At 75.0% G+C, this 55,690-nt stretch carries 56 protein-coding genes and 1 rRNA gene (2 of these 57 running past the window's edge); 26 read left to right on the forward strand and 31 right to left on the reverse strand.

Annotation, left to right across the window (positions count from 1 at the left end; translation table 11 throughout):
- Nucleotides 1–71, forward strand: a 5S ribosomal RNA gene (rrf, locus tag O2W18_RS21660); the annotation flags it as partial.
- A 293-nt stretch (nucleotides 72–364) separates the two neighbouring features.
- Here rrf and O2W18_RS00005 read toward each other — a convergent pair.
- Genes O2W18_RS00005 through O2W18_RS00015 form a run of 3 tightly spaced genes read right to left on the reverse strand, consistent with a single transcriptional unit; the run spans nucleotide 365 to nucleotide 2,342 of the window.
- The gene (locus O2W18_RS00005) at nucleotides 365–1,063 is read right to left on the reverse strand and encodes a hypothetical protein (RefSeq protein WP_269185536.1); all 699 of its coding nucleotides are present in this window, start codon (nucleotides 1,061–1,063) and stop codon (nucleotides 365–367) included.
- Complete coding sequence (locus tag O2W18_RS00010) at nucleotides 1,060–1,983, reverse strand: ABC transporter ATP-binding protein (RefSeq protein WP_269185537.1); 924 nt, start codon at nucleotides 1,981–1,983, stop codon at nucleotides 1,060–1,062. The genes O2W18_RS00005 and O2W18_RS00010 overlap by 4 nt, the downstream gene beginning before the upstream one ends.
- Nucleotides 1,980–2,342 (reverse strand): GntR family transcriptional regulator, encoded by a 363-nt coding sequence (locus tag O2W18_RS00015; protein ID WP_269159296.1) that lies wholly within the window; start codon nucleotides 2,340–2,342, stop codon nucleotides 1,980–1,982. The genes O2W18_RS00010 and O2W18_RS00015 overlap by 4 nt, the downstream gene beginning before the upstream one ends.
- Nucleotides 2,343–2,499: 157 nt before the next feature.
- On the opposite strand from O2W18_RS00015, the gene O2W18_RS00020 reads away from it, so the two are divergent.
- Genes O2W18_RS00020 through allB form a run of 7 tightly spaced genes read left to right on the forward strand, consistent with a single transcriptional unit; the run spans nucleotide 2,500 to nucleotide 8,253 of the window.
- Nucleotides 2,500–2,802: an urease subunit gamma gene (locus O2W18_RS00020; protein WP_269181289.1), complete on the forward strand. Its 303-nt coding sequence runs from the start codon at nucleotides 2,500–2,502 to the stop codon at nucleotides 2,800–2,802.
- Complete coding sequence (locus O2W18_RS00025) at nucleotides 2,799–3,137, forward strand: urease subunit beta (RefSeq protein WP_269185538.1); 339 nt, start codon at nucleotides 2,799–2,801, stop codon at nucleotides 3,135–3,137. The genes O2W18_RS00020 and O2W18_RS00025 overlap by 4 nt, the downstream gene beginning before the upstream one ends.
- Nucleotides 3,137–4,858, forward strand: coding sequence for an urease subunit alpha (locus tag O2W18_RS00030; RefSeq protein ID WP_269185539.1), 1,722 nt, complete (start codon nucleotides 3,137–3,139; stop codon nucleotides 4,856–4,858). The genes O2W18_RS00025 and O2W18_RS00030 overlap by 1 nt, the downstream gene beginning before the upstream one ends.
- A 13-nt stretch (nucleotides 4,859–4,871) precedes the next feature.
- Nucleotides 4,872–5,519 (forward strand): urease accessory protein UreF, encoded by a 648-nt coding sequence (locus tag O2W18_RS00035; protein ID WP_269185540.1) that lies wholly within the window; start codon nucleotides 4,872–4,874, stop codon nucleotides 5,517–5,519.
- A gap of 12 nt (nucleotides 5,520–5,531) precedes the next feature.
- Nucleotides 5,532–6,212 (forward strand): urease accessory protein UreG, encoded by a 681-nt coding sequence (gene ureG / locus O2W18_RS00040; protein ID WP_269185541.1) that lies wholly within the window; start codon nucleotides 5,532–5,534, stop codon nucleotides 6,210–6,212.
- Nucleotides 6,209–6,931 (forward strand): urease accessory protein UreD, encoded by a 723-nt coding sequence (locus O2W18_RS00045; protein ID WP_269185542.1) that lies wholly within the window; start codon nucleotides 6,209–6,211, stop codon nucleotides 6,929–6,931. The genes ureG and O2W18_RS00045 overlap by 4 nt, the downstream gene beginning before the upstream one ends.
- Nucleotides 6,928–8,253 carry an allantoinase AllB gene (gene allB / locus O2W18_RS00050; RefSeq protein ID WP_269185543.1) on the forward strand — a complete coding sequence of 442 codons (1,326 nt, stop codon included), beginning with the start codon at nucleotides 6,928–6,930 and terminating at the stop codon, nucleotides 8,251–8,253. Before O2W18_RS00045 ends, allB begins: the two co-directional genes overlap by 4 nt.
- Before the next feature lie 31 nt (nucleotides 8,254–8,284).
- Here the strand turns inward: allB and O2W18_RS00055 are convergent, their stop codons facing one another.
- Nucleotides 8,285–8,446, reverse strand: a complete 162-nt coding sequence (locus O2W18_RS00055; RefSeq protein WP_269185544.1) for a hypothetical protein — start codon at nucleotides 8,444–8,446, stop codon at nucleotides 8,285–8,287.
- 95 nt (nucleotides 8,447–8,541) lie between these two features.
- Between O2W18_RS00055 and alc the strand changes: the two genes are divergently transcribed.
- On the forward strand, nucleotides 8,542–9,702 hold the full coding sequence (alc, locus tag O2W18_RS00060; protein ID WP_269185545.1) for an allantoicase: 1,161 nt from the start codon (nucleotides 8,542–8,544) through the stop codon (nucleotides 9,700–9,702).
- A gap of 9 nt (nucleotides 9,703–9,711) precedes the next feature.
- Here alc and pucD read toward each other — a convergent pair whose 3' ends face one another.
- The 3 genes from pucD to O2W18_RS00075 are packed head-to-tail and all read right to left on the reverse strand — an operon-like array spanning nucleotide 9,712 to nucleotide 13,446.
- Nucleotides 9,712–12,081: a xanthine dehydrogenase subunit D gene (pucD, locus tag O2W18_RS00065; protein WP_269185546.1), complete on the reverse strand. Its 2,370-nt coding sequence runs from the start codon at nucleotides 12,079–12,081 to the stop codon at nucleotides 9,712–9,714.
- Complete coding sequence (locus O2W18_RS00070; protein WP_269185547.1) at nucleotides 12,078–12,566, reverse strand: (2Fe-2S)-binding protein; 489 nt, start codon at nucleotides 12,564–12,566, stop codon at nucleotides 12,078–12,080. Before O2W18_RS00070 ends, pucD begins: the two co-directional genes overlap by 4 nt.
- A 1-nt stretch (nucleotide 12,567) precedes the next feature.
- Complete coding sequence (locus O2W18_RS00075; RefSeq protein ID WP_269185548.1) at nucleotides 12,568–13,446, reverse strand: FAD binding domain-containing protein; 879 nt, start codon at nucleotides 13,444–13,446, stop codon at nucleotides 12,568–12,570.
- 113 nt (nucleotides 13,447–13,559) lie between these two features.
- On the opposite strand from O2W18_RS00075, the gene O2W18_RS00080 reads away from it, so the two are divergent.
- Nucleotides 13,560–14,933, forward strand: a complete 1,374-nt coding sequence (locus tag O2W18_RS00080) for an 8-oxoguanine deaminase (protein ID WP_269185549.1) — start codon at nucleotides 13,560–13,562, stop codon at nucleotides 14,931–14,933.
- Nucleotides 14,934–14,946: 13 nt separating this feature from the next.
- Here O2W18_RS00080 and O2W18_RS00085 read toward each other — a convergent pair whose 3' ends face one another.
- The 10 genes from O2W18_RS00085 to egtA form a co-directional block, all read right to left on the reverse strand.
- Nucleotides 14,947–15,750 (reverse strand): anti-sigma factor, encoded by an 804-nt coding sequence (locus O2W18_RS00085; protein WP_269185550.1) that lies wholly within the window; start codon nucleotides 15,748–15,750, stop codon nucleotides 14,947–14,949.
- On the reverse strand, nucleotides 15,731–16,330 hold the full coding sequence (locus O2W18_RS00090; protein WP_269185551.1) for an RNA polymerase sigma factor: 600 nt from the start codon (nucleotides 16,328–16,330) through the stop codon (nucleotides 15,731–15,733). The genes O2W18_RS00085 and O2W18_RS00090 overlap by 20 nt, the downstream gene beginning before the upstream one ends.
- Nucleotides 16,331–16,374: 44 nt before the next feature.
- A complete protein-coding gene (locus tag O2W18_RS00095; protein WP_269185552.1) occupies nucleotides 16,375–17,076 on the reverse strand; it encodes a class F sortase in 702 nt (233 codons plus the stop codon).
- Between the two features lie 25 nt (nucleotides 17,077–17,101).
- Nucleotides 17,102–17,920, reverse strand: coding sequence for a DUF4397 domain-containing protein (locus O2W18_RS00100; protein ID WP_269185553.1), 819 nt, complete (start codon nucleotides 17,918–17,920; stop codon nucleotides 17,102–17,104).
- A gap of 246 nt (nucleotides 17,921–18,166) precedes the next feature.
- On the reverse strand, nucleotides 18,167–18,985 hold the full coding sequence (locus tag O2W18_RS00105) for a DUF4397 domain-containing protein (protein ID WP_269185554.1): 819 nt from the start codon (nucleotides 18,983–18,985) through the stop codon (nucleotides 18,167–18,169).
- Nucleotides 18,986–19,095: 110 nt separating this feature from the next.
- Nucleotides 19,096–20,247 carry an ergothioneine biosynthesis PLP-dependent enzyme EgtE gene (gene egtE / locus O2W18_RS00110; RefSeq protein ID WP_269185555.1) on the reverse strand — a complete coding sequence of 384 codons (1,152 nt, stop codon included), beginning with the start codon at nucleotides 20,245–20,247 and terminating at the stop codon, nucleotides 19,096–19,098.
- On the reverse strand, nucleotides 20,244–21,212 hold the full coding sequence (gene egtD / locus O2W18_RS00115) for an L-histidine N(alpha)-methyltransferase (protein ID WP_269185556.1): 969 nt from the start codon (nucleotides 21,210–21,212) through the stop codon (nucleotides 20,244–20,246). Before egtD ends, egtE begins: the two co-directional genes overlap by 4 nt.
- Nucleotides 21,209–21,913 carry an ergothioneine biosynthesis protein EgtC gene (gene egtC / locus O2W18_RS00120; protein WP_269185557.1) on the reverse strand — a complete coding sequence of 235 codons (705 nt, stop codon included), beginning with the start codon at nucleotides 21,911–21,913 and terminating at the stop codon, nucleotides 21,209–21,211. Before egtC ends, egtD begins: the two co-directional genes overlap by 4 nt.
- Before the next feature lie 13 nt (nucleotides 21,914–21,926).
- Nucleotides 21,927–23,204 (reverse strand): ergothioneine biosynthesis protein EgtB, encoded by a 1,278-nt coding sequence (gene egtB / locus O2W18_RS00125; protein ID WP_269185558.1) that lies wholly within the window; start codon nucleotides 23,202–23,204, stop codon nucleotides 21,927–21,929.
- Nucleotides 23,201–24,475 (reverse strand): ergothioneine biosynthesis glutamate--cysteine ligase EgtA, encoded by a 1,275-nt coding sequence (gene egtA, locus O2W18_RS00130; RefSeq protein ID WP_269185559.1) that lies wholly within the window; start codon nucleotides 24,473–24,475, stop codon nucleotides 23,201–23,203. The genes egtB and egtA overlap by 4 nt, the downstream gene beginning before the upstream one ends.
- 245 nt (nucleotides 24,476–24,720) lie before the next feature.
- On the opposite strand from egtA, the gene O2W18_RS00135 reads away from it, so the two are divergent.
- From O2W18_RS00135 to O2W18_RS00170, 8 genes are all read left to right on the forward strand, one after another.
- A complete protein-coding gene (locus O2W18_RS00135) occupies nucleotides 24,721–25,695 on the forward strand; it encodes a sensor histidine kinase (RefSeq protein ID WP_269185560.1) in 975 nt (324 codons plus the stop codon).
- A 4-nt stretch (nucleotides 25,696–25,699) separates the two neighbouring features.
- Complete coding sequence (locus tag O2W18_RS00140; protein ID WP_269185561.1) at nucleotides 25,700–26,209, forward strand: DUF309 domain-containing protein; 510 nt, start codon at nucleotides 25,700–25,702, stop codon at nucleotides 26,207–26,209.
- A complete protein-coding gene (locus O2W18_RS00145) occupies nucleotides 26,206–26,646 on the forward strand; it encodes an SRPBCC domain-containing protein (RefSeq protein ID WP_269185562.1) in 441 nt (146 codons plus the stop codon). The genes O2W18_RS00140 and O2W18_RS00145 overlap by 4 nt, the downstream gene beginning before the upstream one ends.
- Before the next feature lie 121 nt (nucleotides 26,647–26,767).
- Nucleotides 26,768–28,183 (forward strand): NAD-dependent malic enzyme, encoded by a 1,416-nt coding sequence (locus O2W18_RS00150; RefSeq protein WP_269185563.1) that lies wholly within the window; start codon nucleotides 26,768–26,770, stop codon nucleotides 28,181–28,183.
- A gap of 5 nt (nucleotides 28,184–28,188) precedes the next feature.
- Entirely contained in the window at nucleotides 28,189–29,343 is a 1,155-nt protein-coding gene (locus O2W18_RS00155; protein WP_269185564.1) for a MalY/PatB family protein, read from the forward strand.
- Nucleotides 29,344–29,413: 70 nt separating this feature from the next.
- Nucleotides 29,414–30,283: an Fpg/Nei family DNA glycosylase gene (locus O2W18_RS00160; RefSeq protein ID WP_269185565.1), complete on the forward strand. Its 870-nt coding sequence runs from the start codon at nucleotides 29,414–29,416 to the stop codon at nucleotides 30,281–30,283.
- A 23-nt stretch (nucleotides 30,284–30,306) separates the two neighbouring features.
- A complete protein-coding gene (locus O2W18_RS00165; protein WP_269185566.1) occupies nucleotides 30,307–30,969 on the forward strand; it encodes an HAD family hydrolase in 663 nt (220 codons plus the stop codon).
- 81 nt (nucleotides 30,970–31,050) lie between these two features.
- Nucleotides 31,051–31,818 carry a hypothetical protein gene (locus O2W18_RS00170; protein WP_269185567.1) on the forward strand — a complete coding sequence of 256 codons (768 nt, stop codon included), beginning with the start codon at nucleotides 31,051–31,053 and terminating at the stop codon, nucleotides 31,816–31,818.
- 21 nt (nucleotides 31,819–31,839) lie between these two features.
- Here the strand turns inward: O2W18_RS00170 and O2W18_RS00175 are convergent, their stop codons facing one another.
- The 5 genes from O2W18_RS00175 to O2W18_RS00195 all read right to left on the reverse strand — a co-directional run bounded on the left by O2W18_RS00175 (nucleotide 31,840) and on the right by O2W18_RS00195 (nucleotide 39,126).
- Nucleotides 31,840–33,042, reverse strand: coding sequence for an MBL fold metallo-hydrolase (locus O2W18_RS00175; protein WP_269185568.1), 1,203 nt, complete (start codon nucleotides 33,040–33,042; stop codon nucleotides 31,840–31,842).
- A 140-nt stretch (nucleotides 33,043–33,182) separates the two neighbouring features.
- Complete coding sequence (locus tag O2W18_RS00180) at nucleotides 33,183–35,645, reverse strand: ABC transporter permease (RefSeq protein ID WP_269185569.1); 2,463 nt, start codon at nucleotides 35,643–35,645, stop codon at nucleotides 33,183–33,185.
- 5 nt (nucleotides 35,646–35,650) lie between these two features.
- On the reverse strand, nucleotides 35,651–36,421 hold the full coding sequence (locus tag O2W18_RS00185) for an ABC transporter ATP-binding protein (protein WP_269185570.1): 771 nt from the start codon (nucleotides 36,419–36,421) through the stop codon (nucleotides 35,651–35,653).
- Between the two features lie 276 nt (nucleotides 36,422–36,697).
- Complete coding sequence (locus O2W18_RS00190) at nucleotides 36,698–37,411, reverse strand: response regulator (RefSeq protein ID WP_269185571.1); 714 nt, start codon at nucleotides 37,409–37,411, stop codon at nucleotides 36,698–36,700.
- Nucleotides 37,408–39,126 (reverse strand): sensor histidine kinase, encoded by a 1,719-nt coding sequence (locus tag O2W18_RS00195; protein ID WP_269185572.1) that lies wholly within the window; start codon nucleotides 39,124–39,126, stop codon nucleotides 37,408–37,410. The genes O2W18_RS00190 and O2W18_RS00195 overlap by 4 nt, the downstream gene beginning before the upstream one ends.
- A gap of 124 nt (nucleotides 39,127–39,250) precedes the next feature.
- On the opposite strand from O2W18_RS00195, the gene O2W18_RS00200 reads away from it, so the two are divergent.
- Complete coding sequence (locus O2W18_RS00200) at nucleotides 39,251–40,492, forward strand: MFS transporter (RefSeq protein WP_269185573.1); 1,242 nt, start codon at nucleotides 39,251–39,253, stop codon at nucleotides 40,490–40,492.
- 3 nt (nucleotides 40,493–40,495) lie between these two features.
- Here O2W18_RS00200 and O2W18_RS00205 read toward each other — a convergent pair whose 3' ends face one another.
- Together O2W18_RS00205 and O2W18_RS00210 are read right to left on the reverse strand one after the other, a co-directional pair.
- The gene (locus tag O2W18_RS00205) at nucleotides 40,496–40,951 is read right to left on the reverse strand and encodes a GyrI-like domain-containing protein (protein ID WP_269185574.1); all 456 of its coding nucleotides are present in this window, start codon (nucleotides 40,949–40,951) and stop codon (nucleotides 40,496–40,498) included.
- Nucleotides 40,952–41,001: 50 nt separating this feature from the next.
- On the reverse strand, nucleotides 41,002–42,396 hold the full coding sequence (locus tag O2W18_RS00210) for a Rieske 2Fe-2S domain-containing protein (protein ID WP_269185575.1): 1,395 nt from the start codon (nucleotides 42,394–42,396) through the stop codon (nucleotides 41,002–41,004).
- Between the two features lie 168 nt (nucleotides 42,397–42,564).
- Here O2W18_RS00210 and O2W18_RS00215 point away from each other — a divergent pair, with 168 nt between their 5' ends.
- Together O2W18_RS00215 and O2W18_RS00220 are read left to right on the forward strand one after the other, a co-directional pair.
- On the forward strand, nucleotides 42,565–42,939 hold the full coding sequence (locus tag O2W18_RS00215; RefSeq protein WP_269185576.1) for a DUF485 domain-containing protein: 375 nt from the start codon (nucleotides 42,565–42,567) through the stop codon (nucleotides 42,937–42,939).
- Nucleotides 42,932–44,545, forward strand: a complete 1,614-nt coding sequence (locus tag O2W18_RS00220) for a solute symporter family protein (protein ID WP_269185577.1) — start codon at nucleotides 42,932–42,934, stop codon at nucleotides 44,543–44,545. Before O2W18_RS00215 ends, O2W18_RS00220 begins: the two co-directional genes overlap by 8 nt.
- Nucleotides 44,546–44,622: 77 nt before the next feature.
- Here the strand turns inward: O2W18_RS00220 and O2W18_RS00225 are convergent, their stop codons facing one another.
- The 3 genes from O2W18_RS00225 to O2W18_RS00235 all read right to left on the reverse strand — a co-directional run bounded on the left by O2W18_RS00225 (nucleotide 44,623) and on the right by O2W18_RS00235 (nucleotide 46,812).
- A complete protein-coding gene (locus tag O2W18_RS00225) occupies nucleotides 44,623–44,964 on the reverse strand; it encodes a hypothetical protein (protein WP_269185578.1) in 342 nt (113 codons plus the stop codon).
- Nucleotides 44,965–45,097: 133 nt separating this feature from the next.
- Nucleotides 45,098–45,961 carry a manganese catalase family protein gene (locus O2W18_RS00230; protein ID WP_269185579.1) on the reverse strand — a complete coding sequence of 288 codons (864 nt, stop codon included), beginning with the start codon at nucleotides 45,959–45,961 and terminating at the stop codon, nucleotides 45,098–45,100.
- Nucleotides 45,962–46,098: 137 nt separating this feature from the next.
- The gene (locus O2W18_RS00235; RefSeq protein WP_269185580.1) at nucleotides 46,099–46,812 is read right to left on the reverse strand and encodes a sensor histidine kinase; all 714 of its coding nucleotides are present in this window, start codon (nucleotides 46,810–46,812) and stop codon (nucleotides 46,099–46,101) included.
- A 106-nt stretch (nucleotides 46,813–46,918) separates the two neighbouring features.
- Here O2W18_RS00235 and O2W18_RS00240 point away from each other — a divergent pair, with 106 nt between their 5' ends.
- The 3 genes from O2W18_RS00240 (at nucleotide 46,919) to O2W18_RS00250 (ending at nucleotide 50,082) form a co-directional block, all read left to right on the forward strand.
- On the forward strand, nucleotides 46,919–47,575 hold the full coding sequence (locus O2W18_RS00240; protein ID WP_269185581.1) for a response regulator: 657 nt from the start codon (nucleotides 46,919–46,921) through the stop codon (nucleotides 47,573–47,575).
- A 108-nt stretch (nucleotides 47,576–47,683) separates the two neighbouring features.
- Nucleotides 47,684–48,790 carry a hypothetical protein gene (locus O2W18_RS00245; RefSeq protein WP_269185582.1) on the forward strand — a complete coding sequence of 369 codons (1,107 nt, stop codon included), beginning with the start codon at nucleotides 47,684–47,686 and terminating at the stop codon, nucleotides 48,788–48,790.
- A complete protein-coding gene (locus O2W18_RS00250; protein ID WP_269185583.1) occupies nucleotides 48,787–50,082 on the forward strand; it encodes a glutamate mutase L in 1,296 nt (431 codons plus the stop codon). The genes O2W18_RS00245 and O2W18_RS00250 overlap by 4 nt, the downstream gene beginning before the upstream one ends.
- Nucleotides 50,083–50,179: 97 nt before the next feature.
- Here O2W18_RS00250 and O2W18_RS00255 read toward each other — a convergent pair whose 3' ends face one another.
- On the reverse strand, nucleotides 50,180–51,646 hold the full coding sequence (locus O2W18_RS00255; protein ID WP_269185584.1) for a PH domain-containing protein: 1,467 nt from the start codon (nucleotides 51,644–51,646) through the stop codon (nucleotides 50,180–50,182).
- A complete protein-coding gene (locus O2W18_RS00260) occupies nucleotides 51,643–52,158 on the reverse strand; it encodes a PH domain-containing protein (RefSeq protein ID WP_269185585.1) in 516 nt (171 codons plus the stop codon). Before O2W18_RS00260 ends, O2W18_RS00255 begins: the two co-directional genes overlap by 4 nt.
- An 84-nt stretch (nucleotides 52,159–52,242) precedes the next feature.
- On the opposite strand from O2W18_RS00260, the gene O2W18_RS00265 reads away from it, so the two are divergent.
- The gene (locus O2W18_RS00265; RefSeq protein WP_269186722.1) at nucleotides 52,243–52,575 is read left to right on the forward strand and encodes a rhodanese-like domain-containing protein; all 333 of its coding nucleotides are present in this window, start codon (nucleotides 52,243–52,245) and stop codon (nucleotides 52,573–52,575) included.
- A gap of 19 nt (nucleotides 52,576–52,594) precedes the next feature.
- Here the strand turns inward: O2W18_RS00265 and O2W18_RS00270 are convergent, their stop codons facing one another.
- Nucleotides 52,595–54,211: a long-chain fatty acid--CoA ligase gene (locus tag O2W18_RS00270; protein WP_269185586.1), complete on the reverse strand. Its 1,617-nt coding sequence runs from the start codon at nucleotides 54,209–54,211 to the stop codon at nucleotides 52,595–52,597.
- 84 nt (nucleotides 54,212–54,295) lie between these two features.
- On the opposite strand from O2W18_RS00270, the gene O2W18_RS00275 reads away from it, so the two are divergent.
- A protein-coding gene (locus O2W18_RS00275; RefSeq protein WP_269185587.1) for an aldehyde dehydrogenase family protein crosses the window boundary here: on the forward strand, nucleotides 54,296–55,690 show its 5' portion. The gene runs 72 nt beyond the window's last position; only the first 1,395 of its 1,467 coding nucleotides appear in the window; it begins with the start codon at nucleotides 54,296–54,298; its stop codon lies beyond the right edge, outside the window.
- Nucleotides 55,683–55,690, reverse strand: the 3' end of a protein-coding gene (locus O2W18_RS00280) for an NAD(P)-binding domain-containing protein (RefSeq protein WP_269185588.1). Its footprint extends 1,027 nt past the window's final position; 8 of the gene's 1,035 nt are visible here — the last part of the coding sequence; its start codon lies beyond the right edge, outside the window; the stop codon is at nucleotides 55,683–55,685. The genes O2W18_RS00275 and O2W18_RS00280 overlap by 80 nt on opposite strands.

A 55,690-nucleotide genomic window follows, 5' to 3' on the forward strand; every position in this document is an offset into this window, starting at 1 on the left:
CGGAAGCTAAGCCTTTCAGCGCCGATGGTACTGCCCGGGGGACCGGGTGGGAGAGTAGGACGCCGCCGGACATAACTCCCAGGACGGGGTCACAGCTACGGCTGTGGCCCCGTTCCTGCATTTCCACCCTTTCTGCACTGCCGATCTTCGGGCCTTCTGTCCGTGGGCTTCTTTCTGCGCCGCACGCCGTTGCCCAGCTCCCGCACGACATGCCCGATCGGGCCTCGGAGCCGGGGGCGATCGGGCGTCCGGTGCTGCACGTCAGGGCTGTGCCTGTTTCGTCAGTCGAGATATGAGCAGCCAGGTACGCCGAACGGCCGGCGCGTACGGGACGCTGCCGGCCGTCGGATGGTGCATGGCGACATCACGGAACCGCGCGGCGAAGCCCCAGGTAGGCCAGAGCAGCGAGCGCGGCGGCGGCGACAGCGGGGAGCCCGATGGTCCAGGACTCGACTGATCGATCGCCCAGCCAGGCCCCCAGCTCGTCCCAGGCCTGGCGCCAGGTGAGCAGGAGGACCAGGCCACCCGCCCCGATGATGCTGGCAGCCGTCAGGACGTAGATGCCTGCGGTCCCCCAGCGCTTGTAGAGCACGCCGAGGCCGATCCCGAGGAACGCGCAGGCCAGCAACGGGACCGCGAAGACGACCACCTGCAGCGCCGGGTTGCCGACGTCGACCGCTCCGGGAGCCCAGAAGTCCAGGCCGACGCCCCATCCGTTGGTGGCGTTCTCGATCGCTGTGAGCGCCGAGAGCACCAGGCCGTACCCGAGCGCCTCGATGACTGCCACCAGCGCCGTGCCCAGGTAGAAGACGCGGCGGCTGAGGCTGAGCCCCATCGCGAAGGGGAACATCATCGTCACCGCCTGGATGAAGGTCACGAGCACGGTGATGTACAGCGCGGCCAGGCCGCCGGTGTTCGAGTCGTCAGCGCGGGTGTCCACGTCGGCCACGGCCCAGATCGCCACGTTGACCGCGAACGCGAGGGCGACGATTGCCCAGGCGATCCCGATGGAGACCAGTGGGTTGACGAGCTGGAGCCGGGCGGCACCCAGGACACGGTTCATCGGGGTGCTCCCTGGAGGGTGTGGTGATCGGCGGTCGACGGGGCGGCGGGCTGCGTTGCAGCGAGGCTCATGGCCACCACCAGCCGCTGGATCGAGGTCGGCTCGACGGTCAGGCCGAGGACGGCGGCGTCCTGCCGGGCCGTGGCCGACGACGCGCGGACGATCGCCCGGGCCTGGCCGGCCATCGACTCCAGGTGCAGGACCTGCCGGGTGGCCCCGAAGGTGGACACCTGGGCCGCCGGCCCGGTGACGGTCAGCGCCGTGGCGCGCAACGTCTCCGCATCGGCGTCGAGGAGGACTCGGCCGCGGTCGATGAGCAGCACGTGCTCGAGGAGGTCGCTGATCTCCTCGATCAGGTGCGTGGAGAGCACGATCGTGCGGGGGTGCTCGGCGTAGTCGGCCAGCAGGCGGTCGTAGAAGAGCTGGCGTGCGACGGCGTCCAGTCCCAGGTACGGCTCGTCGAACAGCGTGACCGGTGCACGCGAGGCCAGGCCCAGGACGATGCCGACGGCCGAGTTCATCCCGCGGGACAGCTTCTTGATCGGCCGCTTCCGGGGCAGGTCGAAGTCGGCGAGCAACTGGTCGGAGAGCGGCTGGTCCCACTGGGGGTAGAGCCGTGCGGCTGCCGCGACGGCGTCGCAGACCCGGAAGTGGTCCGGGTACCGCTGGCCCTCCTTGATGAAGCAGAGCCGGCTCAGCACGGCGTCGTTCTCGTACGGTGCGGCACCGAGCACCTGGACCCGACCTGCCGTGGGCACCCGATGGCCGGTGAGCAGCTGCATCAGGGTGGTCTTGCCGGCGCCGTTCCGGCCGAGCAGGCCGGTGATCGTGTCGGCCTCCACCGAGGTGGAGACGTCGGTCAACGCCGTGTGGCCGCGGAAGCGCATCGTGACCCCCTCCAGCGTGGCGACGGCGGTCACGACCGGCCTCCCCGCTCGCGCAGCATCTGGGCGATCTCGGCGATGCTGATGCCGACCTTGTCGGCCTCGGCCAGCAAGGGGGTGAGGTACTGCTCGGCGAACTCGCTGCGGCGCCGCTTGAGCAGCTGCTCGCGAGCGCCGGTGGCGACGAACATCCCGACTCCTCGTCTCTTGTAGAGGACCCCGTCGGCCACCAGCTGGTTGAGTCCCTTGGCTGCGGTGGCGGGGTTGATGCGGTGGAAGGCGGCCAGCTCGTTGGATGAGGGGGCCTGGCTCTCCTCGGGGAGGGAGCCGTCGACGATCGCGTCCTCGAGCTGCGTCGCGATCTGCCGGAAGATCGGGCCGGCGTCCTCGTTCACCCGGGCCCACGCCCCTTCGGGCTCGTGGGTTCATTACTCATGTAATGAACCATAGGACCGGTCGCACGAGTCGCACAAGTCCCCGCAACGTCACCGTCACACGGGCCGGTTAGGTTCCTGACTCCGCCGGCCCGCCGACGACAGGAGGACGACGCCCGTGTTGCTGTCCCCGCACGAGCAGGAGCGGCTGATGCTCAGCTACGCCGCCGAGCTCGCCCGACGCCGTCAGGCCCGGGGCCTGAAGCTCAACCTCCCGGAGGCGACCGCGATCGTCACCGACCACGTGCTCGAGGGCGCCCGAGACGGCGAGCTCGTCACCGACCTCATGCAGTCCGGCCGCACCGTGCTCACCCGGGACGACGTGATGGACGGCGTCCCAGAACTGCTGGAGGAGGTGCAGGTGGAGGCGACCTTCCCGGACGGGACGAAGCTGGTGACCGTCCACCACCCGATCCCGTGAGCGTCAGCGAGCGGGACGATCGAGCAGAGTTCGTGATCCCCGGCGAGGTCATCACCGCCGAGGGGGTCATCGAGACGCTGCCCGGCGTGGCGCGGGTCGAGCTGGCGGTGCACAACACCGGCGACCGGCCGGTCCAGGTCGGCTCGCACTTCCACTTCGCCCAGGCCAACCGGGCGCTCGCGTTCGACCGGGCCGCGGCGCACGGTCACCGGCTGGACATCGCCGCCGGCACGGCGGTCCGGTTCGAGCCCGGCATCCAGCGCACCGTCACCCTCGTCCCGCTGGCCGGCGCCCGCGTCGTCCCCGGGCTCACTGCGGAAGGTGGGCTGGCCTGATGGTGCAGCTGTCCCGGGAGCGCTACGCCCAGCTCTACGGCCCGACGGTCGGCGACCGGATCCGGCTGGCCGACACCGACCTGCTCATCGAGGTCACCGAGGACCGCTGCGGTGGTCCGGGGCTGGCCGGCGAGGAGGCGGTGTTCGGCGGCGGCAAGGTGATCCGCGAGTCGATGGGGCAGGGCCGGGCCACCCGCGCCGAGGGCGCCCCTGACCTGGTGATCACCGGCGCGGTCGTGCTGGACCACTGGGGGGTCGTCAAGGCCGACGTCGGCGTCCGCGACGGCCGGATCGTCGCGCTGGGCAAGGCCGGCAACCCGGACACGATGGACGGCGTCCACCCCGACCTGGTCATCGGTCCGGGCACCGAGATCCTGGCCGGGAACGGCAAGATCCTCACCGCCGGCGGCATCGACTGCCACGTGCACTTCATCTGTCCGCAGATCGTGCCGACGGCGATCGGCTCGGGCATCACCACGATGATCGGCGGCGGCACCGGGCCGGCCGAGGGCTCCAAGGCCACCACCATCACGCCGGGCGACTGGTACCTGGCCCGGATGCTCGAGGCGATGGACGGCATGCCGGTCAACGTCGCGCTGCTCGGCAAGGGCAACACCGTCTCCGTCGACTCGCTGGAGGAGCAGCTGCGGGCCGGGGCCAGCGGGTTCAAGCTGCACGAGGACTGGGGCTCCACGCCGGCCGCGATCGACGCCGCGCTCACCGTGGCCGGCCGCAACGGCGTCCCGGTCGCCCTGCACTCGGACACCCTGAACGAGGCGGGATTCGTCGAGGACACCCTGGCCGCGATCGCCGGCCGGAGCATCCACGCGTACCACACCGAGGGCGCCGGGGGCGGGCACGCACCGGACATCATCACCGTCGCCGGGCATCCGAACGTGCTGCCCAGCAGCACGAACCCGACCCGGCCGCACACGGTGAACACCCTCGACGAGCACCTCGACATGCTGATGGTCTGCCACCACCTGGACAGCTCGGTGCCCGAGGACCTGGCCTTCGCCGAGAGCCGGATCCGGCCGACCACGATCGCCGCCGAGGACCTGCTGCACGACCTGGGCGCGATCTCGATGATCGGCTCCGACGCCCAGGCGATGGGCCGGGTCGGTGAGGTCGTGATGCGGACCTGGCAGACCGCGCACGTGATGAAGCGCCGCCGTGGGTCGCTGGCCGGGGACGGGGCGGCGGACAATCTGCGGGCCCGCCGGTACGTCGCCAAGTACACGATCTGCCCCGCGGTCGCGCACGGCATCGACGGCGAGGTGGGGTCGGTGGAGCCGGGCAAGCTCGCCGACCTGGTGCTCTGGGACCCGGGGACCTTCGGCGTCCGGCCGCACGTGGTGCTCAAGGGCGGGATGATCGCCTGGGGGCAGATGGGCGACGCCAACGCTTCGATCCCGACGCCGCAGCCGGTGCTGCCGCGGCCGATGTTCGGCGCGTACGGCCGGGTGCCGGCGCAGACGTCGGTGCACTTCGTCGCCCCGGCCGCGATCGAGGGCGGGCTGGCCGACCGGCTGGCCGTCGACCGGCGGCTGGTCGCGGTCACCGACACCACCCGGCTGGGCAAGGCGGACATGCCGGAGAACACCGCGCTGCCGGAGATCCGCGTCGACCCGGACACCTTCACGGTCTCCGTCGACGGCGAGGTCTGGGAACCCGACCCGGTGCGCGAGCTCCCGATGGCCCAGCGGTACTTCCTCTTCTGATGGCCGGCTCCCGATGACGGCTGCGCTGCTCACCCTCGCCGACTCCCGGCTGCCCGCCGGGGGCCACACCCACTCCGGCGGAGTGGAGCAGGCGATCACGGCCGGGGTGCTCACCGACCCCGGTTCGCTGGCGGTCTTCCTGCGCCGGCGGCTGGCCACCTCGGGTGCGGTGGCCGCCGGGCTCGCTGCCGCCGCCTGCCGGGCGGCGGACGCCACCGACCCGGTGGCGTCCCTGGCCGCGCTGGACGCCGAGGCCGACGCCCGCACCCCCTCCCCGGCGCTGCGGGCGGCCTCCCGGCAGCAGGGCCGGGGGCTGGTCCGGGTCGGCAGCCGCGCTTGGCCTCATCCGGCGTGGGCGGCCCTTCCGGCGCAGCCGCACCACCCGCTGGCGCTTGGGATCTGCGCGGCGACCGGCGGGCTGACCCCGCGGGACGCCGCACACGCCGCCGCCTACCTGTCGATCAGCGGGCCGGCCACCGCCGCCCAGCGGCTGCTGGCGATGGACCCGATCACCGTGGCCGCGGTGACCGCCCGGCTGGCCCCGGAGGTCGACGAGGTCGCCGCGGCGTCCGCCGAGGACCTGCCGGCGGCCACCGATCCCCTCCTCGACCTGCTGGCCGAGGTGCACGCCGCCCGCACGGACCGCTTCTTCGCCTCATGACCGGGAGTGCACATGCCGCCTGACCACCGGATCGACGACTACGTCGACCCGTACACCCCCGAGCACCGGCACGGCGGGCCCCTGCGGGTCGGCCTCGGCGGCCCGGTCGGCTCGGGCAAGACCGCCCTGGCCGCCGCGCTGTGCCGCACGCTGGGCGCCGAGTACGACCTCGCCGTCGTCACCAACGACATCTACACGACCGAGGACGCCGACTTCCTCCGCCGCAACGCCGTGCTGCCCGACGACCGCATCGAGGCGGTGCAGACCGGGTGCTGCCCGCACACCGCGATCCGCGACGACATCACCGCCAACCTGGACGCCGTGGAGCTGCTGGAGGCCCGGCACCCGGGGCTGGAGCTGGTCTTCGTCGAGTCGGGCGGGGACAACCTGACCGCCTCGTTCAGCTACGGGCTGGTCGACGTCCAGGTGTTCGTGGTCGACGTCGCCGGCGGGGACAAGGTGCCGCGCAAGGGCGGGCCGGGGGTGACCGCCTCCGATCTGCTGGTGGTCAACAAGACCGACCTCGCGCCGCTGGTCGGCGCCGACCTCGGCGTGATGCGCCGTGACTCCGACGCGGTGCGGGGCGGCAAGCCCACGCTGCTGATCTCCTTGCGCGAGGACCCGGCGGCGACCGAGGTGGCCGAGTGGGTGCGGGAGCAGGTGCGCGCGAAGGCGTTGCAGACGGCGTCGTGAGGACGCTGGTGGAGGTGGTCGCCCGGTGCGACGGGCGGGGGCGCACGGTCCTGCCGGTCGTGCGCGCCAGCGGCCAGCTGGCCGTGCGGCGCACCGGGCCGGCGACGGTGCACCTGGTCGCGACGGCCTTCGGCCCGCTGGGCGGGGACGACGTGGAGATCCGGCTCGTGGTGGAGGCCGGTGCCCGGCTCGGCGTGCACTCGGTGGCCGCGGCCGTCGTGCTGCCCGCCCGGGGCCATTCCCCGCCGTCGCGGCAGGTGGTCCGGGCCGAGGTCGCCGGCGTGCTGCACCTGGCGCCGGAGCCCACGGTGGTCACCGCACGGGCCGACCACCGGGCCGAGCTGCACGCCCAGCTGTCCGGCCACGCCGAGCTGACCGCGACCGAGCAGGTCCTGCTCGGCCGGGTGGGCGAGGAGCCGGGGCGGTGGACCGGTACCACCCGGGTCGAGCAGGACGGCCGTCCGCTGGTGCACACCACGATCGGGCTCGGCCCCGGCGCGCCGGCCTGGCTGCCGCCGGTGGCGCCGCGGGCCTACGTCTCCACGGTCTCGATCGGTGGCCCGCAGTCCGAGGTGGCGACCGGGGTCGACGCCGTCCGGCTGCCGCTGCCCGGCGGCTGGGTGGGCACCGCGTGGGCGGAGGAGCTGCACGAGGCGGTGACCCGGTTGGCGTCGGTGACGCCGCGGCCGGTCGACGAGCTGGTGGAGGTGGCGCGGTGAGCGGGACGTTCGTCGTCCGGGCCCGGCGGGTGGTGCTGCCCGACGGGGAGCGGCCGGCCGCGGTGCACGTGCAGGACGGCGTCGTCGCCGCCGTCACCGGGTTCGACGAGGTCAGCGACCCGGTCGTCACCCTCGCCGACGACGAGGTGCTGCTGCCCGGGCTGGTCGACAGCCACGTGCACGTCAACGAGCCCGGCCGCACCGAGTGGGAGGGGTTCGCCTCGGCGACCCGGGCGGCGGCGGCCGGCGGGATCACCACGATCGTCGACATGCCGCTGAACTCGATCCCGCCCACGGTCGACGTCGAGGCGTTGCACGTGAAACGCGCGGTGGCGCAGGGCCAGGTCAGCGTGGACGTCGCCTTCTGGGGTGGTGCCGTGCCCGGCAACGCCGGCCAGCTCCCGCAGCTGCTCGCCGAGGGTGCCGTCGGCGTGAAGTGCTTCCTGCTCGACTCCGGCGTGCCGGAGTTCCCCCCGCTGGACGACGCCGGCCTCCGGGCTGCGCTCACCGAGCTGGCCGCGGTCGACGGGCTGCTGATCGCGCACTGCGAGGACGACGACGTGATCACCGCCGCCCCGCAGCCGGGCGGGCGGAGCTACGCCGACTTCCTCGCCTCACGGCCGGGTGCGGCGGAGGAGACCGCGATCGGCCGGCTCATCGCCGCCGCCCGGGACACCGGCGCCCGGGTGCACGTCGTCCACCTGGCCGACGCCGGGGCGCTGCCGATGCTGCGGGACGCCCGGGCGGACGGGGTGCGGATCACGGTCGAGACCTGCCCGCACTACCTGACGTTCAGCGCCGAGGAGGTGCCCGACGGCGACACGTCCTTCAAGTGCTGCCCGCCCATCCGGGAGGCCGGGCACCGGGAGGCGCTGTGGCAGGCGCTGGCCGCCGGGGACGTCGACCTGGTGGTCAGCGACCACTCACCGTGCACGCCGGAGCTCAAGCGGCTGGACGTCGGCGACTTCGCGCTGGCGTGGGGTGGGATCGCCGGGCTGCAGGTGACCCTGCCGGTGGTGTGGAGCGGCGCCCGGGCCCGCGGGTTCGGGCTCACCGACGTCGTCCGGTGGATGTCGGCCGCGCCGGCGCAGCTCACCGGGTTGGCCGGCAAGGGCGCGATCGCCGTGGGCAAGGACGCCGACCTGGTGGCCTTCGCGCCGGACGAGCCGTGGCGGGTGGCGCAGCTGCACCACCGCAACCCGGTCACGCCCTACGCGGGGCGGGAGCTCACCGGGGTGGTCCGCCGCACGTGGCTGCGCGGGCAGCCGCTGGTCGACGGGGCGGCTCCCCTCGGCCGGTTGCTGAGCAGAGAGGAGCGGTGAACCGGCCGACGCCGGCCCACCCGGTGGTGGGTCAGCTGCGCTGCTCGCCCTCCTCGCGGGCCGCCTCGTCCAGGACCTGCGGGTCGTCCTGGACCCCGCCGGCCGGGTCGGCGTTGCCGAGGGCCGTCTCGGCGGGCATCTGCTGGACGTGCTGCTGGGCGCGGGCCTTCAGGTCGTCGTCGGGGCTGGTCACGGGTCCTCCTGGGTGTTCGGTCCGGTCGGGTCGACAGCGCCCTACCCCCGCCGTGCCACAGTGACCCGCGTCCACCCCGATCCGTCTGGAGCCCGATGACCGGCCCTGCCCACTCCGGCCCCTCCTTCCCCGGCCCTTCCTTCCTGGCCCTGCCCGACCTGGCCCGCCGCGACCTCGGTGGCGCCGTCGTCGCCGCGAACGACGAGTTCTTCGCCGCCCGGGAGAACCTGGTGCTGCCGCACCCGGCCGTGCCGCGTGCCGAGTTCGGGCACAAGGGCAAGGAGTACGACGGCTGGGAGACCCGGCGGCGCCGCAGCCCCGGGCACGACTGGGCGATCGTGCGGCTCGGGGCGCCGGGGGTCGTGGCCGGGGTCGTCGTCGACACCGCGTTCTTCACCGGCAACTACCCACCGCAGGCCTCGCTGGAGGGCGCTGCGGTCGAGGGCCACCCCTCGGTCGAGGAGTTGACCCGCGCCGACTGGCAGCCGCTGCTGCCGCTGTCGGACCTGGTCGGCGACACCGCCAACGCCTTTGCCGTCGACTCCGACCGGCGGTACACGCACGTACGGCTGTCCATCCACCCCGACGGAGGCGTGGCCCGGCTGCGGGTGCACGGCACCGTGGTCGCGGACCCGAGGCTGGTGGACGCCGGGCCGTTCGACCTGGCCGCCCTGGAGAACGGCGGGCGGGTCACCGGCGTGAGCAACGCCCACTACGGCAGCCCGCACCAGCTGATCGGCCGCGGGACGGCCCGGTCGATGGGGGAGGGCTGGGAGAACGCCCGCCGCCGCGGCACGGGCAACGACTGGGTCGACCTCGACCTCGCCTGCGAGGGCGCGGTCACCCTCGCCGAGCTGGACACCTCGTGGTTCCTCGGCAACGCCCCCGGCACCGCGTCGCTGACCGGCCGCACCGCCGACGGTGGGGAGGTCGAGCTGCTGCCGCGCACCCGACTCCAGCCGGACACCCGGCACCGGTTCGTCCTGGACGGCGCCACGGGCGTCAGCAGCGTCCGGCTCGACGTCTTCCCGGACGGCGGGATGGCCCGGCTGCGGCTGTGGGGGCGCCCCACCGCCGCCGGCCGCGCTGCGCTGGGGCGCCGCTGGTTCGACGCGCTGCCCGACGTCCAGGCGCTGGAGGTGCTGGGCTCCCTCGGCGTCGACCCGGCCGAGGCGGGCCGGCTCGTCGGCCACCGGCCGCTGTCCGGCGAGCTGCCGCCGGCCGTCCGCGCCCTCCTCGCCGGTCGGGCCAGCTGACAGGGTCGGTCAGGTGCCGGTGATGTGCTCCGGCCGCACCGGCACCCGGGTCAGCGGGAGGCCGGTAGCAGCGCGGATGGCGGCGAGCACCGCCGGGCCGGAGGAGATGTTGGGGGCCTCGCCGACCCCGCGCAGGCCGTAGGGGGCGTGCGGGTCGGCGTACTCGAGGACCTCGATGCGCATCGGCGGCATGTCCAGGATGGTCGGGATCAGGTAATCGGTGAACGACGGGTTCCGCACCTTGCCGTCCTTGATGAGGATCTCCTCCATCACCGCAAGCCCGAGGCCCTGCGCGGTGCCGCCCTGGATCTGGCCGACCACCGCCTGCGGGTTGATCGCCTTGCCGACGTCCTGGGTGCAGGCCATCTCGACCACCTTGACCAGCCCCAGCTCGGTGTCGACGTCCACCACGGCCCGGTGGGCGGAGAAGGCGTACTGCACGTGCGCGAACCCCTGGCCGGTCTCCGGGTCGATCGCCTCGGTGGGGCGGTGCCGCCACTCGAGGGTCTCCTCCAGCACGTCGTCGCCCAGCAGGTCGGCCAGCGGGACGGCGATGTCCTCGCTGTCGGACACCACGGCACCGCCGGTCAACCGCAGGTCGGGAACGGTCCGTCCCACCAGCCGCTCCGCCCGGGCGAGCACCTGCTCGCGCACCTTCTCGCAGGCGGCCTTGACCGCCCCGCCGGTGACGTAGGTCTGCCGCGAGGCCGAGGTCGAGCCGGCCGACCCCACGCTGGTGTCCTTGGGGTGCACGACGACGCGCTCGACGCCGAGCTCGGTGCGGGCGATCTGCTGCTCCACGGTGACGAGCCCCTGGCCGACCTCGGCCGCCGCGGTGTGCACGGTCGCGGTGGGCTCGCCACCGACCACCTCCAGGCGCACCCGGGCGGTCGAGTGGTCGTCGTAGCCCTCGGAGAAGGCGACGTTCTTGTACGCCACCGCATAACCGACCCCGCGCCGGACGCCCTCCCCGTGGGTGGTGTTGGAGACCCCGCCGGGCATGTCGCGCAGGTCGACCTCACCGTCGCCGGACGCGGCCGGCAGCGGCATGGCCTCCAGCCGGCGTAGCAGCTCCACGACCGGGGCCGGGCTGTCGATCACCTGGCCGGTGGGGGTGGGCGACCCCTCCTCCATGGCGTTCCGGCAGCGCAGCTCCACCGGGTCCATGCCCAGCTCGGCGGCGAGCGCGTCCATCTGCGACTCGTAGGCGAAGGCGGTCTGCACCGACCCGAACCCGCGCATGGCCCCGCACGGCGGGTTGTTCGTGTACGCGCCGTAGCAGTCGACGTGCACGTTCGGGACGACGTAGGGGCCGATCCCCATCGTCCCGCCGTTGCCCACCACGGCCGGGGTGCTGGAGGCGTAGGCGCCGCCGTCGAAGTAGATCGCCGCCTTGACGTAGACCAGCTCGCCGTCCCGGGTGGCGCCGTGCTCGTAGCGCATCGTCGCCGGGTGCCGGTGCACGTGGCCGAAGAAGGACTCCTCCCGGTTGTAGGACATCTTCACCGGGCGGCCGGTGCGCAGCGCCAGCAGGCACGCGTGCACGTGCATCGACAGGTCCTCCCGGCCGCCGAACGCGCCGCCCACGCCGGCCAGGGTCAGCCGCACCTGCTCGGGCGGCAGGGCGAGGGCCGAGCAGATCTGCTTCTGGTCCACGTGCAGCCACTGGGTGGCGACGTGCAGCTCCACGCCGCCGTCCTCGGCCGGCACGGCGAGGCCGGACTCCGGGCCGAGGAAGGCCTGGTCCTGCATCCCCACCTCGTACTCGCCCACCACGACGACGTCCGCGGTCGGCGACGGGTCGCCGGTGCGGACCTTCAGGTGCCGCACCAGGTTCCCCTCCGGGCGCAGGTGGGCGTTCTCCCGGCTCAGCTCGGTGACCTCGGCGGTGGAGTCGTGCACCTGGTTCCAGGTCGGGTGCCCCAGCGCGGTGCGCGCGTCGGTGACCGGCTCCCAGACCTCGTAGTCGACCTGGATCCGGGAGGCGGCCAGCCGTGCGGTCTCGGGGTGGTCGGCGGCGACCAGCGCCACCGGTTCGCCCTGGTAGCGGACGACGTCGAGGGCCAGCACCGGCTGGTCGGCCAGCTCGAGCCCGTACACCTTCTCGCCCGGCACGTCGTCGGCGGTGAGCACGGCGGAGACGCCGGGGGTGGCCAGCGCGGCGCTGGTGTCGACCGAACGGATCCGGGCGTAGGGGTGGGGGCTGCGCAGGGTGACCCCCCAGAGCATGTCCGCCATCCACAGGTCGCTGCCGTAGGCGAACTCGCCGCGGACCTTGAGGACGCCGTCGGGCCGCTGGGCGTCGTCGCCGACCCCGCCGCTGCCCGGCCCGGTCAGGTGCTCCGGGGCCCCGGTCGGCGTGCGGGTCGGTGTGCTCATCGGTCTCCCCCTGCCGTGGGCTCGGCCATCCGGTCCGCGGCGAGCCGGACGGCGTCCAGGATCTTCTCGTAGCCGGTGCACCGGCAGAGGTTGCCGGCCAGCGCCTCGCGGGTCTCGGCGTCACTGGGCCGGCCGTGCCGGGTGATCAGGTCGTGCGTGGCGACCAGCAGCCCGGGCGTGCAGAAGCCGCACTGGACGGCGCCGGCGTCGAGGAAGGCCTGCTGGACCGGGTGCAGCGACTCGGCGTCGGCCAGGCCCTCGACGGTGCCGACCTGGCGACCCTCGGCCTGGCCCGCGGCGACCAGGCAGGCGCAGACCGGCAGGCCGTCGAGGTAGACGGTGCAGGAGCCGCACTCACCCTGCTCACAGGCGTTCTTCGACCCGGGCAGGCCCATCCGCTCCCGGAGGACGTAGAGCAGGCTCTCGCCCTCCCAGACGTCGTCCACGTGCTGCTCGGTGCCGTTCACGGTGCAGGTCAGACGCACGTCAGGCCTCCTCGGTCGCGGAGCGGTGGTCGGCCCAGGCCCAGGTCAGGGCGCGGCGGGCCATCACGGACAGCGCGTGGACGCGGTAGCGGGCACTCCCGCGGACGTCGTCGATGGGGGCAGCCGCGGCGGCGACCAGCTCCCCGAACCGGGCGATGGTCGCCTCCGGCAGCTCGGCACGGGAGTCCCACAGTCCGCTGCTGTCGAGCTCGCCGGCCAGGAACTCCTCGGCGGCCGGCGCGCGACGCGGCGTCGGGGCGGCCGAGCCGATGCCGGTGCCGACCGCGCGGCGGTCGGGGTGCAGGGCCAGGCCGAACGCGGCCACGGCGATGACCATCGCGTTGCGGGTGCCGATCTTGCTGTACTGCTGCGGGCCGCTGGCCAGGGCGACGTGGACGGCGGCGATCAGCTCGTCCTCGTCCATCGCGTTGCGCTTGACGCCGGTGTAGAAGTCGTCGATCGGGATCCGGCGGGTGCCCCGGGCCGATGCCACCTCGACCTCGGCCCCGGCGGCCAGCAGCGCGGGGTGGGCGTCGCCGGCCGGTGAGGCGGTGGCGAGGTTGCCGGCGACCGTGCCGCGGTTGCGGATCTGCGGGGAGCCGATGGTGCGGGACGCCATGGCCAGGCCGGGCAGCCGGTCGCCGAGCTCGTTGATCACCCGCGCGTAGCTCACCCCTGCCCCCAGCCGGACGGCGCCGTCGGCGACCTGCCAGTCGCGCAGGTCGGCCACCCGGGTGAGGTCCAGGAGCCGTGCCGGGCGGAGGTGGCCGAAGTTCAGGCCCACCATCACGTCCGTGCCCCCGGCGATCGGCACGGCGTCCGGGTGGGCGGCCTTCGCCTCCAGCGCCTCGGCCCAGGTGGCCGGTTGCAGGAAGTCCATGGGGCTCCTCGTCGGTGGGGGACGGCCACGGTAGCCCGGCCGTGTCACGGGGCGATGACGGGTGATGCGGTCCGGACACACCTCGGACACGTCCGGGCGGCAGGATGCGCGGGGTGCAGACCGCTGACCTGCTCGTGCACGACGCCGAGCTGATCGCCACCGTCGACGACGCCCGCCGCGAGCTCGCCGGAGGGTGGGTCGCGATCACCGACGGCGTGGTCAGCGGCCTCGGCGGCTCGGCCGACCCGCAGCCGGCCGCCGTCCGCCGGGTCGACGCCCGCGGCTGCCTGGTCACGCCCGGGCTGGTGAACACCCACCACCACCTCTACCAGAACCTGACCCGGGCCTACGCCCCCGCGCTCAGCGGCGGGTTGTTCGACTGGCTGGTCACGCTGTACCCGCTGTGGGCCCGGCTCGACGAGGAGGCGGCGCACGTCAGCGCGTTCGTCGGGCTCGCCGAGCTGGCGCTCTCCGGCGGCACGACGTCGACCGACCACCTCTACGTGCACCCGCGCGGCGCCGGCGACCTCATCTCTGCCGAGGTGGCCGCGGCCCGGGAGCTCGGCGTCCGGTTCTCGCCCACCCGCGGGTCGATGTCCCTCTCCGTCAAGGACGGCGGCTTGCCACCGGACTCGGTGGTGCAGGACGACGACGAGGTCCTGGCCGACTCGCAGCGGCTGGTGGAGGCCCACCACGACCGCTCGCCCACGGCGATGACGCAGATCGCACTGGCGCCCTGCTCGCCGTTCAGCGTCTCCCCCGGCCTGATGCGCCGCACCGCAGAGCTGGCCGAGTCCCTCGACGTCCGGCTGCACACGCACCTCGCCGAGACCCAGGACGAGGACGCCTTCTGCCTGGCGACCTTCGGCCGGCGTCCGGTCGACCACCTGACCGACGTCGGCTGGATGACCGACCGGACGTGGCTCGCGCACGTGGTCTGGCCGGACGCCGCCGAGGTCGTCCGGCTCGGTGCCGCCCGGGTCGGGGCGGCACACTGCCCCTCGTCGAACATGATCCTGGGCAGCGGTCTCGCCCCGGTGGCCGAGCTGCGGGCGGCCGGCGCACCGGTCGGGCTCGGGGTCGACGGCTCGGCGTCGGCGGACTCTGCATCGCTGTGGCTGGAGGCCCGCACCGCGATGCTGCAGGGCAAGCTCCGGCACGGCGCCGCGGCGATGTCGGCCCGGGACGCGCTGGAGATCGCCACCCGCGGCGGCGCCGCGTGCCTGGGCCGGGCCGGGGAGATCGGCGAGCTGTCCGTCGGCGCCTGCGGTGACCTCGCGATCTGGTCACTGGAGGGCGTGCGGTTCGCCGGCGCGCTGTCGGACCCGGTGGAGGCCTGGCTGCGCTGTGGTCCGGTGTCCGCGCGGCACACCGTCGTGGCGGGGCGGTTCGTGGTCGAGGACGGCGCCGTCGTGCACCCCGGGCTGGAGGAGCAGCTCGCCGTCCACCGGCGGGTGTCGCAGCGGATGCAGGCCCCGCTCGTCTGAGCGGGGCGCCGGGTCAGGTGGAGAGCTCTCCGCGGACCACCGAGACACCGGAGTGCGTCGGGTCGCCGTCGAGCGGCTCGACCGAGACGTCGACCAGCGGGTAAGCGGCGAGGTCGATGCCGTCGGGAAGCGGCAGCACGGTCGCGCCCTGCTGGACGATGCCGACCGGCACCATCCGCTGGGCATCGGCCTGCAGCAGCCACACCTCGTAGTAGGCGTCGTCCAGCGCCGGCACGTCGAGGTCGACCTGCAGCTCACGGACTCCGCCGCGATCCCGGACCTCCGCCGTGCCCGAGGCGATCTGCTCCGGCAGCGGGTCGAGCCCGGCCTGGGCCACCACGGCGCCGCCGGCGCCGTCCTGGGTGACCGCGACCGCCCCGGCGCCGATGACGCCGCCCACCAGCACGGCGGCGGCCAGCGGCAACCACCGGCTCGCCGGCCGGCCAGCGGAACGCGGCCGGAAGGGCAGGACGGTGGACCCGGCCGGTTCGGGATCGACCGTTCCGGCCGTCGCGGTTTCGGCCTGAGCCGGCCGGGGCATGGGGATCTCGCGTGCCAGACCGGCCTCGACCTCGGCCGGACGAGGGGAGACAGCGACCCCGGTCGCGGCGGCGATGGCTGCCCAGACCTGCGGGGGTGGGGCCACCGCCTGGCGGGGCGTGGCCAGTGCAGGGACGGCGAGGACGTCGACGCTCCGCCGCAGCGAGGTGACCTCCCGCTCGCACTCGGCGCAGTCGGTCAGGTGCGCGGCGCACTCGGGCGACGGCTGCTCGCCGAGGGCGGCCAGCGCCAGCTCGTCAGGATCGCAGTGCTGCACCGTCCACCTCCAACCGGTCTCGCAGGCGCTCCAGGGTGCGTCTGATGTGGCTCTTCACGGTGCCCAGCGGGATGCCGGTGCGTGCCGCGATCTGTGCATGGGTCAGGTCCTCGAAGAACGCGAGCTCGATGATGCTTCGTTGCGGCTGGCCGATCCGGTTCAACTCGCCCAGCAGGAGCACGCGGTCGGCCACCTCGGTGGCCAACTCGCTGCCGGGGCCGGCGCTCGGTGCTGAGCGCGCCTCGCTCGCGGCCGCCTCGGTCGAGCGACGCTGCCGCTCCCGCTTGGCCCAGGTGTCGGCGATCTTGTGCCGGCACACCCCCACCAGCCAGGCCGGCAGTGCCCCCTGGTCGGGGCGGTATCGAGCTCGCCCGGTCCAGGCCGAGATGAAGGTCTGCTGGGTGACGTCCTCGGCGTCGGGGCCGGGCCCGAAGGCCCGCACCGCCATGCCGTGCACCTGCGCCGCCCACCGCTCGTAGGCCCAGGCCAGGGCCTGCTCGTCGCCGTCGACGAAGCGCCGGGCGACCTCGGCGTCGTCCGGCTCGGCGCCCTGTTGCACCGAGCCCTGGGTGATGGGCACGTCAGCGACCGTACCCAGTGGCGGCCGACGGACGGCCAGGAGGCTCATGGGAGCGGTTCGGCAACGACGACCACGTTGTCGCGATAGCTGCGGAGCTCGGGGATGAAGGGGCCGCCGCAGGTGACCATGACCAGCCGGGGCGGGCCGTCCCGACCGAAGATCGTGTCCAGCGGCAGGACCTGCTTGGTGATGGTCTCGCGGGAGACCACCTGCCAGCGGGTCTCCGCGCCGTTCGCGCCGGTGACCACGACGACGTCACCCACCTCGGTGCTGCGCAGCGGGGCCAGGGCGCCCAGCCCCTGCTCCCGGTCGTCGACGTGCCCGGCGAGCACCGCCGAGCCGTCGGCCCCCGGCACGGGACCGAAGCGGTACCAGCCGACCCGGTCCACGTCCTCCGGCAGCTCCATCTGACCGTCCGCGGAGACCCCCACCGAGTCCAGCGGGGCGTCCACTCCCCGGGCCGGCAGGCTCAGCCGGACCGGAGCCGCAACCGGTGCGGCCACGGTGGGCGCCGCGTCCCGGGTGGTCACCGGGGGGAGGTCGAGTGCAGGCGCCGACGGCGGAACCGCCCCGGAGGGGGACGGTGCCGCCGTCGGCGAGGGTGCCGTCACCGAGGGCGACGGCGCGTCGATCGCCTGCTCCACCGTGGTGCCCGCTGCCTCATCGGGCTGGGTCAGTGCCCAGGTGACCGGTGTCCCGATCGCCAGGGCGAGACCCAGCACCAACACGACGACGGAGCTGCGCACGGTGGTGCTCCTGTTCTCGGTCGGGTCAGACCCGGCTGGTGGCGTACTTGCGGCCGGCGAACGCGGCAGCGGCGAGGCCGGCCACGGTCAGGCCGACCAGCGGTGCCGGCATGCCCTCGTCAGCGGCCAGACCGGCCGAGCCACCGGGGACGCCGGTCGGGGCGGAGGCCCCGGCCTGGACCGTCTGGGTGGCCAGCTCGTAGCCGGCGTCGGCGGAACCCCACGCGTAGACGATGGTGTTGGCGCCCTCGGCCACGGTCAGGTCGGCCGGGCCGATCGCCACGGTGTCGGTACCGGCGAGGACCACGTCGGCGCTCACGTCACCGGCCGGGACGGTCAGCGACTCCTCGTTCGGGTTGACCAGGCCGTCGATGACGACCTCGCCACCGGCCCGGACGTCGACGGCGGGCGCCGCGGCCACGTGGCGCACGGTGAGCCGGCCCTCGCCCGCGGGGACCGCGGAGGTGTCGTTCACGAACGGGGTGAGCTCCGGGGCGCCGGCCTCGGTGAGGTGGGCGACCACGGTGGCGTCGGCGCCGGCCGGGATCTCCACGTCGTCGAGGCTGACCGCGACCTCGGCGGACTCCGGGTCGGCGCCGGCGGGGTAGACCGTCAGGTCGTACTCGCCGCCGGGGAGGGTGAGCGGCCCGGCGAGGGTGCCGGGCATGAAGTCGGAGATGAGCTCTTCACCGTTGGCGTAGACGTCCACCGGGGTCTCGGGGATGGCGTGCAGGACCGAGACCGTCGCGGTGTGCGAGTCGGCCAGCGCGGGGGTGGCCGCGAAGAGCAGGGCGAACGCGCCGGTGGCGCCGGCGGTCAGGGCGATCGGGCGGGTCTTGTTCACGATGACGTTCCTTCCGTTGGAATGCACTGTCGTCTCGGGCTTCCTGCCCATCCCCGGTCGGGGATTCACCTGATCCGGACCTGGAATCCGTCGGATCAGTGCGCCAGCGCAGTGACCGGACTGTGGTGCCCGCCGTCGTGCTGGGCCGGGTCAGCGCCCAGGTGACCGGTGTCCCGATCGCCAGGGCGAGACCCAGCACCAACACGACGGCGGAGCTGCGCACGGTGGTGCGTCTGTCCGGGTCGGTCAGACCCGGCTGGTGGCGTACTTGCGGCCGGCGAACGCGGCAGCGGCGAGGCCGGCCACGGTCAGGCCGACCAGCGGTGCCGGCATGCCCTCGTCAGCGGCCAGACCGGCCGAGCCACCGGGGACGCCGGTCGGGGCGGAGGCCCCGGCCTGGACCGTCTGGGTGGCCAGCTCGTAGCCGGCGTCGGCGGAACCCCACGCGTAGACGATGGTGTTGGCGCCCTCGGCCACGGTCAGGTCGGCCGGGCCGATCGCCACGGTGTCGGTACCGGCGAGGACCACGTCGGCGCTCACGTTGCCGGCCGGGACGGTCAGCGACTCCTCGTTCGGGTTGACCAGGCCGTCGATGACGACCTCGCCACCGGCCCGGACGTCGACGGCGGGCGCCGCGGCCACGTGGCGCACGGTGAGCCGGCCCTCGCCCGCGGGGACCGCGGAGGTGTCGTTCACGAACGGGGTGAGGGCGGGCTCGCCGGCCTCGGTCAGGTGGGCGGCCACCGTGGCGTTGGCACCGGCCGGGACGGCGACGTCCATGGCCTGCAGCAGCGGCTCACCGGACGCGTCCTCCGCGTCGGCCGGGTAGAGCGCCAGGTCGTAGTCGCCGGCGGGCAGCGTGAGCGGGCCGGCGAGGGTGCCGGGCTCGAAGTCGTCGATCAGCCGCTCGCCGTTGGCGTAGACGTCGACCGGGGTCTCCGGGATGGCGTGCAGGACCGAGAGGGTCGCGGTGTGCGAGTCGGCCAGCGCGGGGGTGGCCGCGAAGAGCAGGGCGAACGCGCCGGTGGCGCCGGCGGTCAGGGCGATCGGGCGGGTCTTGTTCACGATGACGTTCCTTCCGTTGGGGTGGACTGTCATCTCGTACTTCCTGCCAACCCCCGGTCCTGGATGCACCTGGTCCTGGATGCGCCTGTCCGGATCGTGTGGTTCGGAGATCAGGGCGCCAGTGCCGTGGCCAGCAGGTCCAGCTGATCGACGGTCGCGTCCAGGTGGGGGGAGACCCGGAGCACCGGGCCGGTGAGCTCACCCGGTGCCCGTTCCCGGCCGGCCTCCGTCGTCAGCACGCCGTGCTCGGTGCGCAGCCGGGTGACCACCTGCCGGACGTCGACGTCCGGCGGGGGACGCAGCGTGGTGAGGGCGGTCGGCTCGTCCAACGGCTCGGCCACCTGCCACCCAGCCCGCCCGTCGAGCCGCTCCCGGGTGGCGCGGCCCAGCGCGGCGAGCCGCTCGCGGACCCGGTGCGGGCCGGCGGCCAGGTGCTCGCCCAAGGCCACCACCAGGCCGACCCGGCCGGCCACGTGCGCTTCGTGCGACTCGTACCAGCGGGCGTGGTCGACGCCGGTGCGGTCCTCGTCGTACAGCTCCGGGCCGACGAGCGGGGAGAGCTGCGCGCTGACCGCCGGGCGCAGGACGAGGAAGCCGACGCCGCGCGGCCCGGCGAGCCACTTGCGAGAGGTGCCGTACGCGGCGTCCGCGCCCAGGTCGCAGTCGACGTGACCGAGGGCCTGCGCGACGTCCAGCACCAGGGGGACCCCGGCCGCCCGGCACAGGTCGGCGACCTCCCGCCCGGGCTGGACGACGCCGCGGTGGCTGGCCACCAGGGTGAGGTGCACGAACGCCGGCGGGTCGTCGCGCAGCGCCCGCTCGACACCGGCCAGGTCGGCCCGGCCGACGGCGTCAGCGGGCAGCACCACCGGCGTCAGCCCGGCGGCGGTGAACGCGGCGACGTTCTGCCAGTACTCCCCGGGCAGGACGCCGACCCGGGCGCCCGGCGCCAGCCGCCAGCGGGAGACCAGCGTGCGCACGGACGCCGACGCGCTCTCGGTGAAGGCCACGTCGGCGGCGGCCATCCCGACCAGCCCGGCCAGCACCGAACGGCCCTGCTGCAGCAGCCCGTCGGCGGCCTGTTCGGCGACGTAGCCGCCGAGTTCGGCCTCGTGCCGGGCGTGCCGGGCGACGGAGTCGAGGACGGCGGTGCTCTGCCGGCTGCAGGCGGCATGGTCCAGGTGCACGGCCGCCGGCTGCAGGCGGGCGGCACGCCAGGCGTCGCCGAGGTCGTCGTGGGGGAGGCCGCCTGCCGGGCTCACCGGGGCACCGACAGGGACAGTGCGACGTCACCGGCCCCGTCGGTCCACCAGTGCGTCATCCGGAGGCCGGCGGCGGCCAGCTCCTCCTCGACCCGGGCACGGCGGAACTTGCTCGACACCTCGGTGCGCATCTCCTCCCCGGCGGCGAAGGGCACCGTCAGCCCGATCGCGGCCAGCTCCACGACCTGGTCCCGGGCCGAACGCAGCCGCATCTCGATCCGCTCCTCCTCGGGGTCCCAGACCGCGACGTGCTCGAAGGCGGCCGGATCGGCGTCGCCGGCGAGCTCCCGGTTCAGCACCGCGAGGACGTTCTTGTTGAACGCCGCAGTCACCCCGGCGGCGTCGTCGTAGGCGCGCACCAGCCGGTCGGGGTCCTTGACCAGGTCGGTGCCGAGCAGGAGGGAGTCCCCCGGCCGCAGGGTCGCCGCGAGGGAGGAGAGGAACGCCGCCCGCGGCTCGGGCTCCAGGTTGCCGATCGTGGAGCCGAGGAAGGCGACCAGCCGGCGGCCCTCCTGCGGCAGGTCGCCCAGGTGCACGGTGAAGTCGGCGACCACCGCGTCGACCGCCGTCCCCGGATAGTCCGCGGTGATCTGGGCGCCGGCGGCCCGCAGCACCGTGGGGTCGACGTCGACCGGCACGAACCGGCGCAGCGTGCCCGCCTCGGCCAGCGCGGTGAGCAGCAGCCGGGTCTTCTCCGAGGTCCCGCTGCCCAGCTCCACCAGCGTGTCCGCAGTGGTGGCCGAGGCGACGTCCGCGGCCCGCTCGGCCAACAGCGCCCGTTCCGCGCGGGTCGGGTAGTACTCCGGGAGTCGGGTGATCTGGTCGAACAGCTCGCTGCCGCGCTCGTCGTAGAACCAGCGGGGTGGCAGCGTCTTCGGGCTCGCGGTCAGGCCGGCGCGCACGTCGGCGGCGAGCGCAGCGCCGGAGTCGACCGGGCCGAGGTGGTCGGTGAGCGTGAACGTCATGCGGGCTCCGATGCGTCGAGGGACGTCTGGGTCAGGCCGTCGGGGGTGACCTCGACGAGCGTCCGGTCGGGGACGTCGGCCCAGCGCGGGTCGTCGTCCCACGGTTCACTGGCCAGCGCCGTCCCCTCGTCGGTGGCCAGCACCGAGAGGGTGTCGCCCCAGGTGGTGGCCAGCAGGCGGGTGCCGTCGGCGGCGAGCAGGTTGAGCCGGGCGGCCGGGTCGGCGGCCCCCACCTCGCGGACGGTCTCGCCGAGCGCCGCCATGCCCCGGGAGAAGACCAGCGCGGCCAGCAGTGCACTGTCCACCACCGACTCGGCGTCGCGGGCCGGGGGCAGCACCGCCCGGTCGACCCGGCCGTTGTGCGACAGCAGCCAGCGGCCGTCGGTGAACGGGGCGGCCGCCGCCTCCTCGATGGGCATCCCCACGGTCGCCGAGCGCACGGCCGCCAGCACGCAGCGGGCCGAGACCGCGGGGGCGACCGAGGCGAAGGAGGCCGATCCCCACAGCGGCCGCTCCGACCGCCAGCGGGCCGGCTCCGGTCGACCGGCGGCCCAGAAGCCCACTCCCCAGCCGTCGGCGTTCACCGTGCCGTACCGCTGCCGGCGGGGGGCGTAGGACTGCACCAGCAGGGACGACGGCGGGTCGAGCACCAGGGCCGCCAGCGTCCGGGGCTGTCCGAGCCAGGCGAGGTGGCGGCACATCAGACGGCTCCGGTCATGCGTCGAAGGCGAGTCGGATGCCGCTGAAGACCTGCCGGCGCACCGGGTGGTCCCAGTTGCGGAAGCTCGGCCGGGACACCGAGGCGCCGACCGCCCAGGAGGCCCCGCGCAGCACCTTGTAGTCGCCGCCGAAGAAGGGGGCGGAGTAGTCGGCGTAGAGCATCGGGGTGAAGCCGGGCCAGGGCCGGAAGTCCGAGGAGGTCCACTCCCAGACGTCGCCCATCAGCTGCTCCACCCCGAGCGCCGAGGCGCCGGCGGGGTAGGCGCCCACGGGGGCGGGACGCAGCGCCAGGCCGCCGAGGTTGGCCAGCTCCGGGGTCGGGTCGGCCGCGCCCCAGGGGAACCGCCGCCGGCCACCGGTGGCCGGGTCCCAGACAGCCGCCTTCTCCCACTCCTCCTCGGTGGGCAGCCGCCCGCCCGCCCAGGCGGCGTACGCCTCGGCCTCGAAGAAGGTCACGTGCTGGACCGGTTCGTCCGCCGGCAGCTCCTCGACCAGGCCGAACCTGGTCCGGGTGCCCCCGGGGCCCCAGGACCCCGGTGCGGTGAGGCCCGCGTCGCAGCGGTGCTGCCAGCCGCGCGCCGACCACCAGCGGGGGTCGGTGTAGCCGCCGTCGGCGACGAACGCGGCGTACTCGGCGTTGGTGACCGGCACCCGCCCGATCCGGAACGCCGGGACGTCGACGACGTGCGCCGGCCGCTCGTTGTCCAGGGAGAAGGGCTCCTCGGTGCCGTCCACCCCGAGGCGGAACGGCCCACCGGGGACCAGCACGGTGGTGCCCGCCAGCCCCGGCCGGCCGGCCGGGAGCCGGGAGCCGGTGCCCAGCAGCGGTGGGCCGGCGCGCAGCTGCAGGGTCTGCAGCATCGTCTCGTCGTGCTGCTGCTCGTGGCTGACCACCATGGCGACGTCGAACGGGTCGTCGTCCGGCCCGGAGCGGTCGAGCCGGTCCAGCACCCGCCCCCGCACCTCGGCGCAGAACGCCCGGGCCTCCACCGGGGGCAGCAGCGGGAGCCGGACCCGTGCGGCCCGGGGGTGGGTGAAGGCGTCGTACAGCTGCTCGACGTCCGGCGGCAGCACCCCGGTGCACCGGGCGTTGCCGCCGCGCAGCAGCCACAGGTCCTCCTGCTGTCCGATGTGCGCCAGGTCCCAGACCAGCGGGCTCATCAGCGGCGAGTGCTGGCGCAGCAGCTCGGGCTCGTCGTGCTCGGTGAGCAGCAGGGTGCGTTCCCGGGCACGGGTGAGCTCCTGGGCGAGGGTCTCCCTCAGGTCGGTCATGTCCCCTCCTCGGTGTCGTCGGTCGCGGCCAGCAGCGCGGCTGCCGGGCCGTCGGTCCGGGCGGCGTGCAGCAGGGCGTCGCCGGGGCTGGCCCGGCGCTCGACCAGCTCGGCGAGGGCCGTGACCTGTGGCCGCAGGCCCGCCGGGGCCCGGCGCACGGCCACCTCCAGGCAGGCGACGGCGGCCGCGTGCAGCTCCGGGTCGGCCAGTCCGATCCGGGTGGCCTGCTCCCAGCGGCCGGAGACCGGCTCGGTCGCTGCGGCGGCGGTGTCGGCGGCCACCGGGTCGTCGAGCAGGGTGCCGGCCACCGCCGAGAGGGCCGGCCACCACGGCTCGGGCGCGGCGTCGAGGTACCGCAGTTCCAGGTAACCGCGCAGTCGGACCGGCGGGAACAGCGTGGTCAGGTGGTACTCCAGGTCGGCCGCGGTCGGCCGCCGATCGGTCGGCCCGGCTCCGCGGACCCAGTCCGCGAACGACGTCCGGCCGCGCACCGGGACGGCGTCACCCGCCGGTCCGCGCACCAGCATGACCGGCGCCGCCAGGGCGAACGCGGCCCACTCGTCGGTCGGGTCGGGCCCACCGGGCAGCGGGCCACAGCGAGCGGGGTCCAGCTGGGCCCAGATCCGCTGCCGCCCGGAGCGCCAGCCGGTCTCGCGACCGGCCAGCATCGGTGAGCAGGCGGAGACCGCCACCAGCACCGGGCCGAGCGCCTGGGCCAGCCGGACCCGCGTGGCCCACCCGGCTCGAGGCCCGGCCTCCACGTTGACCTGCAGCGCCGCGGTGCTGGTCATCATCGTGACCCCGGCCGCCCGGTGCCCCAGCGCCTGGAAGTGCTCCTCCATCGCCACGTAGCGGGGGCCCGGACTCACCCGTTGCGCGGGGCGGCACGGGTCCGCGCCCAGTGGGGCCAGCCCCAGGCCCGCCGTGGCCAGCCGGGCCCGGACGGCCGCCAGGTCGGACCGCAGGCCGGTGACCGCTGCCGTGACGTCGGGGGCCGGTGGGCCGGACAGCTCGACCTGGCCGCCGGGCTCCAGGGTGACCCGGCTGCCGCCGTCCAGCGGGGGCAGCGTCGCGACGGCGGCGGTGACCCGGTGCCAGGGCACCCGGGTGCCGGGGGAGGCCCGGTCGACCAGGTGGGCCTCGAGCTCCAGCCCGATCGGCCCGGTCGGCGCCGGGTGCAGCGCGCGGGCGGCGACGTGCTCCCGGGCGGCGTCGAGGTCGTTCAGGACGTCGTCGGCGGGATGGTCGGCCAGTGCTGTGGACGTGGTCATGCTGCCCCCTCCAGGTCCGGACCGGTCGTGTCGACCGCGGGTCGGTGCGGGGGCGGCGTGCCGGGTGGCGGCCGTCCTCGCTGACCATCTTCCACGGATGTGACCGCACGGCAACCCGCGTCCCCGGCCTCCTCGTCAGCTCCCGGCCGGCTGCACGCCTAGCTGGGGCGTGAGCGGGTAGGGAGACCGTGGACACGGCTGCCAGGACGGCGGCTCCGCGACGGGCAGGACGGGGATCAGCAGGCATGGACGGGGCAGCCGGGTCCGGCAGACACCGGGCGCTGATCGGCGACTCGGACACCGAGTTGGTCGACGGCACCGTCGCCTTCGTCTGCGCCGGGCTGGACGCCGGGGAGCCGGTGGTGGTCGCCTGCAGCGACCGGACCACCCAGCTCCTGCAGCACGCGCTCAGCGACCGGCCGCAGGTGACCTGGGTCCCGTGGTCCGACGTGTACGGGAACGGGCCGGCCGCGGCGATCACCGCCGTCCGCCGCCTGGGGGAGCGCCACCGGGTGGCCGCCAGTGCGGTGGTCCGCGTCGTCCTGGAGCCCATGCCCGGGTCCGACCACGACACCTGGCGGGAGTGGCAGCGGTACGACGCCGTCCTGGACCACCAGCTCGCGGAGGCGCACCGCACCGGTGACGACCCGCTGATGGTGCTCTGCCTGTGCGACACCCGACGGTTGCCGGCGCCCCTGGTCGACGCGGCCCGCGCCACCCACCCGGTGCTCCAGGTCGACGGGCAGGAGCAGGTGAACCCCGACCACGTCGACCCCGCGGAGTACCTGGCCTCGGTGCCCGTGCCGCCCGAGCCGCTGGAGGCGACCGAGCCGCTCGTCCACGCGGACTCGGTGCGCGACCTGCGCGGGCTGCGCCGTGACCTCGCCACCCGGGCTGCCGACGCCCGGTTGCCGACCGGTTCGGAGCCCGCGTTGGAGGATTTTCTCCTCGCCGTCGACGAGATGACCACGAACGCGCTGCGCCACGGCCGACCGCCGGTCGACCTGCGGCTGTGGGCCGGCGACGACCGGCTGGTCTGCACGGTGACCGACCACGGCGCCGGGCTGCAGGACCCGTTCATCGGCTACGGCCCAGCCCACGGCGACGACCTGTCGCTGGGCGGCATGGGGCTGTGGCTGGCCCGCCAGCTGTGCGACCACGTCGACATCACCGAGGCCGGCGACGGCGTGCAGGTCCGGCTCACCACCGTCCTGCGCTGACGTGATGGGGGAGCCCCGAGACCGGGACGACGCCGGTCGGGCCCGCAACGCCCGACCGCGCGACGCGCTGGGCCGGCCGCTGCCGCACGGGTCACCGGGCGAGCCGCGCGCCCCGGAGGGGCTGGTGCGCACACCCGGCCAGACGCTGGCGGAGGCGCAGCAACTGCTCGACGCCGGCCGACCGTTCCACGCCCACGAGGTGCTCGAGGACGCGTGGAAGACCGGCCCGGACGACGAGCGGGACCTGTGGCGCGGGCTGGCCCAGCTCGCCGTCGGCCTGACCCACGTGCTGCGCGGCAACCTGCCGGGTGCCGCCACCCTGCTGACCCGGGGCGCGCGGTCGCTGGACACCGCCGGGGCGGCCGCCGCCCGGCACGGCGTCGACACCGAGGGGCTGGTCGCGTGGGGGGACCGGCTGGGCGAGGCCGCCGCGGCCGGTGCGCCGCCGGACCCGGCGCCGCCGCGGCTGACCCTTCCGCCGGTGGGTGACGAAGAGCACACTCGGTGCCGATGAGGAGCTACGAAGCGGCCACCCGCATCGACGCCGGGGCCGAACACGTGTGGGGGGTCCTGGTCGACGTCGGCGGCTGGCGTGACTGGAACTCCGGGATCGACCGGGTGGAGGGCGCCGTGCGGCTCGGTGCCCCGTTGCTGCTGGTCGCCACCGGCACCCGGCGCCGGCCGCTGCGGGTCACGGTGACCGAGATCCGGCCGGCGGAGTCGATGCGCTGGCGCAGCGGCCTGCCACTGGACCTGTTCGTCGCCGAACGCACCTTCCGGCTCGACCCGCAGGGCGACGGCAGCACCGAGTTCACCCTGCGCGAGGAGTACCGAGGGCTGCTGGCACCGCTGATGATCCGCACCGTCCCCGACCTCAACCCGGCGTTCCGCCAGTTCGCGGTGGGGCTCAAGGCCCGAGCCGAGCAGCGGGCCGCCGAATTCCCCAGCTGAGTTCCGCATCGTGGGATGACTCGCCCGACAGGTGGAAAAAGGCCGTCCGTGGTGCCAGGATGGCCGAGTGACGTCCCTCACTCCTGACTCGGCAGCCACACCCGTCGTCCACCGCGGGCCGGTGACGTCGGCGTCGTACTCGATCACCGTGCGGCTCACCGCCGACGGCGACCCGGCCAGCGTCGGCCGGATCGCCACCGCAGTGGGCAACGCCGGTGGTGCGGTCACCGCGATCGACGTCGTCGAGTCCCGCCCCGACGGCCTCACCGTCGACGTCACCTGCTCCGCTGCCGACGCCGAGCACTCCGAGGAGGTCGTCGCCGCCCTCGACGCGGTCGACCACGTGCACGTGCGCAAGGTCAGCGACCGCACGTTCCTGCTGCACCTGGGCGGGAAGCTGGAGGTCGCCTCCAAGGTGCCGCTCAAGACCCGCGACGACCTGTCGATGGCCTACACCCCCGGGGTCGCCCGGGTCTGCCTGGCGCTGGCCGAACACCCGGAGGACGTCCGCCGGCTCACCATCAAGGGCAACACGGTCGCGGTGGTCACCGACGGCTCGGCGGTGCTGGGGCTGGGCGACATCGGGCCGGGTGCGTCCATGCCGGTCATGGAGGGCAAGGCGGCGCTGTTCAAGCGGTTCGGCGACATCGACGCCTGGCCGATCGCGCTGGACACCCAGGACGTCGACGAGATCGTGCGCACCGTCGAGCTCATCGCCCCCGGGTTCGGCGGCATCAACCTGGAGGACATCTCCGCCCCGCGCTGCTTCGAGATCGAGGCCCGGCTGCGGGAGAAGCTGGACATCCCGGTCTTCCACGACGACCAGCACGGCACGGCGATCTGCGTGCTCGCCGCGCTGCGCAACGCACTGCGGGTGGTGGACAAGCAGCTCGAGGACGTCGCGGTCGTCGTCGCCGGCGGTGGGGCGGCCGGGACGGCGATCGTCACCCTGCTGCTGGAGGCCGGGGCGACCAACGTGCTGGTCTGGGACCGGGAGGGCATCCTCGCCCCCGACGACGAGCGGCTCTCCCCGGCCAAGCTGGACCTGGCCCGGCGCACCAATCCCGCCTGCCGGCGCGGTGAGCTGCCCGACGCGCTCCAGGGCGCGGACGTGTTCATCGGGGTCAGCGCGGCCAACGTGATCCAGGCCGAGGTGCTCGCCGGGATGGCCGAGCGGGCGGTGGTCTTCCCGATGGCCAACCCCACGCCGGACGTCGACCCGGTGCGGGCGCGCCAGTACGCCACCGTCGTCGCCTCCGGCCGGTCGGACCTGCCGAACCAGATCAACAACGTGCTGGCGTTCCCCGGGGTCTTCCGCGGGCTGCTCGACGCCCGCGCGAAGGAGATCCGCCCGGGCATGCTGCTGGCCGCCGCCGACGCGCTGGCCGCGGTGGTGGGCGACGACCAGCTCAACGCCAACTACATCATCCCGAGCGTCTTCGACCCCGCCGTCGCCCAGGCGGTCGCGGCGGCGGTGGAGGAGTCGGCCCGCGCGGAGCCCGGGGCCACCGCCGACGTGCCCGGCGACGCAGACTGACCCAGGTGGGCACCTCCTTCGACGCACTGACCGAGGACGCGCTGCGGTCGGCCGGCAGCCTCAAGTGGACGCGGTACGGCGACGCGCTGGGCGCCTTCGTCGCCGAGATGGACTTCGGGACGGCGCCGGTGGTCACCCGGGCGCTGCACGACGCGGTGGACGCCGGGGCGCTGGGCTACCTGCCCGGCCCGGTCGCCGATGCGATGGCGCAGGCGTGCGCCGGCTGGCAGCTGCGCCGGTACGGCTGGGAGCTGCCGGCCGAGTGGATCACCCCGCTGGCCGACGTCGTCGCCGGGCTGCAGGCGGCGATCGAGCACTTCACCCCGGCCGGCGCCCCGGTGGTGCTGCCCACTCCGGCGTACATGCCGTTCCTGAAGGTGCCGCGGCTGATGGGCCGCGAGCTGGTCGAGGTGCCGATGGTCGTCCACGACGGCCGGGTCACCCACGACCTGGCGGCGCTGGACCGGGCGCTGACCCCCGGTGCCCTGCTGGTGCACGTCAACCCGCACAACCCGGTGGGCCGGGTGTTCACCGCGGCCGAGCAGCTCGCCCTGGCCGAGGTGGTGAGGCGCAACGGTGCCCGGGTGTTCGCCGACGAGATCCACGCGCCGCTGGTGTACCCGGGGGAGGTGCACCGGCCCTACGCCGCGCTGTCGGAGGCCACGGCCCGGCACACGGTGACCGCGACGTCGGCGTCCAAGGCGTTCAACGTGCCCGGGCTCAAGGCCGCGCAGCTGCTGCTGTCCAACCCGGTCGACGCCGCGCACTGGGCCGAGGTCGGCGAGCTGGCCGGTCACGGCGCCTCCACCCCCGGGGTGCTCGCCAGCACCGCCGCGTATGACGAGGGGGAGGAGTGGCTGGACGACGTCCTGGCGTACCTTGACGGCAACCGCCGGCTGCTCGCCGAGCTGCTCGCCGAGCACCTGCCGCAGCTGCGGTACACCCCGCCGGAGGGCACCTACCTGGCCTGGCTGGACTGCCGGGGCCTGGGGATCGAGGGCTCGGTCGGCGAGTTCTTCCTGCGCGCGGCCGGGGTGGCGCTGGTCGACGGCCCGGAGTGCGGCGCCCCCGGGGCCGGGCACGTGCGGCTGAACCTGGCCACCCCCCGCCCGGTGCTCCGCACCATCGTCGAGCGCATGGCCACCGCCGTCACCCGCTGAGGGGCCAAAGTCGCGATTTCGGCCCCTGAGGAGGACGACGGGGACGGCGTCCGGCGTGGATCATGGGCGGGTGCCCGAGTTGCCCGAGGTGGAGGCGCTGGCGGCGTTCCTGCGGGAGAACGCGGTCGGCCGGATCGTGACGCGCGTCGACCTGGCCGCGGTACAGGCGATCAAGACGTTCGACCCGCCGCTCTCCTCGCTGGCCGGGCTGGAGCTCACCGGCGCCGCCCGGCACGGCAAGTTCCTCGACCTGGACGTCTCCGGGCTGCACCTGGTCGTCCACCTGGCCCGGGCGGGCTGGCTGCACTGGCGGCAGAACCTGCCCACCGCACCGCCCAAGCCGGGGAAGGGCCCGCTGGCGCTGCGGGTGCACCTGGAACCGCGCGAGGGGGAGCTGCCCGAGGGCTTCGACCTGACCGAGCAGGGCACCCGCAAGGGGCTGGCCGTCTACGTGGTCCGCTCGCCGACCGAGGTCCCGGGCATCGCCCGGCTGGGCCCGGACGCACTGGAGCTGGACGCCGAGACCCTGGGGGCGCTGCTGGCCGGCCGGCACACCCAGCTCAAGGGCACCCTCACCGACCAGACCGTGCTCTCCGGCATCGGGAACGCCTACTCCGACGAGATCCTGCACGCCGCACGGCTCTCCCCGTTCAAGATGGCCGACAAGGTCACCGACGACGAGCTGCTCCGGCTGCACGCCGCGACGCGGGAGACGCTGACCGGCGCGCTGGACCGTCAGCTGGGGCAGCGGGCGGCGACGCTCAAGGGGGAGAAGCGGGCCGGCCTGCAGGTGCACGCCCGCACCGGTCTGCCCTGCCCCGTCTGTGGGGACACCGTGCGCGAGGTGTCCTTCGCCGACACCTCGCTGCAGTACTGCCCGACCTGCCAGACCGGCGGCAAGCCGCTGGCCGACCGGCGGATGTCCAAGCTGCTGCGCTGACGCGGCAGGGCCACCATGGCGTCATGGCCCTGGTGACCTTCGACCTGTTCAGCGCGCTGATCGACTCCCGGACGGGCGGGTCGGCGGTGTTCGACCGGCTCGCCGCCGGCCACGGCTGGGACGTCGCCGGCAGTGACCTGTACGACGACTGGGACGCCCGCAACAAGGCCTCGCAGAAGGACGTCACCGACTGGGTGCCCTTCGCCGAGCACTGCCGGCGCGCCCTCGCCGACACCTACGCCGCCCGGGGCCTGGACGCCGACCCCACCGCGGACACCCTCGCGCTGCTGGCGTCGCTGCCGGACTGGCCGCTGTGGCCCGACGTCGGCCGGGCGCTGCCGCTGGTGGCCGAGCAGCACCAGGTCGGGGTGCTGTCCAACGTGGACGACGACCTGTTCGCCCGCACCCGCGCCGCCGACCTGGTGCACCCGGACGCCGTCCTGACCAGTGAGCGGCTGCGCGCCTACAAACCGCACCCGGAGATCTACCAGCGGGCGGCCGAGGCCGGGGCCGCGGTGCACGTCCCCGCGTCCGCGCGGGACACCCGGGGGGCGCTGGAGGCCGGGCTCACCGTCGTCCGGGTGCGCCGGCCGGGGCACCGGGTCGACCCGGACGGGCCGCAGCCGCAGCACGAGGTCCCCGATCTCCTGGAGCTCCCCGGCGTGCTCGCCGCCCTGACCGGGTAGCCCGCAGCCGGACGCGGCCGACCCCGGTGGCTCGACTGGCCGGGAGGGAGCCGACGAGCAGGAGCGGACGAGGAGGAACCGATGAGGGACACCCCCCGCGTCGTCGCGGTGGTCGCTGCGGCGGTCGCCCAGATCGTCGGGAGCCCGCTGGGCTCCGCCATCGCCGGCCGCAGCGTCGGCGACGTCAGCGACGCCGACCGCTCGCTGGTCACCCCGGCCGGCTGGGCCTTCAGCATCTGGGGGCTGATCTTCGCCGGGTCGCTGGCCTGGGCGGTCTACCAGGCGCTGCCCGCCCAGCGCGAACGCGAGGTGCACCGGCGCACCGGGTGGCCGCTGGCGATCGCGTTCGCCGGGAACGCCGTCTGGGAGGTCGTCTTCCCCCTGGGCGGGGCCTGGCAGTACGTCGCCACGGTGCTGATCTTCGGCATCACCGCGGCGACCGCCGTGGCCTACGTCCGGCTGCAGACGGTGCCGGCCGACGGGCTGGCCCGGCTGTTGCCGCGGGCCACCGCCGGGCTGCTGCTGGGCTGGCTCACCGTGGCGTCGGTGGCCGCCGTGGGCAGCGCCGGGGTGTCGCTCGGGTTGTCGCCGGACACCCTGGCGGCCCAGGCCTGGGCGGTCGCCGCGCTGGTCACGGTCGCCGGGATCGCCGCCGCGGTGCTCCTCGGCTCCCATGTCGCCGCCGGCCCGTTCGCGGCCGCGGTCATCTGGGGCCTGCTCGGCATCGCTGCCGCCGAGGGGCCGCAGCAGGTCGCCGTGGCCGCGATCAGCGCCGCCGCCGTCGTCCTGGTGGCGCTGGCCGGCCGGGCACTGACCCGGACCGACCGCAGCGCCCTGCTGGTCGGCTGAACGCGCCGGGCTGCGCTGCCGTCAGCCTCGGCTCCCGGCCCGCCGGGAGGCCAGCCGCCGGACGCGGGCGGGGGAGGCCGCCGGCCGGCCCGGGGGGACGTCGTCGGCCGAACCGACCGCCGTCCACCAGTCGCGCACCGGGGGCGGGGCCAGCACGTCGACCCGCTCACCGGGCTGCGGGACGACCACCGTCACCCGGTGTGCCTCGGCGGCGGCGAGCAGCCGCTGCACGGGCTCGGCCCAGCGGTGGAAGGCGAGGTTGAACGTCGCCCAGTGGATCGGCACGAGCACCCGGCCACCGAGGTCGCCGTGCGCACGCACGGCCTCCTCCGGGTCCATGTGGATGGCGTGCCAGGCGTCGTTGTAGGCGCCGATCGGCTGCAGCGTCAGGTCGAAGGGCCCCAGGCGTGCGCCGATCCCGGCGAAGGCCGGGGTGTAGCCGGTGTCGCCACCGAAGAACACCCGGTGCCGGGGGCCGGCCACCACCCAGGACGACCACAGCGTGGTGTCCCGGGCGAAGAACCGGCCGGAGAAGTGCCGGGCCTCGGTGCAGGTGAGGGTGAGCCCGGCGATGGTCGTGGCGCCGTCCCAGTCCAGCTCGACGATCCGGTCCTCGGGCACGCCCCACCGGCGCAGGTGCGCACCGATGCCGAGCGGGACGACGAACGGCGCCGACTGCTCGCGGACCAGAGCCCGCACGGTGGGCAGGTCCAGGTGGTCGTAGTGGTCGTGGCTGATCAGCACGGCGTCGACCGGCGGCAGGCTCTCCACCGGCGCCGGGGGCTCGTGCAGCCGGGTGGGGCCGAGCAGCGGGGAGGGGGACACCCGCGCGCCCCACACCGGGTCGACCAGCACCCGCCGGCCGTCGATCTCGAGGAGGGCGCTGGAGTGCCCGAACCAGGTGACCGCCAGCTCGGCGGCCTGCTCGGGCACCTCGGGGACCGTCAGCGGGATCGGCCCACCGGGCAGCCCCTTGTGCCGGTCCTCGTGCCACTGGCGGAGCAGGCCGTCCCGGGCGTTGGCCGGGGCGAGCGCCGGGGTGGGGAGGTTGTTGTGGAACTTGCCCTCGGCGAACTGGGAGGAGCCGGTGACGGTCGGGCGGAGCCGGCGCTGGCTGGCGCCGAGGGCGACGGGCAGGCCCCAGGCGGCGCGGGCGACCCAGCTCGCGCCGCCCAGCAGGGCGGTGGCGGCGGTGGCGGTGGCGACACGACGGAGGAACGGCACGTCCCCAGCATCCCCGACGCAGCTGGGCGTTGCCCAGGAAGTGACGGGGAAGACGCTTGTGCTCTGCTCACCGGGGGTGAGCAGAGCACAAGCGTCCGGGGGACTCCCGACCCCTGGATCACGGGGGCGGGAGAGCCTCGTCAGCCGGCGATCGCGGCCACCGGCGGGGTCTTCGCGGCACGCCGGGCCGGCAGCACCGAGGCCAGCAGCCCGGCCACCGTGGCGACCAGCACGATCGCGCCGATCTGCAGCCACGGGATGCTGATCACCACCTCGCCGATCTCGCCGAGCGCCGAGGCCGCGCCCACCAGGCCGTAGGCGCCGCCGACCAGCACGCCGAGCACCGCAGCCACCCCGGCGACGAGCACCGCCTCCCAGGCCAGCAGCGCGCGCAGCTGGCGTCGGGTCAGCCCCAGGGCCCGCAGCAGGCCGCTCTCCTGGCGCCGCTCGACCACCGAGAGGGCCAGGGTGTTGCCGACCCCGATCAGGGCGATGAGCACGGCCACACCGAGCAGGCCGGTGACCACCAGCAGCAGGACGTCGACCACCTCGTCGATCGCGGCCCGCTCGCTGGCCAGCCCGGTGACGAACGCGGTGGGCAGCGCCGTGCCGGCCAGGTCGGTGACCTCGTCGATCACCGCCGTCTGGTCGACCCCGTCGGCCATCCGCAGCCACATGGTCTCCACCGCTGCCTCGGGCACCAGCGCCTGCAGGTCGGTGGTGGTCAGCAGCGTCCGGTCGGTCTCGCCGGCCACCACGGTCAGCGTGCGCGAGCGGTCACCGGCGGTCAGCGTCAGCGAGTCGCCGGGCTGTGCGCCCCAGGAGTCGGCCTCCCATTCGGCGAGCACGACCTGGCCGAGCTCGGGCAGCGTGACGTCGCTCGTCGAGCGCAGCACCGGGAGCGCCGAGGCAGCGTCGACGCCGCTGACCCAGCTCTCCGTGCCGTCCGGCCCGGTGACCGTCGCGGCGGTGAGCCCGCTGGCCTCCACCACGCCCTCCACCGACTCCAGCTGGCCCTGCAACGTGGCCGGGATGGGCTGGTCGAAGCTCTGGACGATCACGTCGGTCGGGTAGTTGGCCGCCAGTCCCGCCTGGGCGCTGGCCCGGGTGGAGCTGGCCCCGACGACCATCGCCGTGGTCAGCGTGACGCCGATCAGCAGCGCGGTGGCGGTGGCCGCCGTCCGGCGGGGGTTGCGGGTGGCGTTGCCGGTGGCCAGGCGCGCCGGGAGCCCGCCGAACCGGCTGAGCAGCCGGCCCGCCGCGGCGACGACCGGCGGCACTGCCCGCTGGGCGAGCAGCAGGAGCCCCAGCGAGCTGAGCACCCCGCCGCCCAGCGAGACCAGGATGGCCGCCGTCACCACGCCCAGGGTCATCAGCGCCACGCCGGAGACGGTGAGCAGAAGTCCGGTGACCAGCCGGGCGACGCCGCCGCGGGAACGCAGCGGGGCCGGGTCCGTCGGGCGCAGCGCGGCCAGCGGGGCGACCCGGGTGGCGGCACGGGCCGGGGCCAGCGCGGCGATCAGCGTGGTGACCGTGCCGACGGCGATGCCGACGCCGACCACGTACAGCGGCACCGAGACGCCGGACAGCGGGATGGGGGAGTCGATGCCGGACACCAGGGCCGAGACGCCGGCAGCCAGCCCGATCCCGGCGAGCACGCCGATCACGGAGGCGACCAGCCCGGTGAGCAGGGCCTCGCCGAGCACGCTGCGGCGCACCTGCCGGGCGGTCGCACCGACGCAGCGCAGCAGCGCGAGGTCGCGGGTCCGCTGCGCCAGCAGCACGGCGAAGGTGTTGGCGATGACCAGCCCGGCGACGAGCACCGCGATGGTGGCGAACACGAGCAGGGAGGTGGTGAGCCAGTCGGCGTCACCGGTGAGCATCGCGACGGACACCTCGGCCTGCTCGGTGCCGGTGCGCACGGTGACGTCCTCGCCGGACAGGGTGGCGCGCACCTCCTCGGCCAGGAGGCCGGGGTCGGTGCGGGTCGGCCCGGCGATGCGCAGCTCTGTCGGCTCCGTCGCGCCCCAGGCCTGGGCCTGGTCGGCGGTGACGTAGGCCTTGCCGTAGATGCCGGCGGTGGGGTCGCCGCCCAGGTCGACCACGCCGGTCACGGTCGCGTCGACGGTGGTCGCGGTCCCCTCGTCGTCGTAGACGGTGACCGGCAGGACGTCGCCGACGGCGGCACCGACGCGTTCGCTCACCGCGACCTCACCCGGGCGGACCGGCAGCGAGCCGTCGGCCAGCTGCTGCCAGCGCAGCGTCGGGTCGCCGGCCACCGACTCGACCAGCAGGTACTGGGCGCCGGTCCGGCCGGGGGCGACCGCCTGCACGGAGGTCTGCCAGGTCGGGTCGACGGCCTGCACGGCGGTCAGCGCGGCGAGGGTGTCGACGTGCTCGGCCAGCCCGGTGCCGCTGTCGGAGGTGACCACCGCGTCGGCGTCGACGTACTGGGCGCCGGCTGCCTCCAGGACGGTGGCCTTCGTGGTCTCGTTGAGCACCAGGGTCGCGACCACGAAGCCCACGGCGATGACGATCGCCAGGGTCGAGGCGACCAGCCGGCCGGCGTGCGCCCGGATGCTGGCCAGGGTGACTGCGCGCATGACGGTCAGCCCCCGAGCCCGCGGAGCGCGTTGATGATCGAGTCGGTGGTCGGCTGGTGGACCTCACCGGCCAGTTGGCCGTCGGCCAGCAGCACGACCCGGTCGGCGTAGGCAGCGGCCACCGGGTCGTGGGTGACCATCACGACGGTCTGGCCGGTCTCCCGCACGCTGGAGCGCAGCAGGTCCAGCACCTCGGCGCCGGCGTGGCTGTCCAGGTTGCCGGTGGGCTCGTCGGCGAAGACGACGTCGGGGCGGGGGAGCAGCGCCCGGGCGACGGCGACCCGCTGCTGCTGGCCGCCGGAGAGCTCGTGCGGGCGGTGCTGGAGCCGGTCGCGCAGGCCGAGCCGGCCGATGACGGAGTCCATCCACGCCCGGTCCGGGCGCTGCCCGGCCAGCTGCATCGGCAGCAGGATGTTGTCCTGGGCGTTGAGCACCGGCAGCAGGTTGAACGACTGGAAGACGAAGCCGATCCGCTCGCGGCGCAGCGTGGTCAGCTGGTCGTCGCGCAGGCTGGTCAGCTCGGTGTCGCCGAGCCAGACCTTGCCGCTGGTCGCGGCGTCGAGGCCGGCCAGGCAGTGCATGAGGGTGGACTTGCCGGACCCGGAGGGGCCCATGATCGCGGTGAACGCCCCCCGGTCGAACGCGACGTCGACGCCGGCGAGCGCGTGCACCGCGGTCTCACCGGAGCCGTAGGTCTTGCGCAGGTCGGTGGCGCGGACGGCGGCGGATCGGGTCGCCGCGGGCTCACCCGGGACGGTCATGACGGGGACGGACACTTCGGCCTCCAGAGGCGGTGATCAGGGCGTGATCACGTTCTCGCCCGGCGGCCTCCGCTCGCGTCGCCGCAGGGGCTGGTCTCCGTGCTGGCTGTGGTGCACCTGTGGGCTGACCCGGGGTCATCCCACAGGGGCATGCCCGCCCGCGGGCGGCGCCGAGTGCTGCCTCGCCGACGTCTTGGCGTGCCGGCAGGCGTCGACAGCTCCGCACTCGGCGGACCGGCCCCCTCCAGGGGCCCGCCGCGAGCCTGCGAGGGGTGGGGAGGAGGGGGCCCTTCAGCAGCCCGGGGCGTCGCGGAGGAGGTCGGCGGGGGCGACCAGGCCGGTGCGGTAGGCCAGGACGACGGCCTGCACCCGGTCCCGGGAGCCGGTCTTGAACAGCACCCGGCCGACGTGGGTCTTCACCGTCGCCTCGCTGACGAACAGCTGCGCGGCGATCTCGGTGTTGGACGCGCCGTAGGCCATCAGCACCAGCACCTCCCGCTCCCGCGGGGTGAGCTCGGTCAGGGCGCTGGGGTCGACCTGGCTGGTCCCGCCCCCGTTGCCGGCCCCGCGGAGGATCGGCGCGACGTGCTGCAGCAGTCGGCGGGTGGAGCTGGCCGCGATCACCGAGTCGCCGGCGTGCACGGTGCGCACCGCGGCCAGCATCTCCTCCGGCGGGGCGTCCTTGAGCAGGAAGCCGCTGGCCCCGGCCCCGATCGCGGCGACCACGTACTCGTCGAGGTCGAAGGTGGTCAGCACGACCACCCGCGGCGGCTCGGGCAGCGCCGTCACCTGCTCGGTCGCGGCGATGCCGTCGGTGCCGGGCATCCGGACGTCCATCAGGACGACGTCGGCCGGCGTCCGGCGCAGCAGCTCGACCGCCGCTGCGCCGTCCCCGGCTTCCCCGACCACGGTGAGGTCGGGCTGGGAGTCGATCACCATCCGGAACCCGGCCCGCACCAGCTGCTGGTCGTCGACGAGGACGACGCGGATCTGTCCTGTGCTCATCGGGATGGACCGTAGGGCAGGGCGGCGTGCACGCCGAACCCGCCGCCCGTGCGCGGCCCGGCGGCCAGTGTCCCGCCGTGCAGCGCCGCCCGCTCGCGCATGCCGAGCAGGCCCTGTCCCTGCCCGTCGGACTCCGCGATCGCCGCCGACGCGCCGCGGCCGTCGTCCAGCACGGCCAGCTCGAGGGCGTCCGGGCGCCAGTGCAGCCGAACCCACGCACGGCCGGCCGGGCCGGCGTGCTTGAGCACGTTGGTCAGCGACTCCTGCACGATCCGGTAGGCGGCCAGCTGGGCGCCGGCCGGCATCGGCTGCGGGGTGCCCGCGACGACCAGGTCGACGGCCAGGCCGCTGGCCCGGACGTCGGCCACCAGCTGGTCGATCGAGGCGACGTCGGGCTGGGGGGCGTACTCCTGCCCGTCGCCCTCCCGCAGCACCCCGAGCAGCGTGCGCATGTCGGTCAGCGCCTGCCGGCCGGTGGCCGAGATCGCCTCCAGCGCCCCGGTCGCGGCCGCCGGGTCGGTCTGCCCCGCATAGCGCCCGCCGTCGGCCTGGGCGATGACGACCGACAGCGAGTGGGCGACGACGTCGTGCATCTCCCGGGCGATCCTGGCCCGCTCGGTCGACGCCGCGAGCCGCATCTCCTGCTCCCGCTCCAGCTCCAGCAGCCGGGCACGCTCCTCCAGGCCGGCGACCTGCTGCAGCCGGGCCCGGCGCAGGTCGCCCAGTGCCCAGCACGCCACCACCAGCACGCCGATCACGCCGGCGGCGAAGACGAAGCCGTACCAGGTGCCCCCGCCGAAGTAGACGGCCGAGGCGAGCACGGCGCCCAGCAGGCCGACGGCCAGCCCGGCCCGGCTGGCCCAGCGGGGGGCGTACGCGGCCAGCGCGTAGACCATCACCGGGGCGGCGATGTTCGCGGGCAGGAAGTACCCCGGCAGGAGCACGAGCTGGAGCAGGCCGGCGGCGATGACGACCGCGGCGGCACGGACCGGCCGGCGGCGTCGCCAGGCCAGGGGGACGAGCAGCACCAGCGACAGCAGGACCGCTGCGGCGGCGGAGGACCCGGAGTAGGTGCTGTCCGTGGAGACGGAGACCAGGACGAGCACCGCGATCCCGGCGAGGACGGTGTCGACGCCGAACGGGTGCTGCCGCGACCACGTGGCCGCGCGCTCGAGCAGTGGTTGGTCCGCAGCGACGGGGACCCGGGCCGGTTCTGCGTCCTGCGGGCGGCTGCGGCGCAGCGACCCCAGCGCCCAGGCCGCGACGACCAGCACCCCGAGCAGGGCCGTCGTGGTGACGACGACGGTGGGCGACGAACCCGCGAAGAACGTGGCTCCGGCGAGCACCGCGCCGAGCAACCCGGTGACCAGCCCGGCCCGGCCCGCCCAGCGGGGACCGTAGGCCGTCAGCGCGTAGACCGTCATCGGGACGGCGACGTCGGCGAGCAGCAGCTCACCGGGCAGCAGGCGCAGCTGGAGCAGGCAGACCAGCACCAGCACGGCAGCGGCGTGGACCGGGCGGCGGCGTCGCCAGGCCAGCGGCGCGCACAGTGCCAGACCCAGCAGGACGGTCGCCGCCGGGCTCGATCCGCCCATCCCGGACAGCCCGGGCACCGGGACCGTGACCAGCGCGACCAGGCAGGCGAGGAGCACGTCCACCTCGAAGGGACGGCGCCTGGTCCACGCCGCCACCCGTTCGAGCAGCGGCTGGTCCATGCTGCCGACCCTAGGCAGGACGGTGCCGTCCGTCGTCGTCCCGCGGGGTGAACCGCGTGTCCGCCCCCGGGATGAGCCTCGGGCCGGCGCCCGGGTGTCGGACGGCACTGGCAGGGTGCCGGTCGTGTCCTCGCCCCTCGGGTCGGCGTTCTGGCGGCTCTGGTCGTCCAGCGCTGCCTCCAACCTCGCCGACGGGGTGAACCGCGTCGCGTTGCCGTTGCTGGCCGCCACCCTGACCCGCGACCCGGTCGCGGTCGCCGGGCTGACGGCGCTGGCCTTCCTGCCCTGGCTGCTGTTCGCGTTGCCGGCCGGCGCGTTCGTCGACCGGACCGACCGCAAGCGCGCGATGGCGGTCGCCAACGTCGTCCGGGCCATCGCCCTGACCGCGCTGGCGGCCACCGTGCTGACCGGGACGGTGTCGCTCGTCGTCCTCTACGCCGTGGCCTTCGCGGTGGGGGTCGCCGAGACCGTGTACGACAGCGCGGCCCGGGCGATGCTGCCGCAGGTGGTCCGCCGCGACCAGCTGGACCGCGGCAACGGGCTGCTCACCACCGCCGAGGAGGCCAGCCAGGGCTTCATCGGCGCGCCACTGGGCTCGGTGCTCTTCGTCCTCGCCGCCGCCGCGCCGCTGCTCACCACCGCCGGCGGGTTCCTGCTCGCCGCCGTCCTGGTGGTCGGCATCGCCGGCAGCCACCGGCCGGCCCGCGCGGCGGGCCCGCGCACGACCATCCGCCGGGACGTCGCCGAGGGCGTGAGCTGGTTGTGGCGGCACCGCTTCCTCCGCGGCCTCACGTTGGTCTCGGCGAGCACGGCCCTCACCTCGGCGATGACCACCGGCGTCTTCGTGCTCTACGCCCTGGACACGCTGGAGATCGGCGAGGCCGGGTTCGGCCTGCTGCTGACCGCCTCCGCAGCGGGCGCGGTGGTCGGCGGGCTGACCGCCGCGCCGCTGGCCCGCCGGATCGGTCGCACGGCGACGCTGGTCGCCGGGTGCGTGCTGGCGGCGCTCACCTTGGGGGGCATGGCCTTCACCGAGAACGGTGTCGTGGCCGGGGTGCTGTTCGCAGCCGGGACGGCGGGCGTGCTGTTCTGGAACGTGCTCACCATGTCGCTGCGGCAGGCGCTGATCCCGGAGGCGCTGTTCGGCCGGGTGCAGGGCGGCTACCGGACGCTGGTCTGGGGCGGCATCCCGCTGGGTGCCCTGGCCGGTGGCCTGCTGGCCGACGCCACCAGCGTGCCCACCGTCTTCGCCGTGTCCGGCGCCGTCCAGCTGGTGCTCGCCGGGGTGCTGTGGTGGCTGCTCGCCGCCCATCGGGAGCTGGTGGCGAACGCCTTCGCCGCGGACGAGGAGCCGGCGCCGGCCTGAACGTCAGGCGGGACCGGGGACGTCGACGTGCAGGACGTGCGGGCCGCCGCCGTCGGCGTCGTACCCGGTGTCCAGCTTGAGGTCGCCGGAGGGCAGGCCCTGGTCGGCGCACCAGTCGTGCAGCCGGCCGAAGCTCTCCGCGACCTTGACCAGCGGCCCGTCGTGGACCACCCGCGCCCAGCGGCCCGCGGGCAGGACCACCGCGCGCATCCCGGCCGGCACCGCCGTGGCCGCGCCGGTGAGCACCCCGACCGTCTCCCGGTAGCGACCGCCACCGAGGTGCTCGCTGGCCTCCACGTAGCCCGTCGCCGCGGGGTCCGGCAGCTCGGTGGCCCGGCTCAGCAGCGCCTTCCAGGCCGTCGGCACCCGGTGTCGCAGCTCATCGAACGGGGCCTCCAGCTGCACCCCGACCACGCGGAGCTCGGGCAGGTCGGTCAGTTCCGCAGCGATCGTCGTCACGTCGGCGGACCGTAGCGGCTCAGGGATCCGCGCGACCAGAGCGCGGCGGGTCAGGCGGAGGCGCGGCGATGCAGCAGGTCGGCCTGGTCGGCGGCGGCGCAGTCGGCGGTGAAGTCGGCCAGCACCCGGCGGAGCGCCACCCCCAGGAGGTCGGCCCGCACGTGCAGCTCGTCCCGGGGCAGCAGCGGCAGCCCGGTGCTGCCCACCCGGGCCAGCAGCGCCACGTCCTCGTCGAGGACCGTGGTCGCGGTCGCCTGGGCCTCGGCGAGGGCTGTGGCGAGGGCATCGGGGGACGCCGTGCCCCGGGTCTGCTGCACGAGCACGCAGGTGTGCACCCGGGTCGAGTCGGCGTCCTCGGGCTGCAGCAGCCGGACGACCGTGGTGAGCAGCCCCGTCCACGGGTCCTCCTCCCGCCGTACCAGCTGGAACGGGGCCCGGTGGACGGCGATCACCCGCCGACGGTCGGCGCGTTCCTCCTGCACGCCGGAGAAGCCGCCACGCTCGTACGTCAGCACCGGGACGGCCGGCTCCGACACCTCCGACGCCGGGCGCACCGGGCGACGGGACGTGTCGAGGAAGGCGTCGGCGAGCGCGCCGGCCGACGCGGGGCTGCGCACCGGGGCCAGCCAGCCGGACACCGCCTGCGGGTCATCGGTCTCCGGGACGGCGAGCACCTGGTCGCGCGGCTCGGCCGGGGCGATCCAGACGACGCCGAGGCGCTCGACGACGGCCCACGCGGGGGGATCGGCGTCCAGTGCGCCACCGGCCCGCCGGTGCACCGTCCAGGTGCGGCCCAGCAGCCGGGTCTGCAGGTAGCCGCCCTCCCGGAGCTCGGTGGCCAGGGCGACCGGGTGCCAGGCGTGCTCGAGCGCGGGGTGCAGGTTGTCCAGGACCGGTCCGTCCGGCGGCGGCAGGTCGGGCACCGGCTCCGGCGACGGCGCGGCCCCGGTCGTCCGCGGTGGCCGTGCCGTCGGCGTGGGGTCGGGGGCCAGCCACACCCAGCCGTCCCGTTCCTCGACCGCCCAGGGGGCGGAGAGGTCGGCCCGCGGCGGTGGGGTGCCCACCGGCCCCAGCGACGGGATCTCCACGCAGCGGCCCTCCGCGTTGAACTGCCAGCCGTGGTAGCTGCACTGCACCCGCCCGTCGACGACGGTGGCGGTGGTCAGTGGCACCAGCCGGTGCGGGCAGCGCGCCGACAGCGCGGTCACCTCGGCCCCGGGCCGGGTGCGGAGGACGACGTAGGCCTGCCCGCCCGCGCCCACCTGGAGCGGCGTCGTCCCCACCTCGCGGGAGCGGGCGACGGGGAACCAGCCGGTGGCGGACGTGGCCCGCCCACCGGCCCAGGACGTACCCGTCCGGGAGTCCGGGGTCCTGGAGTCGAGGGTCCTGGAGCCGGGGGTCCTGGAGCCGGGGGTCCGGGAGCTCGTGGTCCTGGAGGAGGCCATGCACCCATGGCACCAGCCGGCCGTTTCCCCGGCGTTGCCCCTGCGTGGACTTCAGGCGTCGTTCGAGACCATTCCGGTAACTATCGGGACACCCCGACTCCCATTGTGAGCGTCCACACCCTAGGGTGACCGCGATCACCCGACAGGCAACACACAGTGAGGTGCCATGTGACGCCACCGAACGAACGCAAGCTGCTGACCCCAGAGGAGTACCGCGCGGCGCAGGACTCCCCGGAGTTCACCGAGCTGCGTCGCCGGTTCCGCAGCTTCGCCGTCCCCATGACGGTCGCCTTCCTGGTCTGGTACGCGCTGTTCGTCCTGCTCTCCACGTACGCGACCGACTTCATGTCGACGGAGGTGTTCGGCAACGTCAACATCGGGATTCTCCTGGGCCTGGGGCAGTTCGTGAGCACCTTCCTGATCACCCAGCTCTACGTGCGGCACGCGAGCAAGAACACCGACCCCATCTCCGACGAGATGCGCACCCGCCTCGAGGCCCACGAGTTCGCTTCCCCCCGGAACCAGGAGACCCCCCGTGGCTGACGTGTTCGCCGCCGAGAGCGCGACCATCGGCGAGCCGGCGATCAACATCTCGATCTTCGGCGCCTTCGTGGTGGTGACGCTGATCATCACCTTCCGGGCCAGCCGGAACAACAAGAGCGCAGCCGACTACTACGCCGCCGGCCGCAACATCACCGGCACCCAGAACGGCCTGGCCATCGCCGGTGACTACCTCTCGGCGGCCTCGTTCCTGGGCATCGCCGGGGCGATCGCCATCTACGGCTACGACGGCTTCCTGTACTCGATCGGCTTCCTCGTCGCCTGGCTGGTGGCGCTGCTGCTGGTCGCGGAGCTGATGCGCAACACCGCCCGCTTCACCATGGCCGACGTGCTGGCCTTCCGGATGCGGCAGGGGCCGGTGCGCACCGCAGCGGCCATCTCCACGCTGTTCGTCTCGCTCTTCTACCTGCTCGCCCAGATGGCCGGGGCCGGTGGTCTGGTCGCCCTGCTGCTGGGCGTCAGCGGCGCCGCGGCCGAGGCGGTCGTCGTGGTCGTCGTCGGTGCGCTGATGATCTTCTACGTGCTGGTCGGCGGCATGCGCGGCACCACCTACGTGCAGATGATCAAGGCGACGCTGCTCATCGCCGGCGCCCTGGTCATGACGATCTGGGTGCTCGCCGAGTACGGCTTCAACCTGTCCTCGCTGCTCGGCGGCGCGGTCGCGTCGGAGGGCCAGCAGGTCCTGGAGCCCGGCGCCCAGTACGGGGTCTCGAACGCCACCCGGCTGGACTTCATCAGCCTCGCGCTGGCCCTGGTGCTCGGCACCGCCGGGCTGCCGCACGTGCTGATGCGCTTCTACACCGTGCCGACCGCCAAGGACGCCCGGAAGTCCGTCGTCTGGGCCATCTGGCTGATCGGCGGCTTCTACCTGTTCAGCCTGGTCATCGGCTACGGCGCCGGTGCCCTGGTGGGCTCCGAGACGATCCTCGCCGCGCCCGGTGGGGTCAACGCGGCAGCCCCGCTGCTGGCCTTCGAGCTCGGCGGCACCGTGCTGCTGGGCATCATCGCCGGCGTCGCCTTCGCCACGATCCTCGCGGTCGTCGCCGGCCTGACGATCACGGCGTCGGCGTCCTTCGCCCACGACGTCTACGCCTCGGTGCTGAAGAAGGGCCAGGGCGACCCGAACGCGGAGGTCCGGGTCGCCCGGATCACCGCCGTCGTCATCGGCGCGGTCTCCATCGGGCTGGGCATCCTGGCGCTGCAGGCCGGGATCAACATCGCCTTCCTGGTGGCCCTGGCCTTCGCGGTGGCGGCCTCGGCCAACCTGCCGACGATCCTCTACACGCTCTTCTGGAAGAACTTCACCACCCAGGGCGCGCTGTGGTCGATCTACGGCGGGCTGATCGTCTGCATCGGCCTGATCATCTTCTCGCCGGTCGTGTCGGGCTCGGAGACGGCGATGTTCTCCAACTTCGACATCGCCTGGTTCCCGCTGCGGAACCCGGGCCTGGTCTCCATCCCGCTGTCGTTCTTCCTCGGCTGGCTGGGCACGAAGGTCTCCAAGGAGAAGCCGGACGTCGACAAGTACGCCGAGCTCGAGGTCCGGTCGCTGACCGGCATCGGCGCCGAGAAGGCCGTCGCCCACTGAGGGCCTGAGCTGAGCAGGTCCTGAAGGCGCGAGGCGCGTCCCCGGTGGGGGCGCGCCTCGCGTCGTCCCCGGGGGCCTCAGGCGGCGGCCGGGGCGGTGGCCGGCTCCTCCCGCGCTGCGGCGGGCAGGGCGGCGGGCTCCGGCAGGACGGCGTCGACGGCGGTCGTCGCGGCGCTGACCGCACCGGCGGCGGAACGGCGCCGGCGGACGGCGGAGCGGCTGACCAGCCCGGCCAGCACCACGCAACCGGCGAGCACGTGCTGACCGGGGGCGAGCAGGGCGACGACGACCGCCGCGGCGTAGACCACCGAGAGCAGCACCGTGGCGACGGGGAGCCGGCCGGCCAGGTGCAGCGCCGGCAGGCGGGGCACGGACAGCCGGGGCAGGGAGAGGTGGGGGGTGGGGACGGGCAGGTGCACGGCGGACCTCCAGCGAGTGCTCGGGCGCCCGCCGGGCCGGCGTCCCGGGTCCGCTGGGGAGCGGAGCCGGGGCGCCGGCACGGCGACGGCGCAGCGGGCGTGCCCCCTGTGGCGGATCACAGGAGGCGACGCGTCACTTGAGGGCGTCCTTGGCCTTCTGGAGGATCCCCTGCATCGGCACCGGCGGGGTGCCGTACAGCCGCGGGTCGCCCGGCGGCAGGATCGGGGCGTCGGCGTTCGCCGCGATCGGCCGGGCGGTCAGCTGGTTGTCGGTGCCGTCCAGCGCCGGTCCGTTGGCCCAGCGGCCGTTCGCCGCATCGGGGCCGTCGGAGGCGTCGAGGAACGCGTAGGCGAACTCCGGCGGCTCCTCGTCCAGCGGGAAGGCCGCCGGCACCGGGATGTTGTCCAGCCCGTCCGCCTTGAGCTCCTCGGCCGCGGCGAGCCACTGCATCTGGTGGTAGTGGTCCCGCGCGATCAGGAAGCGGAGGGTGTCCTTGACGCCCTTGTCGTCGGTCATGTTGTAAAGCCGGCTCACCTGCAGCCGGCCCATCATCTCGGCGGTGGCGTTGTAGTGGAAGTCGGCCATCAGGTTGCCGCTGGCGGTCACGTACCCGCCGCTCCACGGGAGGCCCATGCTGTCGCGGTAGTAGGCGCCGCCGCCGTTGACGATGGCGTGCTGCGGGTTGGCCTGCCCGTAGGCGGCAGCGCTCTCCTTCGAGTGGTCGGCCGAGTCGGGCTTGAGCGGCTGGTGGTCCAGCAGCCGGTCGATCAGCGTCACCAGGATCTCGACGTGCGCCAGCTCCTCGGTGCCGATGGCCAGCAGCATGTCCTTGTACTTGCCGGGCAGGCGGCAGTTCCAGCCCTGCAGCAGGTACTGGGTGGCGACGGTCATCTCGCCCCACTGGCCGCCGAGGACCTCCTGGAGCCGGCGGGCGTAGTTCGCGTCGGGGCCGTCGGGCTTGGCCTCGTACTGCAGGGCGTGGGTGTGCGTGAACACGGGCGTTCTCCCTCTGCGTCGGTCGCTGTCGCCGCCCTCGCGGTGACAACAGACAGATGCCCCCTCCCGGTGTCACCCCCGTGCCGTCCGCTGGCCCGCAGGGGCCGACCTGTCGGCACCCCCGCAGGAGGGTGCCCTCACCGGTCCGGCAGGCGCACCACCAGGGTGAACGCGCCGTCGGCACCGCGGGACCACGCCAGCCGCCCGCCGAGCTCCCGGGTCTGCCGCTGCACCGACCACAGGCCCAGGCCGCTGAGGTCCACCGGCGGGGTCGTCCGGTTCAGGTGCCCCAGCACCTGGTCGGCCGGCACGCCCTGCTGGGTCACGGCGAGGTCCACCCACCCGCCCCGCCGGTCGACCTGCAGACGAACGGGCTGGCCGCGGCCGTGCCGGTGGGCGTTCTCCAGCAGGTTGGTCAGGATCCGCTGGACCCGGGCGTCGGCCACGGTGACCTCGGCGGCGTCCGCGTCCAGCTCCACGTCCAGCTGGTGGTCCGGCAGCCCGGAGGCCCCCACCGAGGCGCGGACCACGTCGACCAGCTGCCGGACCCCGCGCCGTTCGGGCGCGCCGCCGGTCGCGTTCGCCGTGCGGAGCATCGAGGCGAGGTGCTGCGCCTGGCTGCGGGCCAGGTCGAGCAGCTCCGGCCGGCGTTCGTCGTCCTCCAGCCGCTCCAGCGCCGCCTCCAGGGCGGCCAACGGGCTGCGCATGTCGTGGCACAGCGCCCGCACCAGCGCGTCACCGGTGCTCACCGGCTCAGCGGCGGGGTGGGGCAGGTGGCTGCGCACCACGCGCAGCAGGTCGGTGAGCAGTGCGGGCAGCGTGGCGGGGCGTGTGTCGGCAGCGAGGGTCACGGGCACCTCCGGTGGAGCGGTCGGTCAGCCACGCCGGGCGCAGCCGATCTCTGGGAGTGACGTGGAGGGACTCGACGTCGGTGCCGCTGCTGAGCACCGTCCCCCCGTGGACGTGGTGGTGGTCGACGACCACCCGTTGTTCAGCCGAGGCCTGGAACTGCTGCTGCCGCCGGAGAGCGGCGGCCGGGTACGGGTCGTGGGGACGACGGACGACGCCTCGGCCGGCGCGGCCCTGGTGCTCCGGCACAACGCCGACGTGGCCGTCGTGGACCTGCACATGCCGCCCCCCGGGGGCACCCGGGCGATCGCGGCGATCCGCCGGGCACGGCCGATGACCCGGATCGTGGCGCTCTCCGGGCTGGCCGAGGCCGATGCGGCCCTGGAGGCGCTGCGGGCCGGGGCCAGTGGGTTCCTGCCGAAGACCGCCAGCCCCGAGGCGCTGGTCCGTCCACTGCTCGCCGTCCTCGACGGCTGGTCGGTGATCCCGGAGTCGCTGCTGCGCCAGCTGCTGGACGACGCCGCGCCCACCGCGGACCAGGGCATCGCCGCCCAGCTGACCGCCGACGACCGCCGGCTCTGGCGGCTGGTGGCCGCGGGCACCAGCACCGTCGACATCGCCACGACGCTGCACGTCTCCGAGCGCACCGTGAAGCGGCTGGTGGCCAACCTGCTGCGCCAGCTGCGGGTCTCCACCCGGGTGGAGGCGGCCGCCCTCGCCGGGCGGGTCGGACTCGACTCGACCGGGACGAGGCCGGTGCGCTGAGGGCTGCGGCGGGGCGGGCATCACGCCCCGGCTACCCGGAGCGGCGCGACGCACCCGCGGACCGTGCAGTTCCGGTTTGCCGCGGCGGGTCGTGGCTAGGGTCCGCCCATGCCTGCACGGATCGTCCTGCTCGGTGCCACCGGTCACACCGGTGGCCGGACGGCGGCCGCCCTGGCCGCCCGGGGTGCGCGGCCGGTGCTCGCCGGGCGCGACCCGGCCCGGCTCGCCGCCCTCGCCGACCGGCTCGGCGGCGCGGCCGGTCCGCTGGAGACCGCAGCCGCCGACGTCACCGACCCGGGATCGGTGCGCGCGCTGCTCGGTGCCGGGGACGTGCTGGTCACCACGGTCGGGCCGTTCCAGCGGCTGGGGGAGGCCGCCGTCGCCGCGGCCACCGACGCCGGGGCGGTCTACCTGGACTCGACCGGTGAACCGCCCTTCCTGCGCCGGGTGTTCGAGGAGTTCGGGCCGCGGGCGCAGGCCTCGGGCGCGGTGCTGCTGACCGCCTTCGGCCACGACTACGTGCCCGGGGTGCTGGCGGGTGCGCTGGCCCTGGCCGAGGCCGGCGACCGGGCCCACCGGCTGGACGTCGGCTACGGCCTGGACGGCGGCCGGGGGCAGGGCTTCTCCCGCGGCACGCTGGTCTCGCTGATCGGGGTGCTGCTGGAGCCGGGGCACGCCTGGCGCGACGGCCGGCTGGTCGAGGAGCCGGCCGGGGTGCGGGACTGGCGGTTCGACGTGGCCGGCCGCACCCGCCGGGGGCTGTCGGTGGGCGGCTCGGAGCACCTGACGCTGCCCGACCTGTCGCCGTCCCTGCGTGAGGTCGGCGTGTACCTGGCCTGGTTCGGCCAGGCGACGCCGGTCGCCCACCGGCTCGCGCCGCTGGCCCCGTGGCTGGGCCGGGTGCCGGGGGCCACGGCGCGGGTGGAACAGGTCGCCGACCTGGTCGGGCGCCGGTTCGCCGACGCGCCGACGACCGAGGGGGAGGCCCGCACCCACGTCGTCGCCGAGGTGCGCGACCGGTCCGGGGAGCGGGTCGCCCGGGTGCGGCTCCGCGGCGGTGACCCCTACGAGATGACCGCGGACCTGCTGGCCTGGGGGGCGGTCCGGGCCGCGGACGGCGGGGTCCAGGGCGCCGGCGCCCTCGGCCCGGTGCAGGCCTTCGGGCTCGACGAGCTCACCGCCGGGGCGGCGACCGCCGGGCTGCGGCCGGCGTGACCCTGCTCGCCTGCGTCGACATCGGCTCCACCTGGACCAAGGCGGCGCTGGTCGAGGCGGCCACCGGGCGGCTGGTCGAGACGCGCCAGGCGCCGACGACCCCGGAGGACGTGGTGGCCGGCGTCCTGGCCGCGACGGAGGGGTGGGACGCGGCGGTGCGCGCCTGTTCCAGCGCCGGCGGGGGACTGCGGCTGGCGGTCGTCGGCTACGAGGAGCTGATCAGCGCGGAGGCCGGGCACCGGGCCGCACTCTCCGCCGGCGCCCGGGTGGTGCACGTGGCCGCGGGCCGGCTGGACGCCGCGGCGCTCGAGCAGCTGGCGGCCGCCGCCCCCGACGTCGTCCTGCTGGTCGGTGGCACGGACGGCGGCGACGCCACCGTGCTGCGGCACAACGCCGCCGCCCTGGCGGCCCCGCTGCAGGGTCCCGGCGCGAGCCCGCGAGGGCTGGGGCGCAGTGGGGTCCTTCCGTGGGCCGTCCCGGTCGTGGTGGCCGGGAACGTCGCGGTCCGGGCGGGGGTCTGCGCCGTGCTGGCGGCGGCCGGCACCCCGGTCACCCCGGCCGACAACGTGCTCCCCGACATCGGGCGGCTGGCCCCGGAGTCGGCCCGCGCGGCGATCCGCGACGTCTTCCTGACCCACGTGATCGGCGGGGCCCGGCTGTCGGCGGACCCGCGGCTGCGCCGGTGGGTGCGGGCGGTCACGCCGGACGCGGTGCTCGACGGCGTGGCGGTGCTGGCCGAGCTGCGGGCCGGCGCCGAGGCCCCGGGTGTGCTGGTGCTCGACGTCGGTGGGGCGACGACCGACGTGTACTGCGTGCCGGCCGTCGACGCCGAGCAGGCGTCGCTGCACCGGGCGGCGGTCGGGGTGCCGGCCCGGCGGCGCACCGTCGAGGGCGACCTGGGCGTGCACGCCAGCGCCGACGCGCTGCGGCAGGCGGCCGGGGACGAGGGGCTGCCCGTGCCCGGGGACGACCCGCTGGCCCTCGGCGAGGCCGCGGCGGTGGTGGCGCTGCGCCGGCACCTGCGGGCGGAGGCGGCCTACGGCCCCGGCGGTGCGAGTGCGCGCGGGGTGGGGCTGGTGGTGCTCTCCGGCGGGGTCTTCCGGCACGCGGCGCCCGCGGCGACCGCCGCGGCGGTGCAGCGGGTGGCGGCCGACCGCGGCGGGGCCGGAGGGGTGCTGGCCGGCGCGCGGGTGGTCGTCGACGGCCGGTACGTGCTGGCCGCGGCCGGACTGCTCGCCGGGGACGCCCCGGCGGCGGCGTCCGGGCTGCTCAGCGGGCTGCTCGCCCGCTGAGGAGGGTCGCGGTCAGCCGACCCGGAGGCTCGGCTCGGCCGTCGTCCCGGACCAGCCGGCAGCCGTCCTGGCCCTGCCGGCCGTTCGCCGGGGAGGGTCAGTGGTACGGGGTGAGGGTGCCCGCCCAGCTCCCGGATGCAGCCTGCGCGAACTCGGCGGCCTCGTCGGCGGCCATGTCCCGCGCGGTGTAGCCGCCGCTGCCGGCACCGACGCACGCCAGCACGGTCACCAGGCCGGCCCGGCGTTGGGCCAGGGACTGCCGCACCTCCCACCCCACCACAGCGCGGTCCTGCAGCACGGTGTGGCTGCGCACCAGCCACCCCGAGCGGATCGCGAACGAACGGGGGCCGGCCACGTGCCCCAGCGCGGTGTAGCGGGCCAGGCCGAGCGGGATGCCGAGCAGCACGAGGGCACCCCCGGCGGCCAGCAGCGGCCACCAGCCCGTCATCGCCGTCAGCACCCCGCCCGCTGCCGCCACCAGCAACCCGGGCACGGTGCCCCGGGCGATGCTCCGCCGACGAGCGGCCGGGGGGTGCCGGTGCAACGGACCGGGGTGGTCGACCAACTCGACGGAGAGCGCCCGGGCGAGCTCCGCCGGTCCCAGTGGCAGCACCTGCCCCCGCCGCGCGGCGTCCCCGAGGCCGGTGACCAGGGCGCTGACCCGAGCCGCGCCGACCAGCCGCATGCCCAGTCCCTCGCTGATGGTGCAGCCACGGATCCGGTCGATGTCCAGCTCGGTGTGCCTCCGGGTGACCAGGCCGCGGACGGCGACGAGCGCCCCGCCGCGCCGGAGCAGCCGGAACCGCCAGTTCACCAGGGCGCTGCCGATGATCGAGCCGAGGATCAGCAGCAGCAGCCCGCTGACGACCAGCCGGACCACGATCCGGGTGTCGGAGACGTCCGGCGACCAGAACTCCGGGACGAACTGGTCGGGCAGCTCCTCGGCGGCCCGGAGCAGCGCACCGCCGGCGGCCAGGGGCACCGCCAGGTAGCTGCCCACCAGGGGGGCGTAGACCAGCCAGCGGTAGTCGAAGCGGAGCAGCTCCTCCTCCGGGTCGGCGGCGGCGTGCCGGCCGCCCTCGCCCGCGTCCTGCGCGGCGGCGTGCGTGAGCAGCCGGTGGCGCAGCCGGTCGCCCTCGGCGCGGGTGACGCCGTCGATGACCAGCTCCTCCTCGCTGGTCACCGAGCCGGCCGCCGCGTCGATCCGCACCCGGACGAGCCCGAGCAGCCGGTGCAGCACCGGCGCCTCGACCTCCACCCCCCGGATCCGGTCGTTGGGCACGGTGCGGGCCGACCGGGAGAGCAGCCCGCGGGTGACGACGATGGCGGACTCCCCGTCGGTGTAGCTGAACCGCCACCAGCTGATCGCCGCCCCCAGCAGCGACAGCACGGTGATCCCGACGACCAACGCGACCACCGTGCCCAGGCCGTCACCGAGGCCGCGGGTGATCCCCAGGGCGAGCACCGCCGGCACCAGGGCCCGCGCCTGGCGGAACGTCACGGTGTGCAGCAGCAGCACCCACGCCGACGTCCGCCGCCCCAGCGCCTCCGGTGCGCCGGTCACGTCGCCTCGTCGCGTACGAGCTCCGCCCGGCGTGCGAGGTCCTCGGCCACCCGCCGGGCCACGTCCACCTCCAGGTGCGGCACCCGGACGGTGCCCTGCGAGGAGGCCGTCAGCACCGCGACGGTCGCCAGCCCGAACAGCTGCTGGAACACCCCGCGGTTGACGTCGACGGTCTGGATCCGGGAGATCGGCACCAGGGTCCAGGTGCGGGTCAGCCAGCCGGTGAGCGTGTAGACCGCCTCGGCGGTGACCTCCCAGCGGTGCACCCGGTACCGCAGCCGCGGGCGGATCGCGATCGCGACCACGGCGTAGACCAGCACGATGGCCGGGCCCAGCCAGCGCAGCAGGGGGACGGCCCAGCCGGCGTCGGCGGGCACGAAGACGATCGCGGCCGCCACGATCGCCGCGTACACGATCGTGCCGAGCACCGCCTGCGTCACCCAGAGCCCGATCGCGGCGTGGGACAGCGACCAGGCGGGTTCCCGGACGGGGGCCGGCGGGGGAGCGGACATCGGGTCCATCCTCGCAGTGCCCGGCCGGCCGAGGGACCGCACCGCCGGTGGCGCGCTCCGGTGCGTGCCACGATGGATCGCGTGATGATGCCGCAGCAGGTCCCGACCGTGCCCGCCGCCGAGGTGCCCGACGACGCCGTCGTCCTGGACGTGCGCGAGGGCGACGAGTGGTCGGCCGGGCACGTCGAGGGCGCGACGCACATCCCGATGGGCGACGTCCCCGCCCGGCTCGGCGAGGTGCCCGAGGGCGACCCGCTGTACGTCACCTGCCGCAGCGGGGGGCGCTCGGCGCGGGTGACCGCCTGGCTCAACCAGAACGGCTACGACGCGGTGAACGTCGGCGGCGGGATGGGCGAGTGGGACGCGGCCGGCCGGCCGATGGTGAGCGAGACCGGCCGCCCGCCCTACGTGGTCTGAGCGGACCCCGAGTCCTGGCTCAGTCGCGCACGGGGTAGTCCGCGAAGCGGGCGCGCAGGTCCTTCTTGGAGAACTTGCCGACGCTGGTCTTGGGCACCTCGTCGATGAACTCCACCGCCTCGGGCATCCACCACTTGGCGACCAGGGGCTGCAGGTGCTCCAGGATCTCTGCCTCCGTCGCCGTCTGACCCTCGTTGAGGACGACGCACGCCAGCGGCCGCTCGTCCCACTTCGGGTGTGGGATGCCGACGACGGCGGCCTCCTTCACCGCCGGGTGGCTCATGATGGCGTTCTCCAGGTCGACCGAGGAGATCCACTCGCCACCGGACTTGATCAGGTCCTTGGTGCGGTCGGCGATCCGGATGTTGCCGAACTCGTCCAGCGCGGCGACGTCCCCGGTCTTCATCCAGCCGTCGGGCGTGGTCAGCTCCACGCCGGCGTCGGGCTCGTAGTACTCCTTCGCGCACCACGGGCCGCGGACCTGGAGCTCACCGGTGGCCTTGTCGTCCCAGGGCTGCTCTTCGAGGGTGTCCGCGTCGACGATCCGGGCCTGCACGCCGTACAGCGGCAGGCCGGCGCGGGCTCGCCGGTCGGCCTTGGTGGCCTCGTCGGCGTCCGCCCAGCGGGTCGACAGCGTGCCGCCGGAGGCGACCGGGTGGGTCTCGGTCATGCCCCACGCCTGGTAGATCGGCAGGCCCACCTGCTCGCGGTAGGCCTCCGACAGCGCCTTCGGGACGGCGGAACCGCCGCAGCCGATCTTGCGCAGCCGGTGCGGGCGCCCGGCGAGGTGCGGCAGCATGCCCTGCCAGATCGTGGGCACGCCGGCGGTGAAGGTGACCCCCTCGTCGACGATCAGGTCGGCCAGCGCCTGAGGCTGCATCATCGCCCCGGGGAAGACCATCGCCGCGCCGGCGGCCGGGGCGGCCTGTGCGATGCCCCAGGCGTTGGCGTGGAACATGGGGACGACGGGCATCGCGACGTCCTCGACCCCGATGCCGAAGCCGTTGGGGGAGACCACGGCCATGGTGTGCAGCACCGTGGACCGGTGGGAGTAGACGACGCCCTTCGGGTTGCCCGTCGTGCCGCTGGTGTAGCACATGGAGGCGGCCGCGTTCTCGTCCGTGGTGGAGAACTCGACCGGGTCGGCGTCGGCCAGCAGCGCCTCGTAGTCGAGCACCCGCGGGTCGTCGGGGATCTCGTTGTCGCCGCCGTCGTCCATCACCACCACGTGGCGGACGGTCGTCATCGTGTCGATCAGCGGCCACAGCAGGGGCAGCACGGTGCGGTCGACGAAGACGACCTCGTCCTCGGCGTGGTTGGCGATGTAGGTCAGCTGCTCGGGGAAGAGGCGCACGTTGAGGGTGTGCAGCACCCGCCCGGTGCAGGGGGCGGCGAAGTAGAGCTCCAGGTGGCGGGCGGAGTTCCAGGCGAACGTGCCCACCCGGCCGTCGGCGCTGATGCCGAGATCGTCCAGCACCCCGCCCAGCCGCCGGGTGCGCTGCGCCCACTCGGCGTAGGTGGTGCGCACCTTGCCGCTGGGGTTGTTGGTGACGATCGGGACGTCGCCGTGGTGCTGCTCGGCGTGCCGGAAGATCGTGTCGATGGTCAGGGGGACGTCCTGCATCAGCCCGCGCATGCGGGCATCGTGCCAGTGACGGAGGTCACCGGCCAGCCTGTGGCCGAGGCCGTCGACGGTCCGCTGCGGACCCGAGGAGGAGACATGGACGTCGCCGACGCCGGCCCGGTCGAGGACGCGGTCGCGGCCGCCCGGCGTGCCTTCCCGGGGTGGTCGACCACGCCGGCGGCCGACCGCCAGGCGCGGCTGCGGGCACTGCGCCAGGTCGTCCTGGACCGGGCCGAGGAGATCGTGGCCACCGTGCGCGCGGAGACCGGCCGGCACCCGGCCGACATCGCCGTGGCAGAGGTGCTGCACGCCGCGGCGCACCTGGACTGGCTGGCGAGGCACACCGCCGGTGCGCTCGCCGGCCGGCGGACCACCGTCTGGCCGCTGGTGCACAAGCGGACGGAGGTGCACGCCCGGCCGCGCGGGGTCGCCGCCGTGCTGGCGCCCTGGAACTACCCCTTCCTGCTGGCGCTGCTGCCCGCGACGACCGCGCTGGCTGCTGGGTGCACCGTCGTCCTCAAGCCCTCCGAGCACACCCCGGACGCGGCCCGGCTCCTCGAGCGCCTGGTGACCGAGGCCGGCTTCCCCCCGGACGCGCTGCGGGTCGTGCCGGGCGGGGCGGAGGTGGGCGAGCTGCTGGTCACCGCGGACGTCGACGTCGTCTCGGTGACCGGGTCGGCGGCGACCGGCCGCCGGGTCGCCGCGCTCGCCGCGGACCGGCTGACGCCGGTGGTGGCCGAGCTGGGGGGCACCGACGCCATGATCGTGCTGGCGGACGCCGACCTCCGGCGGGCGGCCCGGGCGGCGGCCTGGGGTGCGTGCTTCAACGCCGGGCAGTCCTGCGTGTCGATCGAGCGGCTGTACGTCGTCGCCGCCGTGCACGACCGGTTCCTCGCCGAGCTGGAACGGGCCTTCGACGAGCTCACGGTGGGGGGCGGGGGCCGCCGCGACATCGGGCCGATGGTCCTGCCGGCCACGCTGGCGACCGTCCAGCAGCAGGTCCGGGACGCGGTGGCCGCCGGTGCGCAGCTGCACCGCGGTGGCCGGCGGGTCCGCGTCGGGTCCCGGGACCACCTGGAGCCGACCCTGCTCTCCGCCGTCCGGCAGGGCTCCGACCTGGTGCAGCAGGAGACCTTCGGCCCGGTCCTGCCGGTGCTGTCGGTGCCGGACGAGGAGACGGCGGTCCGGCTGGCCAACGACTCGGCGTACGGGCTGCAGGCCTCGGTCTGGACGGCCGACCGGGCCCGCGGACGGTCGCTGGCCGGGCGGCTGCGGGTCGGTGCGGTGGCGATCAACGACTGCCTGGTCAACTACGCCGCCCCCGGGCTGCCGTTCGGCGGCCGAGGAGCGTCCGGGACCGGCCGGCAGGGTGGGGTGGAGGGCCTGCGGGCGTACTGCTTCACCCAGACCCTGACCGACAGCCGGTTGCGGCCGCGCCGGGAGCTGCAGTGGTTCCCCCGGATCGGTGGCGCCGGGACGTGGATCAGAGTG

The organism is Modestobacter sp. VKM Ac-2983 (assembly GCF_026967885.1).
Classification (GTDB): Bacteria; Actinomycetota; Actinomycetes; order Mycobacteriales; family Geodermatophilaceae; genus Modestobacter.

Bases quoted from the DNA above. Each gene is read 5' to 3' on its own strand.
- O2W18_RS00005 (WP_269185536.1), bottom strand. From the start codon at position 1,063: ATGAACCGTGTCCTGGGTGCCGCCCGGCTCCAGCTCGTCAACCCACTG.
- O2W18_RS00030 (WP_269185539.1), top strand. From the start codon at position 3,137: ATGGTGCAGCTGTCCCGGGAGCGCTACGCCCAGCTCTACGGCCCGACG.
- O2W18_RS00035 (WP_269185540.1), top strand. From the start codon at position 4,872: ATGACGGCTGCGCTGCTCACCCTCGCCGACTCCCGGCTGCCCGCCGGG.
- ureG (WP_269185541.1), top strand. From the start codon at position 5,532: ATGCCGCCTGACCACCGGATCGACGACTACGTCGACCCGTACACCCCC.
- alc (WP_269185545.1), top strand. From the start codon at position 8,542: ATGACCGGCCCTGCCCACTCCGGCCCCTCCTTCCCCGGCCCTTCCTTC.
- pucD (WP_269185546.1), bottom strand. From the start codon at position 12,081: ATGAGCACACCGACCCGCACGCCGACCGGGGCCCCGGAGCACCTGACC.
- O2W18_RS00075 (WP_269185548.1), bottom strand. From the start codon at position 13,446: ATGGACTTCCTGCAACCGGCCACCTGGGCCGAGGCGCTGGAGGCGAAG.
- egtD (WP_269185556.1), bottom strand. From the start codon at position 21,212: ATGACGTTCACGCTCACCGACCACCTCGGCCCGGTCGACTCCGGCGCT.
- egtC (WP_269185557.1), bottom strand. From the start codon at position 21,913: ATGTGCCGCCACCTCGCCTGGCTCGGACAGCCCCGGACGCTGGCGGCC.
- egtB (WP_269185558.1), bottom strand. From the start codon at position 23,204: ATGACCGACCTGAGGGAGACCCTCGCCCAGGAGCTCACCCGTGCCCGG.
- egtA (WP_269185559.1), bottom strand. From the start codon at position 24,475: ATGACCACGTCCACAGCACTGGCCGACCATCCCGCCGACGACGTCCTG.
- O2W18_RS00135 (WP_269185560.1), top strand. From the start codon at position 24,721: ATGGACGGGGCAGCCGGGTCCGGCAGACACCGGGCGCTGATCGGCGAC.
- O2W18_RS00140 (WP_269185561.1), top strand. From the start codon at position 25,700: ATGGGGGAGCCCCGAGACCGGGACGACGCCGGTCGGGCCCGCAACGCC.
- O2W18_RS00145 (WP_269185562.1), top strand. From the start codon at position 26,206: ATGAGGAGCTACGAAGCGGCCACCCGCATCGACGCCGGGGCCGAACAC.
- O2W18_RS00165 (WP_269185566.1), top strand. From the start codon at position 30,307: ATGGCCCTGGTGACCTTCGACCTGTTCAGCGCGCTGATCGACTCCCGG.
- O2W18_RS00170 (WP_269185567.1), top strand. From the start codon at position 31,051: ATGAGGGACACCCCCCGCGTCGTCGCGGTGGTCGCTGCGGCGGTCGCC.
- O2W18_RS00180 (WP_269185569.1), bottom strand. From the start codon at position 35,645: ATGCGCGCAGTCACCCTGGCCAGCATCCGGGCGCACGCCGGCCGGCTG.
- O2W18_RS00190 (WP_269185571.1), bottom strand. From the start codon at position 37,411: ATGAGCACAGGACAGATCCGCGTCGTCCTCGTCGACGACCAGCAGCTG.
- O2W18_RS00195 (WP_269185572.1), bottom strand. From the start codon at position 39,126: ATGGACCAGCCGCTGCTCGAACGGGTGGCGGCGTGGACCAGGCGCCGT.
- O2W18_RS00210 (WP_269185575.1), bottom strand. From the start codon at position 42,396: ATGGCCTCCTCCAGGACCACGAGCTCCCGGACCCCCGGCTCCAGGACC.
- O2W18_RS00245 (WP_269185582.1), top strand. From the start codon at position 47,684: ATGCCTGCACGGATCGTCCTGCTCGGTGCCACCGGTCACACCGGTGGC.
- O2W18_RS00260 (WP_269185585.1), bottom strand. From the start codon at position 52,158: ATGTCCGCTCCCCCGCCGGCCCCCGTCCGGGAACCCGCCTGGTCGCTG.
- O2W18_RS00265 (WP_269186722.1), top strand. From the start codon at position 52,243: ATGATGCCGCAGCAGGTCCCGACCGTGCCCGCCGCCGAGGTGCCCGAC.
- O2W18_RS00270 (WP_269185586.1), bottom strand. From the start codon at position 54,211: ATGCGCGGGCTGATGCAGGACGTCCCCCTGACCATCGACACGATCTTC.